General features: G+C 53.5%; 57 protein-coding genes and 2 riboswitches (1 of these 59 running past the window's edge). Of the genes, 7 read left to right on the top strand and 50 right to left on the bottom strand.

The features are described from left to right. The 8 genes from topA to FG166_RS04840 form a co-directional block, all read right to left on the bottom strand. Window positions 1-1,500 carry the 5' portion of a type I DNA topoisomerase gene (topA, locus tag FG166_RS04875; RefSeq protein WP_003683147.1) on the bottom strand. It extends 633 nt beyond the left edge of the window, so only the first 1,500 of its 2,133 coding nucleotides appear in the window; its start codon is at window positions 1,498-1,500; its stop codon lies beyond the left edge, outside the window. An 82-nt stretch (window positions 1,501-1,582) separates the two neighbouring features. Continuing rightward, window positions 1,583-2,458, bottom strand: a complete 876-nt coding sequence (gene dprA / locus FG166_RS04870) for a DNA-processing protein DprA (RefSeq protein ID WP_003683149.1) — start codon at window positions 2,456-2,458, stop codon at window positions 1,583-1,585. Window positions 2,459-2,510: 52 nt separating this feature from the next. After that, window positions 2,511-3,281 (bottom strand): ribonuclease HII, encoded by a 771-nt coding sequence (locus FG166_RS04865; RefSeq protein WP_003683151.1) that lies wholly within the window; start codon window positions 3,279-3,281, stop codon window positions 2,511-2,513. Continuing rightward, entirely contained in the window at window positions 3,274-4,146 is an 873-nt protein-coding gene (gene ylqF / locus FG166_RS04860; RefSeq protein WP_003684924.1) for a ribosome biogenesis GTPase YlqF, read from the bottom strand. Before ylqF ends, FG166_RS04865 begins: the two co-directional genes overlap by 8 nt. 10 nt (window positions 4,147-4,156) lie before the next feature. Further along, complete coding sequence (locus FG166_RS04855; protein WP_003683156.1) at window positions 4,157-4,381, bottom strand: YozE family protein; 225 nt, start codon at window positions 4,379-4,381, stop codon at window positions 4,157-4,159. Between the two features lie 9 nt (window positions 4,382-4,390). Beyond that, window positions 4,391-4,984, bottom strand: a complete 594-nt coding sequence (locus tag FG166_RS04850) for a YpmS family protein (protein ID WP_003683157.1) — start codon at window positions 4,982-4,984, stop codon at window positions 4,391-4,393. Window positions 4,985-4,987: 3 nt separating this feature from the next. Next, entirely contained in the window at window positions 4,988-5,905 is a 918-nt protein-coding gene (locus FG166_RS04845; RefSeq protein WP_003683158.1) for an SGNH/GDSL hydrolase family protein, read from the bottom strand. Window positions 5,906-6,035: 130 nt separating this feature from the next. Then, entirely contained in the window at window positions 6,036-6,662 is a 627-nt protein-coding gene (locus FG166_RS04840; RefSeq protein WP_003683159.1) for a DapH/DapD/GlmU-related protein, read from the bottom strand. Between the two features lie 69 nt (window positions 6,663-6,731). Here FG166_RS04840 and FG166_RS04835 point away from each other — a divergent pair, with 69 nt between their 5' ends. After that, entirely contained in the window at window positions 6,732-7,910 is a 1,179-nt protein-coding gene (locus FG166_RS04835) for an NAD(P)-dependent oxidoreductase (RefSeq protein ID WP_003683161.1), read from the top strand. Between the two features lie 133 nt (window positions 7,911-8,043). Here FG166_RS04835 and FG166_RS04830 read toward each other — a convergent pair whose 3' ends face one another. Next, entirely contained in the window at window positions 8,044-8,886 is an 843-nt protein-coding gene (locus FG166_RS04830; protein ID WP_003683163.1) for a DegV family protein, read from the bottom strand. A gap of 166 nt (window positions 8,887-9,052) precedes the next feature. On the opposite strand from FG166_RS04830, the gene trhA reads away from it, so the two are divergent. Continuing rightward, the gene (gene trhA, locus FG166_RS04825) at window positions 9,053-9,682 is read left to right on the top strand and encodes a PAQR family membrane homeostasis protein TrhA (protein ID WP_003684928.1); all 630 of its coding nucleotides are present in this window, start codon (window positions 9,053-9,055) and stop codon (window positions 9,680-9,682) included. Here the strand turns inward: trhA and FG166_RS04820 are convergent. From FG166_RS04820 to FG166_RS04805, 4 genes are all read right to left on the bottom strand, one after another. Then, the gene (locus tag FG166_RS04820; protein ID WP_003683166.1) at window positions 9,662-10,165 is read right to left on the bottom strand and encodes a dihydrofolate reductase; all 504 of its coding nucleotides are present in this window, start codon (window positions 10,163-10,165) and stop codon (window positions 9,662-9,664) included. The genes trhA and FG166_RS04820 overlap by 21 nt on opposite strands. Window positions 10,166-10,176: 11 nt before the next feature. Then, complete coding sequence (locus FG166_RS04815) at window positions 10,177-11,136, bottom strand: thymidylate synthase (RefSeq protein WP_003683168.1); 960 nt, start codon at window positions 11,134-11,136, stop codon at window positions 10,177-10,179. Between the two features lie 65 nt (window positions 11,137-11,201). Continuing rightward, window positions 11,202-13,088 (bottom strand): ABC-F family ATP-binding cassette domain-containing protein, encoded by a 1,887-nt coding sequence (locus FG166_RS04810; protein WP_003683172.1) that lies wholly within the window; start codon window positions 13,086-13,088, stop codon window positions 11,202-11,204. A 12-nt stretch (window positions 13,089-13,100) separates the two neighbouring features. After that, window positions 13,101-14,303: a CCA tRNA nucleotidyltransferase gene (locus FG166_RS04805; RefSeq protein ID WP_003683173.1), complete on the bottom strand. Its 1,203-nt coding sequence runs from the start codon at window positions 14,301-14,303 to the stop codon at window positions 13,101-13,103. 165 nt (window positions 14,304-14,468) lie between these two features. On the opposite strand from FG166_RS04805, the gene FG166_RS04800 reads away from it, so the two are divergent. Next, complete coding sequence (locus FG166_RS04800; protein ID WP_003683175.1) at window positions 14,469-15,326, top strand: phage integrase N-terminal SAM-like domain-containing protein; 858 nt, start codon at window positions 14,469-14,471, stop codon at window positions 15,324-15,326. Between the two features lie 113 nt (window positions 15,327-15,439). Here FG166_RS04800 and FG166_RS04795 read toward each other — a convergent pair whose 3' ends face one another. The 17 genes from FG166_RS04795 to dnaE all read right to left on the bottom strand — a co-directional run bounded on the left by FG166_RS04795 (window position 15,440) and on the right by dnaE (window position 34,068). After that, a complete protein-coding gene (locus tag FG166_RS04795; RefSeq protein ID WP_003683178.1) occupies window positions 15,440-16,702 on the bottom strand; it encodes a tetratricopeptide repeat protein in 1,263 nt (420 codons plus the stop codon). A gap of 78 nt (window positions 16,703-16,780) precedes the next feature. Next, entirely contained in the window at window positions 16,781-17,056 is a 276-nt protein-coding gene (locus tag FG166_RS04790) for an HU family DNA-binding protein (protein ID WP_003683180.1), read from the bottom strand. A gap of 223 nt (window positions 17,057-17,279) precedes the next feature. Beyond that, complete coding sequence (gene der / locus FG166_RS04785; RefSeq protein ID WP_003683182.1) at window positions 17,280-18,593, bottom strand: ribosome biogenesis GTPase Der; 1,314 nt, start codon at window positions 18,591-18,593, stop codon at window positions 17,280-17,282. A gap of 77 nt (window positions 18,594-18,670) precedes the next feature. Beyond that, a complete protein-coding gene (rpsA, locus tag FG166_RS04780) occupies window positions 18,671-19,903 on the bottom strand; it encodes a 30S ribosomal protein S1 (RefSeq protein WP_003683184.1) in 1,233 nt (410 codons plus the stop codon). Window positions 19,904-19,979: 76 nt separating this feature from the next. Beyond that, on the bottom strand, window positions 19,980-20,660 hold the full coding sequence (gene cmk, locus FG166_RS04775; protein WP_003683185.1) for a (d)CMP kinase: 681 nt from the start codon (window positions 20,658-20,660) through the stop codon (window positions 19,980-19,982). Window positions 20,661-20,683: 23 nt separating this feature from the next. Then, window positions 20,684-21,238, bottom strand: coding sequence for an SAG1386/EF1546 family surface-associated protein (locus FG166_RS04770; protein ID WP_003683187.1), 555 nt, complete (start codon window positions 21,236-21,238; stop codon window positions 20,684-20,686). Window positions 21,239-21,298: 60 nt separating this feature from the next. Continuing rightward, window positions 21,299-22,756, bottom strand: a complete 1,458-nt coding sequence (locus tag FG166_RS04765) for a RecQ family ATP-dependent DNA helicase (RefSeq protein ID WP_003683188.1) — start codon at window positions 22,754-22,756, stop codon at window positions 21,299-21,301. Further along, window positions 22,746-23,783 carry a YpbB family protein gene (locus FG166_RS04760; RefSeq protein WP_240839895.1) on the bottom strand — a complete coding sequence of 346 codons (1,038 nt, stop codon included), beginning with the start codon at window positions 23,781-23,783 and terminating at the stop codon, window positions 22,746-22,748. Before FG166_RS04760 ends, FG166_RS04765 begins: the two co-directional genes overlap by 11 nt. A gap of 226 nt (window positions 23,784-24,009) precedes the next feature. Further along, entirely contained in the window at window positions 24,010-24,588 is a 579-nt protein-coding gene (locus tag FG166_RS04755) for an ECF transporter S component (RefSeq protein WP_003683198.1), read from the bottom strand. A gap of 96 nt (window positions 24,589-24,684) precedes the next feature. Next, a riboswitch (FMN riboswitch) is annotated at window positions 24,685-24,804 on the bottom strand. Window positions 24,805-24,859: 55 nt separating this feature from the next. Continuing rightward, window positions 24,860-25,585: a pseudouridine synthase gene (locus tag FG166_RS04750; RefSeq protein WP_003683200.1), complete on the bottom strand. Its 726-nt coding sequence runs from the start codon at window positions 25,583-25,585 to the stop codon at window positions 24,860-24,862. Further along, window positions 25,586-26,173, bottom strand: a complete 588-nt coding sequence (gene scpB, locus FG166_RS04745; RefSeq protein ID WP_003683201.1) for an SMC-Scp complex subunit ScpB — start codon at window positions 26,171-26,173, stop codon at window positions 25,586-25,588. Beyond that, window positions 26,151-26,939, bottom strand: coding sequence for a segregation and condensation protein A (locus tag FG166_RS04740; protein ID WP_003683203.1), 789 nt, complete (start codon window positions 26,937-26,939; stop codon window positions 26,151-26,153). The genes scpB and FG166_RS04740 overlap by 23 nt, the downstream gene beginning before the upstream one ends. Further along, complete coding sequence (locus FG166_RS04735; RefSeq protein ID WP_003683205.1) at window positions 26,932-27,315, bottom strand: hypothetical protein; 384 nt, start codon at window positions 27,313-27,315, stop codon at window positions 26,932-26,934. Before FG166_RS04735 ends, FG166_RS04740 begins: the two co-directional genes overlap by 8 nt. After that, window positions 27,296-28,174 carry a tyrosine-type recombinase/integrase gene (locus FG166_RS04730; protein WP_003683207.1) on the bottom strand — a complete coding sequence of 293 codons (879 nt, stop codon included), beginning with the start codon at window positions 28,172-28,174 and terminating at the stop codon, window positions 27,296-27,298. The genes FG166_RS04735 and FG166_RS04730 overlap by 20 nt, the downstream gene beginning before the upstream one ends. Further along, complete coding sequence (locus FG166_RS04725; RefSeq protein ID WP_003683209.1) at window positions 28,167-29,054, bottom strand: CvfB family protein; 888 nt, start codon at window positions 29,052-29,054, stop codon at window positions 28,167-28,169. Before FG166_RS04725 ends, FG166_RS04730 begins: the two co-directional genes overlap by 8 nt. Before the next feature lie 155 nt (window positions 29,055-29,209). Further along, the gene (pyk, locus tag FG166_RS04720; protein ID WP_003684953.1) at window positions 29,210-30,631 is read right to left on the bottom strand and encodes a pyruvate kinase; all 1,422 of its coding nucleotides are present in this window, start codon (window positions 30,629-30,631) and stop codon (window positions 29,210-29,212) included. A gap of 137 nt (window positions 30,632-30,768) precedes the next feature. Continuing rightward, on the bottom strand, window positions 30,769-34,068 hold the full coding sequence (gene dnaE / locus FG166_RS04715; RefSeq protein ID WP_003683211.1) for a DNA polymerase III subunit alpha: 3,300 nt from the start codon (window positions 34,066-34,068) through the stop codon (window positions 30,769-30,771). A gap of 126 nt (window positions 34,069-34,194) precedes the next feature. On the opposite strand from dnaE, the gene FG166_RS04710 reads away from it, so the two are divergent. Next, the gene (locus tag FG166_RS04710) at window positions 34,195-34,386 is read left to right on the top strand and encodes a YjzD family protein (protein ID WP_262350941.1); all 192 of its coding nucleotides are present in this window, start codon (window positions 34,195-34,197) and stop codon (window positions 34,384-34,386) included. 71 nt (window positions 34,387-34,457) lie between these two features. Here the strand turns inward: FG166_RS04710 and pepT are convergent, their stop codons facing one another. The 12 genes from pepT to lysA all read right to left on the bottom strand — a co-directional run bounded on the left by pepT (window position 34,458) and on the right by lysA (window position 46,583). Next, window positions 34,458-35,699, bottom strand: coding sequence for a peptidase T (pepT, locus tag FG166_RS04705; protein WP_003683215.1), 1,242 nt, complete (start codon window positions 35,697-35,699; stop codon window positions 34,458-34,460). Window positions 35,700-35,718: 19 nt separating this feature from the next. Continuing rightward, window positions 35,719-36,540: a Nif3-like dinuclear metal center hexameric protein gene (locus tag FG166_RS04700; RefSeq protein WP_003683218.1), complete on the bottom strand. Its 822-nt coding sequence runs from the start codon at window positions 36,538-36,540 to the stop codon at window positions 35,719-35,721. After that, a complete protein-coding gene (locus FG166_RS04695; RefSeq protein WP_003683220.1) occupies window positions 36,533-37,234 on the bottom strand; it encodes a tRNA (adenine(22)-N(1))-methyltransferase in 702 nt (233 codons plus the stop codon). Before FG166_RS04695 ends, FG166_RS04700 begins: the two co-directional genes overlap by 8 nt. 8 nt (window positions 37,235-37,242) lie before the next feature. Then, on the bottom strand, window positions 37,243-37,917 hold the full coding sequence (locus tag FG166_RS04690) for a potassium channel family protein (protein ID WP_003683222.1): 675 nt from the start codon (window positions 37,915-37,917) through the stop codon (window positions 37,243-37,245). Beyond that, entirely contained in the window at window positions 37,910-39,250 is a 1,341-nt protein-coding gene (locus FG166_RS04685; RefSeq protein WP_003683224.1) for a TrkH family potassium uptake protein, read from the bottom strand. Before FG166_RS04685 ends, FG166_RS04690 begins: the two co-directional genes overlap by 8 nt. A gap of 135 nt (window positions 39,251-39,385) precedes the next feature. Then, on the bottom strand, window positions 39,386-40,438 hold the full coding sequence (locus FG166_RS04680; protein ID WP_003683228.1) for an aspartate-semialdehyde dehydrogenase: 1,053 nt from the start codon (window positions 40,436-40,438) through the stop codon (window positions 39,386-39,388). 14 nt (window positions 40,439-40,452) lie between these two features. Next, window positions 40,453-41,637: an aminotransferase class I/II-fold pyridoxal phosphate-dependent enzyme gene (locus tag FG166_RS04675; protein WP_003683230.1), complete on the bottom strand. Its 1,185-nt coding sequence runs from the start codon at window positions 41,635-41,637 to the stop codon at window positions 40,453-40,455. A 24-nt stretch (window positions 41,638-41,661) separates the two neighbouring features. Beyond that, window positions 41,662-42,441, bottom strand: a complete 780-nt coding sequence (dapB, locus tag FG166_RS04670; RefSeq protein ID WP_003683232.1) for a 4-hydroxy-tetrahydrodipicolinate reductase — start codon at window positions 42,439-42,441, stop codon at window positions 41,662-41,664. Continuing rightward, window positions 42,434-43,369, bottom strand: a complete 936-nt coding sequence (dapA, locus tag FG166_RS04665; RefSeq protein ID WP_003683233.1) for a 4-hydroxy-tetrahydrodipicolinate synthase — start codon at window positions 43,367-43,369, stop codon at window positions 42,434-42,436. The genes dapB and dapA overlap by 8 nt, the downstream gene beginning before the upstream one ends. 2 nt (window positions 43,370-43,371) lie before the next feature. Beyond that, window positions 43,372-44,526, bottom strand: a complete 1,155-nt coding sequence (locus FG166_RS04660; protein WP_003683235.1) for an N-acetyldiaminopimelate deacetylase — start codon at window positions 44,524-44,526, stop codon at window positions 43,372-43,374. Continuing rightward, window positions 44,526-45,239: a 2,3,4,5-tetrahydropyridine-2,6-dicarboxylate N-acetyltransferase gene (gene dapD / locus FG166_RS04655; RefSeq protein WP_003683238.1), complete on the bottom strand. Its 714-nt coding sequence runs from the start codon at window positions 45,237-45,239 to the stop codon at window positions 44,526-44,528. The genes FG166_RS04660 and dapD overlap by 1 nt, the downstream gene beginning before the upstream one ends. 24 nt (window positions 45,240-45,263) lie before the next feature. Beyond that, a complete protein-coding gene (lysA, locus tag FG166_RS04650) occupies window positions 45,264-46,583 on the bottom strand; it encodes a diaminopimelate decarboxylase (RefSeq protein ID WP_003683241.1) in 1,320 nt (439 codons plus the stop codon). 90 nt (window positions 46,584-46,673) lie between these two features. Next, window positions 46,674-46,854, bottom strand: a riboswitch (Lysine riboswitch). Between the two features lie 200 nt (window positions 46,855-47,054). Here lysA and FG166_RS04645 point away from each other — a divergent pair. Both FG166_RS04645 and dapF read left to right on the top strand, forming a co-directional pair. Then, entirely contained in the window at window positions 47,055-48,413 is a 1,359-nt protein-coding gene (locus FG166_RS04645; RefSeq protein WP_003683256.1) for an aspartate kinase, read from the top strand. Window positions 48,414-48,425: 12 nt separating this feature from the next. After that, a complete protein-coding gene (dapF, locus tag FG166_RS04640) occupies window positions 48,426-49,433 on the top strand; it encodes a diaminopimelate epimerase (RefSeq protein WP_003683257.1) in 1,008 nt (335 codons plus the stop codon). Window positions 49,434-49,635: 202 nt separating this feature from the next. On the opposite strand, the gene FG166_RS04635 is transcribed toward dapF, so the two are convergent. Both FG166_RS04635 and FG166_RS04630 read right to left on the bottom strand, forming a co-directional pair. Then, window positions 49,636-50,547, bottom strand: coding sequence for an FAD:protein FMN transferase (locus tag FG166_RS04635; protein WP_003683258.1), 912 nt, complete (start codon window positions 50,545-50,547; stop codon window positions 49,636-49,638). Window positions 50,548-50,779: 232 nt separating this feature from the next. Further along, on the bottom strand, window positions 50,780-52,066 hold the full coding sequence (locus FG166_RS04630) for an ISL3 family transposase (RefSeq protein ID WP_178958864.1): 1,287 nt from the start codon (window positions 52,064-52,066) through the stop codon (window positions 50,780-50,782). 193 nt (window positions 52,067-52,259) lie between these two features. Here FG166_RS04630 and FG166_RS04625 point away from each other — a divergent pair, with 193 nt between their 5' ends. Then, on the top strand, window positions 52,260-53,258 hold the full coding sequence (locus FG166_RS04625; RefSeq protein WP_137876806.1) for an IS30 family transposase: 999 nt from the start codon (window positions 52,260-52,262) through the stop codon (window positions 53,256-53,258). A gap of 125 nt (window positions 53,259-53,383) precedes the next feature. Here the strand turns inward: FG166_RS04625 and FG166_RS04620 are convergent, their stop codons facing one another. The 6 genes from FG166_RS04620 to amaP all read right to left on the bottom strand — a co-directional run bounded on the left by FG166_RS04620 (window position 53,384) and on the right by amaP (window position 56,280). Next, the gene (locus tag FG166_RS04620) at window positions 53,384-54,307 is read right to left on the bottom strand and encodes an IS30 family transposase (RefSeq protein ID WP_137876807.1); all 924 of its coding nucleotides are present in this window, start codon (window positions 54,305-54,307) and stop codon (window positions 53,384-53,386) included. A gap of 227 nt (window positions 54,308-54,534) precedes the next feature. Then, window positions 54,535-54,675, bottom strand: a complete 141-nt coding sequence (locus FG166_RS04615; RefSeq protein ID WP_003681696.1) for a hypothetical protein — start codon at window positions 54,673-54,675, stop codon at window positions 54,535-54,537. 11 nt (window positions 54,676-54,686) lie between these two features. Continuing rightward, entirely contained in the window at window positions 54,687-54,938 is a 252-nt protein-coding gene (locus FG166_RS04610) for a GlsB/YeaQ/YmgE family stress response membrane protein (RefSeq protein WP_003681701.1), read from the bottom strand. A gap of 14 nt (window positions 54,939-54,952) precedes the next feature. After that, a complete protein-coding gene (locus tag FG166_RS04605; RefSeq protein ID WP_003681703.1) occupies window positions 54,953-55,495 on the bottom strand; it encodes an Asp23/Gls24 family envelope stress response protein in 543 nt (180 codons plus the stop codon). Between the two features lie 27 nt (window positions 55,496-55,522). Next, the gene (locus tag FG166_RS04600; RefSeq protein WP_003681705.1) at window positions 55,523-55,708 is read right to left on the bottom strand and encodes a DUF2273 domain-containing protein; all 186 of its coding nucleotides are present in this window, start codon (window positions 55,706-55,708) and stop codon (window positions 55,523-55,525) included. Between the two features lie 11 nt (window positions 55,709-55,719). After that, window positions 55,720-56,280, bottom strand: a complete 561-nt coding sequence (amaP, locus tag FG166_RS04595; RefSeq protein WP_021349446.1) for an alkaline shock response membrane anchor protein AmaP — start codon at window positions 56,278-56,280, stop codon at window positions 55,720-55,722. Window positions 56,281-56,592: the final 312 nt, after the last annotated feature.

Here is a 56,592-nt window from a genome sequence, read left to right as displayed (position 1 = left end):
CGCGTAGGTGGACGGGCGCCCAACCCCGTTTTCTTCCAGCGTCTTAACCAGGGTGGCTTCGGTGAAGCGAGCCGGTGGCTGGGTGAAATGTTGGGCCGGATTGTCGGCGACCATCTTGACGGCGTCGCCCTCTTCTAGGTTAGGTAAGATATTATCCTTACCCTGGCTCCCCTTGTAGACCTTAGTAAAACCATCAAACTTAACCTTCGACCCGTTGGCGCGGAAGTCGACCCCATTTTGGGTGATGGTGACGGCCATCGTGTCCGTCACTTGCGGGGTCATCTGACTGGCGACAAAGCGCGACCAGATCAGGTTGTAGAGTTTGTATTGGTCAGGGGTCAAAAACTCCTTCATCTCGGCCGGGGTCCGGTTAACTGAGGTCGGCCGAATTGCTTCGTGGGCATCTTGGGCCCCTTCTTGTAGCTTCCCCTTGACCGGCTTGGTGGCGGCGTATTCCGCCCCGTAGTGTTCGTGGATGAAAGTGGAAGCCTCGTGCTTAGCCACCCCAGCAATCCGGGTGGAGTCGGTCCGCATGTAGGTAATTAGCCCGACGGCGGCGCCCTGGCCGATGTTAATCCCTTCGTACAGTTGTTGGGCGGCCATCATCGTTTTACGGGTCCGGAAGTTTAAACGGCGGTTGGCATCCTGTTGCATTGTCGAGGTGGTAAACGGTGGTTGCGGCATCCGGCGCCGTTCCCGCCGGTCAACTTTGGTAATTGAAAAGTCCTGCTGGCGGTCGAGTTGTTGTAGAACCGCTTGGACGGCTTCTTGGTTCTTCAGGTTGGCCTTCTTACCGTTTTGGCCGTAGAAGCTCGCTTGGAACTTTTCTCGGCCCTTTTTGAAGTCGGCGTCAATCGTCCAGTATTCTTCGGGAACGAAATTCCGAATCTCGTTTTCGCGCTGGATGATGAGGTTCAAGGCGACGGATTGCACCCGCCCCGCCGACAGGCCCTTTTTAACCTTTTTCCAGAGGATTGGCGAAATCGAGTACCCCACTAAGCGGTCGAGCACCCGGCGGGCCTGCTGAGCGTCCACTAGGTCCATGTTAATCGTGCGAGGTTCTTTAAAGGCCTCTTTAACGGCATCCTTGGTGATTTCGTGGAAGGTGACCCGGTTCTTTTCGGTCGGGTCCATCTTCAAGAGGTTCGCCACGTGCCAAGCGATGGCTTCCCCTTCACGGTCCGGGTCGGAAGCCAGGTAGACGGCCTTGGCCGCCTTGGCGTCCTTGCGCAATTCCTTAATCACGTCCCCCTTACCCCGGATCGAAATGTAATCGGGTTGGTAATCGTGGTCAATATCGACCCCCATCCGCGACTTGGGGAGGTCGCGGACGTGGCCGAGGCTTGCGACGACCTTGTAAGTCCGTCCGAGGTACTTACCAATCGTCTTGGCCTTGGAAGGCGATTCAACGATGACCAGCTTCTTTTGGTTGGTCCGGCTAACTTTGCGCCGGGTGGTTTTTTTCTTTGTTGTGCTTTCTTGTTTAGTTGCCAAACTCATCGGCTCCTGTCATTTAATAATCTATTCCATTTATTATTAATGCACGGGCGCCCTGCTGTCAAATGAAAGATGCAAAGTTAAACTAAGCTTCGGCTTCAAACCAGGGGTCAAACTCCGCTAACAAGTCCTTGCTGTTTAAGATTGGTTGCGCCCCTTCACTAATTAATTCGTTGGTGCCAAGCGAGGTCAGGCTGGTAATGGGGCCGGGGACCGCACAAACATTGCGGTTCTCCTGCAGGGCTAAGTTAGCGGTGATCAAACTGCCACTCTGCTGCTTTGCTTCCACCACCAAACAAGTTTGGCAAAGCCCGGCGATGATCCGGTTGCGGGCGGGAAAGTGGCTCGGCAAGGGCGGGGTTTGCAGGGGGTACTCGGTTAACAAGAGGCCTTGGTCGGCCACTTGGGCCTGCAAGGCACCGTTTGATCGGGGGTAAGTTTGGTCCAGGCCGGTCCCGATCACCCCGATCACGGCGCCCCCGCTTGCCAGGGCCTGCTCGTGACTCCGCGAATCGATCCCCCTCGCCAGCCCCGACACAATGGCAATCCGGTGGTTAACGACGCTGGGAATCAGTTTCTCTAAGACGGTGAAGCCGTAGCTAGTTGCCTGACGAGACCCGACCACCGCCAGGGCCGGCATTTTGAATAGGTCCCGGTTGCCCTGGTAGTACAAAACCAGGGGTGGGCAGTAGATTTCCCGTAAGATTGCTGGGTAATCGGGATCCAGCAGGGTAATTTGGGGGACCCGGTAATTTTGTTCAACCAACCGGTCCAAATAGGGGCTCGCCCAGTTTTTTAGCAAGCTTTCCTTGACCCGTGGTGTAATCTGCGACTGGCTGGTGAGTAATTCCAAATTGTCAAAGCAGTAGTTTTGCTCGGCAACTCGCCACAGGCGCACCCGGCTTAACGGACCGAGGCCGGGACAGAGGCTTAAGCGAAAGATAAATTCTCGTGGTTGCATAAAAAATTCCTCCCTACTGTTAAGTACGGAGGAATCGGTAATGGTGACGAAATTAATTGACGTAATCTGGCACCGGTCGGAAGGTCCGCCGGTGGATCGGGCAGGCCCCCAGCTGCTCTAAGCCAGCTAGGTGGGCCGCCGTGCCGTAACCCATGTTGTCCTTAAAGCCGTAGCCGGGATACAGACGATCGTAAATTGCCATCAGGTGGTCCCGGTACTCCTTAGCCACAATCGAGGCGGCTGCCACCGAGATGCTCTTTTGATCCCCCTTGATTAACGTCGTTTGGGGTACCGGAATGTCTAACGGGACCGCATCGACAATCAGGTGGCTGGGCTGGTGGTGGAGTGCTTTGACCGAGCGAATCATCGCCGCCTGGGTGGCCGCATAGATGTTAAGCCGGTCAATTTCTTGAGCCGGACTGACCGCTAGGGAAACCTCAACGGCTTCATCGAGGATCCGCAGGTACAACTGTTCGCGCTCGTGGCGGCTTAACTGCTTTGAATCGGTCACGCCAACTAGGTCAAACTGGCTGTCTAAGACCACGGCGCAAGTCACCACCGGGCCAGCCAGTGGGCCACGCCCGACCTCGTCGATTCCGGCGACGTACTGGTGACCGGCCTGCCAAAGCTGGTTTTCGTAGCGGAAGCGGTTCAAAAAGGCGGCCCGCGCCTTGGCCCTTTTTTCCAGCCGCTTGGCGAACTGGTTTAACGCGGCCTGAACGCCCTTACGCGGGTCGTCCTTGAACTCTGCCAGTCGGGGGTCCTGGGGATCGGTGATTGACGAAAGCAATGCCCTGACCTGGGCCACCGATTGCTTACTCATCTTCGTCCCCCGCTTCCAAATCGGTGGGGTCTTCAAGGGTAAAGGTTCCCAATTTACCCCGCCGCATTTCAAAAATCAGCCGCTCGCTGGCCCGGTCGTAATCGTCTTTCATCCCCATTTTCTTGGTGATTTCTAACAACAGGTCTGGGGTGGTCACACCGTCTTCAAGACTAGCCGGGCTCAACCGGTAGCGGGTCATGAGCTCTTGGGTACGGTGGGCCCGTAAGTAATCCAGGGCAAAGATCGCCACGTCGTCTTTAGGGTACAGCGAGTCCTTGATCGCCCCGGACAGGGCCAACATCTTGGCCTGGGTTTGGGTGGCAAACTTAGGCCATAAGACCCCGGGGGTGTCTAACAGTTCCAAGTCGGCCGAGGAACGTAGCCATTGTTGGCCGGTCGTCACCCCTGGCCGGTTCCCGGTCGCGGCAACGTTTTTTTTCACCAAGTGGTTGAGCAAGGTGGACTTACCAACGTTGGGAACCCCGACGCACATCGCCCGGATCGCCCGCTTTTGCATCCCCTTTGCTCGCTCGGCGGCCAACTGGTCCTTTAGAATCTGTTGGGCCTTTACGGTCACCTGTTTAGCAACCTGGTGGGCCCTGGAATCGAGCGCCAAGACCGGTTGACCGTTTTGTTCAAAGTAGTCGATCCAGTGGGCCGTTGTCGTCGGGTCGGCCAGGTCGGTTTTGGTCATGATTAACAGGCGGGGTTTGTCGCCGGCCATCCGGTTAATCTCCGGGTTTTGCGTTGAATACGGAACGCGGGCGTCGACCAGTTCAAAGACGATGTCGACTAAGGGCATTTGTTCTTTAATTTGGCGCAGGGCCTTGGCCATATGGCCGGGGAACCATTGAATCGTTGCCATCATTTTCCTCCTAATTCATCTTCTGTTCGTAGCGGCGCCAAGCGTCATCAAAGATCAGCATTGACGGTAGGTACTCGGCGTTTTCTTCTAAGTACTTAGAAATCTCGTCAAAATCTTGTGACTGCTTGGGAAAGGCGGAGTCATAAAAGGCGTTATTGGCAAACTGCTCCACCTCATCGGGTTGGTTGGGGTTTCGTTGGGTCATCAAAAAGTGGTAAAAACTCTCGCGGTACATGGGGGCCTCCTATTTAGTTGGAATCGTAATCAAAAAGCGGAAGGTGCCGTTGGTCATGTTGATTTCTTTGGCGGTATATTGCACGGATTTATCCTGGCTGTACTTATTTAAATCCAGCAGGATCGTTTCTTTTTTCACGTTTAAACTAACCCACTGGGGCAGCTTATAGTTCTTCTTTAAAAAGGCCATCACAAACCGGATCGGCAGGTTTAGTCGTCCAACCGCTAATCCCTTGGCGCGCAACAAAACGTTACCCTGACTAGTTTTTTGCGGGATGAAGTTCAAAGAAAACTGCACCGTTGCCCCCAAAAATTTAGTCCGGCCAATGACGGTCGCGTACTTTTTACCGACGACGAAGCGGTACTTCACCTTGGAGTCCTTTAAGAACTTATTCAAGTAGTTAGCCGACAGGGCGTTAACTTGCTTGCGGTTTAAGGTTACCTCCACCGAGGTGTCCGCCTGTTTGGTGGCACTGATCTCTTTGGGAACGGAGACCGGGGCGGTCGTTTTATCGATCACCACCCCAATGAAAATCACGACCAAAGTGGCCAAAATGAGAAAGGCCCACTTCCACGGGTTCCGTTTTCTTGGTTGTCTGTGCATATTCTACCTCGTTTGGTACTCAAAGTTGTTATTTTTCACCATCGCGTCAAAGAGTTTCTCGGTCATCTTGGTGTAACCCAGGTGATTGGGGTGGAAGTTATCTGACGTCGAAATGTAGTTGTTTAGGTTATGGTCCTTGTTGTTCATGATTGCAAGAACCGCCGCTTGGGTGATCTGATCGTTATTGGATTTTTTCGCCTGACTGACCAATTGCTGGCGGGCCGCCCGGGTCGTGTATTGACCATAAGAAAGGGTGTGGTTGATGTCCACAAAGGTTGCTGGTTGGTACTTGGCAACCAGCCGCTTAGTCAACTGGTTCCACTTGGCAACCGACTTGGAAATCACCGTCACGTTCGGAAAGTAGGTGTAAAAAGGATTATAGATCGAGAACACGAAAAGCTGGGCGTTTGGGTTATACTTTCGGACGTCTTTAAAGAGGGCCGTAAGCTTAGTCTGATAAAGCTTACCCGCCGCATTCACGTCTTTTTCCACCGTTACCGAGGACGTCGAAAAGGCGGCCTTTTCTAACGTTTGCATCAGGTCATTGCCCCCAACGGTCATCACGATCACGTCGGCGCTCTTGAGTCCGGTTTGGATTTCCCTTTGGCTATCGAGCCGGGCCTTAATTTGATCGGACCGGTCCCCGGTGACACCAAAGTTTTCGGTGGTCACCTGGTTGCCATACTTATCTTCCAAGCGGGTCTTAATTTGCCCCACGTAACCACCCTGCTTTTTTTCATCCCCCTGGCCGTGGGTCAACGAGTCCCCTAGGGCAACCAAGAGAATTTTCTTCTTTAAAATCCGTTGTTGCTCTTGGTTGGCGACGAGGGACGGTTCACCACGCAAGTACCAAGCTGCCCCACCACCAATGGCGATCAGGGCGACAATTAACAACAACCAGCGCCATACTTTCTTGCTCAAAACGCTTCCTCCATTAAAAAGGGACGGCCGCTTTGGTCGTCCCCTTATTTTACCGGGGCGGTGAGACATCACCGTGCCCACCAAAGGTTAGTCGCTAACCATTGTAGCACACTTCCCGGCACCGCTTAAATTAAGCGTGAAGGTGTTTTTGGACAAATTCCTCAATTGGTAAACGGAAGTCGAGGTAGTTAGCCTCTAATTGTTCCCGTGACCAATCCCACCAAGCGATCTTTTCTAGGTCCGCCTTAATCTCGTCGGGGAAGCGGTCCTTGATCTTCTTGGCCGAGACCCCGCCGACGATCGTGTAGGGTTCCACGTCATGGGTGACCACGGCCCCGGAGCCAATCACCGCCCCGTCGCCGACCGTTAGGCCCGCTTGAATGATGGCACCGTGCCCAATCCAAACATCGTTACCAATCGTGGTCCGGACCTGCTTGCGGTTAGCCAAGAACTCAACGTCGGGCTGGTCAAAGCCAAAGGTCGTCCCGTTGTAGGCAAAGACGTGTTGGGAAGCCCGGTTGTAAGGGTGATTGGTTGGCCCAATCCGCACCTGGGCGGCAATGCTAATGAAACGCTTCAAGTCGCTGTTTTGCAGGTAACAATTTTGCCCGGTGTAGGTGTAGTCCCCAATCGTGCAGTTATCGGCTAACGTCCGGTCGCCTAGTTCCACCCACTGGCCAAAGGTGGTCTTGTTAACCTGGGCCCCTTCACCCAGGGTTGGTTCGTCTCGCTTTAACTTTGGAAATTCGATGTGCATTTTAGTAATTCCCTCTTTTCGGTTTGGTTTATACTTACTTTATAATCCATCTTAAAGGAATGAGCAATTATGTACCAAGTAAAAACAATTGATAAATTTGAATTAAGCGATTTTGCCCACGATCTACTTCAAATTTCTGACACGGACGCTCCGAACGCCCTGTTGGTTCGTAGCTCCCAGGTTGACGATGCCCTGATCAACGACCAACTGCTGGCGATCACCCGGGCCGGGATTGGTACCAATACCATCAACGTCAACGCCTGCACCGAAAACGGCACCGTCGTCTTAAACACCCCCGGTGCTAACGCCAACGCCGTTAAGGAATTGATCATCCAAGCCCTCTTCCGTTGCGTGCGCCCAATTGACCGGGCGATTGCAACCGTCAAAGACCTGACGGCCGAACCGGGAGCTGACCTCCAAGTGCTGGCCGAGGCGACGCGCAAGGAATTTATCGGCCGCGAATTATACGGGAAGACGATTGGGATTTTAGGCCTCGGGGCAATTGGCCAACGGGTTGCCGAAGCTAGTTACCACCTCGGGATGCAAGTCTTGGGTTATAACCGTAGTCCCAAGAACCTCCCCCACGTCGTTCAACTACCGACAATTGAAGAGGTCATGTCATTAGCCGACTTTGTGGTCGTCATGCTACCCCTGACCGAAGAAACCACCGGCCTGATCAACCGGGAACGGCTCCAACAGCTAAAACCGGACGCCTACCTCCTGAACTTTGGCCGCGGCGAAATCGTTAATAACCAAGACCTCCTCGAAGCACTGGCCAATGGCGAGCTGGCCGGCTACGTTAGTGACTTTCCAGCTAGCGACCTGCAAAACCAACCGGGGGTCACCCTCCTCCCTCACATCGGTGGCAACACCGAAGAGGCCCTGACCTTTAGCACCGATATGGCCTTACAAAACCTGCTTAACTTCTTAGAGAACGGTAGCGTCCGGACCTCCGTCAACTTTCCGCGCGTCGACCTCCCCTTTGACACCCCCCACCGAATCACCCTCTTTTACAAGGACCGGGCCAACCTGTGGCTCGATTTCGTCCAACTTTTAACTGACCAGGGCTTAACGGTCAAGGAAATGACGAGCAACGCCAAAAACGGCTACAGTTACGCCCTGATCAACACCGACCTCAGTGTGCTCAGCCAAGCGGAAATCGCCAACTTACGTCAACTCTTACAAGACCACGGTGACATCATTCGCTTCCGCTTCTTAACCAACCCATCTATGAACCCAGAGCTATAAGCTCCCCTTAAATCAACAAACCGGCCAATTACGCAACCTTGGTTGCGTAATTGGCCGGTTTTTGATTGGAAAGTAGGAAATAACCGCAGACCTAATAGCTAAGTAAGTCGAATGGGTTGGTTACCACCCACCGTTATTCCGTGTAGTAAGTCAGGCAGCAAGCGCCCAACCCGGTATGGGTGGCGATCACGGGCACCGTTTCCCGCACCGTGACCTCGATCCCCGGGAACAACTCGTTTAATTTTCCCTTTAAGCGGGCAACTTCCTTATCGGCCTTGACGTGGGAAATCCCGATCCCTTTCACCTTGGGACCATTAGCCATCTGGTCTAAGATCTTGTCCCATTCTTTGTGGATGGCCTTAATTCCCCGGCCCTTCATGGCGATGTGGATTTGACCACCCGCTACTTCCAGCATCACCTTAATGTTAAACAGGCTAGAAATTGTACCGGCAAAGCGGGAAATCCGGCCCCCGGCCACCAGGTTATCCAGGTTGTCAATCGCCAGGTACAGCTTGTGGTGGTCAAAGACTTCCTTCATCTTCGCCACGGCCTCATCCATGGTCCCGCCGGCTTCGATTACCTTAGCGGCCTCTAAAATCTGGAAGGCCATCGCCCGGTCGGTGGTTTGACAATCAATCACCCGGACCGGTGTCTTAGTCAAACTAGCCGCCTGCTCCGCTGCGTGAACGGTACCGGAAATTGATTCCATCATGCAGACACAGAGGACTTCAGCGCCATCTTCGCCCAGTCGATCAAAGGCCTCGGTGAACTTACCGATTGGCGGCTGGGAGGTCTTTGGCAAGGAGCTGGCCTTTTCCATCATGTCGGGAAACTGGTCGTTGGTAATCGTTTCGCGTTCAACGTAAACCGTCCCGTCGATCATCACGGATAAGGGGATGATCGTGATGTCGTGCTCTTTGATTTCCGCTTCGGTTAAGCCGGCGGAGGAGTCCGCCACAATTTTAATCTTTGCCATGGAATTTATCACTCTTCCTGAAAAATTTGGTATAATTAATCTAGTCTTTAAAACTAGATTACGTTATCATAATATCACAAACTTGCGAGGAGTTTGCCTTCGTAAATCAGTATAACAAAAGTTACCCTTGATTTCACTGCTTCTCCTTGCCCCAAAGGAGTCCATCATGCATCGTCAACAACCGAATCTGTTAATTGAAATTGGCAACGCCGTTACCCATGGGCTGGGCGTCGGCCTGTCAATCGTGGGGATGATCGCCTTAATCATTACCGCCGTTAATGCCCACAGCCCGCTCAAGTTAGTGGCCTTTATTATCTACGGTACCGTTCTAGTGCTCTTTTACCTGGCCTCGACCCTGTTTCACTCGCTGATCTTCACCCGGGCCCGCCACGTCTTTCAAGTCTTTGACCACTCCATGATCTACCTTTTAATCGCGGGTTCTTACACCCCTTACTGCCTAGTGGCGATTAGAGGGTGGCTGGGGATCAGCCTTTTAACGGTCATTTGGTTAATGGCCATCGGCGGCGTTATTTACAAGGCGCTGTGGCTAAACAAAAAGAGCTTCTGGTCAACGGTCATTTACGTGATCATGGGCTGGATGTGCTTGTTTGCCATCATCCCACTTTACCACGCCCTAGGGCCGGTTGGCTTTGGCTTACTTTTGGCTGGTGGGATTACCTTCACGCTGGGCGCAGTTTTGTACAGCTTTCCCACCCAATACACCCACTTGATCTGGCACCTCTTCGTTTTAGGTGGCACGATCCTGATGTATTTTTCAATTTTGCTTTACGTTTAAGACCCACTTTTCAAAGGTGCAGGCCGGGTCCGACTCGGTCGCTTGAAGATGGCGCTCAGCGACTTTTTGCCAGGTGCGATAGTCGATGGGCGCCATTTTTACGTCGCCGTGGTGGTCTCCTTCAACAACCGTTCGGTACAAGACGGTCGCTAAAGACATGGTACTGGCAAAGAGGTGGGCGCCCCCAATGATGAAGACCTCCTCGTCTTCACCGTAATTGGCTAACAAGTCGGTCAGGGCGTTGACCCCGTTAACCAGGGTGACTCCTTCAATTGGCGTCGTTTGTCGGGTCACGACGATGTTGGTCCGCTTAGGTAGCGGCCGCCCCAAGGACAAGTAGGTGTTTTTCCCCATGATGACCGGGTGACCACTGGTGAGGTGTTTAAAGTGCTTTAAGTCGGCTGACAGGTGCCAGGGCATGTCATTGTCCTTGCCAATCCAGCCCGCCTCATCTTCCGCCCAAATAAAGGCAATCTTAACCATGCTGTTCCTCCTTAGACCGCTACCGGGGCCTTAATGGCGTCTTCGTGTTCGTAGCCCTCCAGCTTGATGTCTTCCATTTGGTACTCGTCAATTGGCTTGGCCTCCGCCGGCAAGATCAGCTGCGGTGCCTGGTGAACTGGGCGGCTGAGCTGTTCTTTAATCTGATCGAGGTGGTTTAAGTAGATGTGAGCGTCCCCCAAGGTGTGGACAAATTCCCCAACTTCCAGCCCGCACTGGTGCGCAATCATGTGGGTCAGTAAGGCGTAAGAGGCGATGTTAAACGGTACCCCTAAGAAGATGTCGGCACTGCGCTGGTAAAGCTGGCAAGACAGCTTGCCGTTGTTCACGTAAAACTGGAACATTGTGTGGCACGGTGGCAGGGCCATGTTATCGACGTCGGCCGGGTTCCAAGCCGTTACGATCAACCGCCGAGAATCGGGATTGGTCTTAATCTGCTCGATCACCTTTTTGATTTGGTCAACCGGGCCGTTTGGCGTTTGCCAACTCCGCCACTGGGAGCCGTACACCAAACCTAGGTTGCCGTACTGCTTAGCAAAGTCGTCATCCTCTAAGATCCGCTGGCAAAAGGCCCGCTTTTCCTTTTTGTACTCTTCGTTAAATGCGGCATCCACCAAGGAACGGCGGCCAAAGTCGGTCATGTCCGGGCCCGTATACTCGTCGCTTTCGACCCACTTCTTAAAGGCCCACTCGTCCCAGATGTGGTTTTTGTGTTCCAAGAGAAAGCGGATGTTGGTGTCGCCGCGCAAGAACCAGAGGAGCTCGCTTTTGACCAGCCCAAAGGCCACCTTCTTGGTCGTCAGGATCGGGAAACCTTCCTGCAGGTTAAAGCGCATCTGGTAGCCGAAGACCGACTTAGTTCCGGTTCCGGTCCGGTCCCCCTTTTGGTCACCGAATTCCAGGACGTGGCGCGCCAGGTCTAGGTACTGTTCTTCATTATGATTTACCGTCATTGCAATCGCTCCTTTTATTCAATTGGGTCTAATTGTAACAGATCTCAACCGGATTACCGGCAACTCTAATCCACGTAATCACTTAGGTATTCCCAGCGGGCCGTCTTATCATCGAGCTCCTTAGTAACCTGGTTTAACTGGGCCTGTAACTTAGCCAGTTTCTCGTAGTTATCACCATTTGCGGCCATTGCCGTTTCAATCTCTTCTTGTTGACTGGCTAACTGGTCGATTTGTTCGTTAATCTTTTCCCACTCCAGTTGTTCGGCGTAGGTCAACTTGGTTTTTTCCTTTTTCTCCGCTTGTTTGGCAACCGGCTTTTTCTCTACCGGCGCCTTTTTAGCCGGGACCGTCGTTTGAACCTGATTAGCTAGGTAATCGGTAAAACGCCCGGTGTAGCGCTCAATTTGCCCCTGCCCCTTGAAAATCAACAGGTCGTCGGCCACCCGATCCAAGAAGTAGCGGTCGTGCGAGACCGTGATCACGGTACCACTAAAATCGTCTAGGTAATCCTCTAAGACGGTCAGGGTGCCGATGTCTAGGTCATTCGTCGGTTCGTCCAAGAGTAAGACGTTTGGTTGTTGCATCAGGATTTTTAACAGGTAGAGGCGCCGCTTTTCACCCCCGGATAACTTCCGAATTAGGGTCCCGTGCATGAAGCGGGGGAACAAGAAGCGTTCCAGTAACTTCGTCACGTCAACGCGCTGACCGTACTTATCGACCACGTTGTCGGCAATTTCGGTTAAATAAGAGATCACCCGTTTATCGTCGTCGACCCCCTCGGTTTGCTGGGTGTAATAACCTAGGTTAACGGTCTCGCCAATCTTTAAGACCCCGGAAGCCAGCGGAACCCGCCCCGCGATGACATTGAGGAGGCTGGTTTTCCCGGCCCCGTTTTCACCGGTGATCCCAATCCGATCGCCACCCTGAACCAGCAGGTTGAAGTCCTGTAAGATGTGGTGTTCGCCAAGGGACAGGTTGGCGCCCTTTAGTTCGATGACGTCCTTCCCGAGCCGTTGTGAACCCAGGTCAATGGCGATGTCCTCGTCCGTTTCCACCTGGCCCAGGGAGTCCTTGAGCTCGTTAAAGCGGTTGATCCGCCCCTTTTGCTTGGTGGAACGAGCCTTGGCGCCGTGGCGCATCCAAGCCAGTTCCTTTCTATACAGGTTTTGCTTCTTGCGTTCACTAGCCTGGGAGAGTTCGAGGCGTTCGGCCTTCTTTTCGACGAAGGCTTGGTAGTTACCGTCGTAGTGGTGCATGACCCCGTAGGCCAATTCCCAAATGTGGTTAGTAACTTGATCCAAGAAGTAACGGTCGTGGGTGACCACCAAAACAGCCCCCTTGTACGAGGCTAGGTATTCTTGAAGCCACACGATTGAGGCCAGGTCCAGGTGGTTGGTCGGTTCATCAAGCATCAGGAGGTCCGGTTCTTGAATCAGGACCTGCGCTAGGCCAACCCGTTTCACTTGTCCCCCCGACAGTTCCCCCATCTTCTGGTCCATGTCGGTGATTTTAAGTTGGGTCAGGATCGTCTTAATCCGGGAATCCGCGTCCCACGCGTCCTCTTGGTCCATGGACGCTTGCAGCTTGGCAAAGCGATCGGCCGCCGCCGCATCTTCGGGGTGGTTAGTGTACTCCGTGAGGGCCGCTTCATAGCTGCGAATTGTTTGAAAGACCCGCTGGCTGCCCGCAAAAACCGCATCGGTAATCGATAAATCCGGGTCAAAACTCGGCTGCTGCATCAGGTAGCCAATCGTGTAGTCCCCCGGCTTAGTGATCTGGCCGGCATCGGCACCAGTTTGACCGGCAATCACGTTCAAGAGGCTGGTCTTCCCACTACCGTTAGTACCGATCAGGCCGATCCGATCGCCCTCGTTAATCAAAAAGGACACGTCTTCAAAGAGCACCTTTTCGCCGTAACGACTCGTTAAATTATCCGCACGTAATGTCTGCATGTTTCCTCCTTACTACGCCTTTAACAGCTCGCCCGCCGCCTTTAATAGGGTCTGGTAATCATTGGCCAGCTGACCTTCAACCACTTGTTTAGTCAGGGTGGTGAGGGCCTTGCCCATTGCTGGCCCCGGCTTAAACCCCGCTTTAATTAGGTCGCCCCCGTTTAAGGCCAATTCGCCGCTCTCCTTAATTGGTAGAGCCTGGTACGCTGCTTGAACCGCCTGTGGATCGACCTGACCACCCAGGGAGTTGGCGATCACGACGGCGTCTGCCACCGCTTGCTGACCCGCCTGGTAAAGATCGCTTGCCCCAGCCGCCTTAGTCGTCAGTTTTTCCACCAGTGGAACGGCCCGAGAAACGGCGGTAATCAAACCATTCGATAGCTTCCACCCCTTTAAGAAGGGGCGCAGCTGGTTTTTATCAAGGCCCAAGCAGATTGCAAGTGCTCCCCAAGCCTGCGTGGCGTTGTTTAACGTCAGTGGTTGCTGAGCCAAATATTGGAGCCCTTGGCCACCCTCCTTCAGTCCTGGACAATGCAGGTACAGCTTGGTGTCTAACATGGTAGCCAAACCGTTTTGGACCGCCTTACCAAGGAGTAACTTTTCGAATTCGACCTGGATCCGTTCAACGGCGATCTTTTCCAACAGGGCCGCGTTTTGTGACATCCCGGCCAGCGTGCCCGGCTCGATTTGAAAACCAAGCTTGGCGGCAAACCGGGCTGCCCGCATCATTCGCAAGGCATCCTCGTGAAACCGCTCGGCCGGATCACCAACCGCCTTGATCAAGTGGCGCTTTAAATCCCCTAACCCGTCAAAAAGGTCCACCACCGTCCCGTCCTCTTTTAAAGCCAAGGCGTTAATCGTAAAATCCCGGCGCTGTAAGTCTTCTTTTAAAGACCGCACGAAGGTAACGGAATCCGGACGCCGGAAATCTTGGTAACCCGACTCGGTCCGGAAGGTGGTCGTCTCATAACCAGTCCCGTGATCTAAAATCATCACCGTCCCGTGTTCAATCCCGGTGTCTACCGTCCGCGAAAAGATCTGTTTGATCTCCGCCGGGTAGGCCGAGGTGGCGATGTCAATGTCATGAATGGGTAAGTTTAAAATCGTATCGCGAACACAGCCGCCGACAAAGTATGCCTCAAAGCCAGCTTCTTCAATGCGCGAAAGGATTGGGCGGGCCGGTTCAAATTCCGCCGGCAGCGTCTCAATTTTCATGGTGAAGCCCCGTTTCGTCCAAATTTAAGGTGCGGACAATTACTACTTGCTCGGCACCCAATTAATCTATTCTAGCAAATTTTGGCTGGTCGTGTTAGGGTGTTGGCGATTTGTTTGAGTGGGTGTATAGTTATAGTAAATATCTGCTTACTTGGAGGTGTTCTTATGGCAGACCATTACCCCTACCAACAACCGTTTGAAAATTTTTTAATCCAACAGGGACTGGCGCCGCTGACGGTGGCAACTTATGCCACCAGCCTTACCAGCTTCTTTGACTTCTTGCGTGCTAACCGCCCCGCCTTTGCCCACGACCCCCAGGTGGACGCGGTCACCGAAACCGACGTCCGGGCCTTTTTTAACTACCTCAAAGACGACCGGACGGCGACGCTGGCGACCACCAATAAGATTTTATCCCACCTCAACCGTTACTTTCGCTACCTCTTCACTCACCAACTGATCCATGGTTACCCGACCCTGACCCTGCACGGGGCCCTCCCCCGCCCGGCGGTGAAGGTCAGCCCCAAGTGGGTTAACCAACTCGACCAATTATTGGAAAGTGACCAACTCCACTTCTACACCCGTTTAACCCTATTCCTCTCGGCCAAAGGCTACACGGTCGGCGAATTCTTGGCCCCCGACTTTGGCCAACAACTGCGGCGACTGAGCCCCACTACTAAGGCCGAGAAGAACTTTTTAGTCGCCTTTAACGTTTTCCACCAACCCCTCGCGGACCTGCAGGGGTGCACGGATCCCTTTTTAAAAACCCGGCTTAACCACAATCAGCCACGCCTTACCAACGCCGGTTTGCACAAGTACCTCAAGGCCGACGAGTCGTTAACCAACTTCTCGCTGGCCCCCCGTAACCTCCACCAGGGTTACGTCTTAAACCAACTCCGCCTCCACCGGGACTGGTCGGACCAGCAATTAATGGAGGTCCTGCGCATTGACCCGGCCTCCTTGCTCTACTACCGCCGGCTCTTGTTTAATCAAGACAGGGCGGAACAATCGGCGGAAAAAGACTAGGGTAATTGGCCACTAACGTTTGGAAATACAAGCAGAGCCCAAGAGGAAGCGGCGCTTTCTCTTGGGCTCTGCTTTGCTTTATGCCCCGTTTCTCACGGGTTTCCGTTATCTGGTTAGTAGTCTTCGTCCAGTTGTTCTAGGAGTTCTTGTAGTTCGCTATCGGCCGGATCAATCGCCAGGTAGTGCTCAACGGCCTCCCGCAACTGCGGGCGCATCCCCATTTCCTGGTAAAACTCAATCAACTGACGCAAGAAGGTTGGGTTATCCCTCAGGGCCGGGGCGGCCGCTTCAAAAGCTTGCTTGGCCCCGTCAAAGTCCTCTTTGTGCAAGTACGACTGGGCCAGATTCCACTCAACTTGGGGATCATCGTTTTCGTCCACCAGCGGTGCCAAGAGGGCGAGGTTCTCGTCGTCTTGACCTTGGTGAAGCAAGAAGTTGGAATACTGGAGGGTAATGGTTTGGTTATCCGGATCCAGTTCGTGGGCCCGCTTCAAGTAGGTCGCCATTAATTCCGTATCGCCAACGTGGCTAGCCATCTCGGCTGCTTGGGCGTACAGGTGCTCATTGTACTGGTCAACCGCTAATCCTTCTTGCAGGGTGGTCAGGGCCTGGGCGTAGTGGTGCTCTTCGGCGTACGCTTGGGCCAGGGCCGGGTAGACCGAGGCGTATTGGCCATCGTCTTCTGCTAGCTCCTTGAAGGTGATGATGGCCTCCTTGAGCTGGTGGAGGGCTAACTGGGTCAACCCGGTCTGAAACCGGATGTCACTGGTTTGATAACCAGGCGCTACCTGATTTAAGTAACCCAGTGCCTGATCAAACTTACCGAGCTGGGCGTAAGCGGTCCCCAACCGTCCGGCAATGTCAACCTTCGCGAATTCGAGGTGGCCCGCCTTAATCAGGGCGAAGTAAAAGGGAATGGCCTCTTGAAACTTACCGATTAGGTAGTAGTACTCGGCCAGGGCAAACAAGACGGCGGGTTCGTCGGGCGCCATCCGGTAGGCCTCGTTTAACTTGGCCTCCGTAATTTCAAATTGCTCCTCGGTTTGGTAGAGGTCGGCTTGCACCAGCAGCGACTGCAGGTAAGCCGGCGAGCTGGGTTGAATTTGGGATAGGTAGGAAAGGGCCTCGTCATTGTCGCCATTGTCGATGGCAATTTCGGCTAAGGCGGTTCGTAACTCATCCTCTTGTGGGTAGCGGTCCAAAAGCTTTAAATAGGTTCGCTGGGCCTGGTTGGTCAACCCGAGTGCGTAAAGCTCTTCCGCCAAGCTGTAGAGGGTGTCATCGTCATCCTTCCGCAGGGCCCAGGCGAAGTCTTTTTGGGCCTGGTCCATGGTACCTTCTTCAATGTGGTCTAACATTTGTTCTGAATAGGTCACGTTGTTACCCCTTTCTAATTGACCTTAAAAGGGGCTGTGACGTACTTGTCACAGCCCCTCGTTTACGCTAAGTAAAGCTTACTTAACGGCGTCCTTAAGCGCCTTTCCTGGCTTGAATGCCGGAACCTTGCTTGCAGGAATTTGGATTTCTTGACCAGTTTGTGGGTTACGACCCTTGCGGGCAGCACGTTCACGAACTTCGAAGTTACCAAAGCCGATCAGTTGAACCTTTTCACCCTTAGCCAAGGAAGCTTGGATGGAGCTGAAAACTGCGTCAACAGCTGCGGTTGCATCCTTCTTAGTCAGACCGGTTGCAGTTGCAACGTTGGTAACTAATTCTGCCTTGTTTGCCATGTCACTTTCACCTCCCACTAACGATCACTCCACGGGGGGTGATCCAGTGATTGTTAATTTTGAGTGGTCCAAAATTAACGAAACAATGACGAACCTTCGCATTATTTCAAAAACTAGATTAGCATAGTAAAACCCCGTTAGCAAGGCATTTCCCGGGGTTTTTACCATTTTTGCCATTTTCCGGGAAATTTCCGCCCTCAATCCTTGCGCAAGCGGTTTCTTCCTACTTGCGCCGGCGTTTGATTAAGCGAATTGGGGTCCCGGTAAAGTCAAAGGCCGCCCGGATCCGGTTCTCTAAGTAGCGGGCATATGAAAAGTGCATCAGGTCCGGATCGTTAACGAAGATCACGAAGGTCGGCGGCGCCACGGCAACCTGAGTTGCGTAGTAAACCCGCAGGCGCCGGCCGTTGGACGATGGGGTTGGGTTAGCGGCCAGGGCATCCATCAAGACGTCGTTTAAGACCGCCGATTGAATCCGCCGGTGTTGGTGATCGTAGGCCTCTTCAATCATCTCCGGTAAACGGGACAGCCGTTGCTTGGTCTTAGCCGACACAAACACGATCGGGGCGTAACTAAGGTACTGGAATTCGTGACGGATCAGGTTGGTAAAGTCGGTCATCGTCCGTTGGTCCCGGTCCGGGATCGTGTCCCACTTATTGACGACGATGATCACCGCCCGTCCCGCCTCGTGAGCGTAGCCGGCAATGTGCTTATCGAGTTCCCGGATCCCCTCTTCGGCGTTTAACACGACTAAGACGACGTCGGAGTCATCGATCGCCCGCATTGAGCGCATTAGGGCGTAACGCTCGGTATTTTCGTAGAGTTTGCCCTTCTTTTTGATCCCCGCCGTGTCGACCATCGTGAATTCGCGACCGTCCTTCGCCGTAAACTGGGTGTTAATCGCATCACGGGTCGTCCCGGCCATGTCCGAAACGATCACCCGGTTTTCGCCTAGGATGGCGTTAACGAGCGAGGACTTACCGACGTTGGGCCGCCCGATAAAGGAAAAGCGAATCCGGTCGTTCTCTTCTTCGGCGTCCTTTTCGGCAAAGTTTTCAATCACGGCGTCGAGCATATCACCAAGGCCAACCCCGTGAACGGACGAAACCGGGTACGGTTCACCCAAACCAAGTTGGTAAAAGTCATAAACGTCGAGCCGCCGCTCGGGGTTATCAACCTTATTGACGGCCAAGACGACCGGCTTGTTGGACCGGTAGAGAATTTGGGCCACCTGCTCGTCGGCATCGGTCACCCCGTTTTCAACGTTAACGACCATGATGATCACATCGGCTTCTTCAATCGCGATTTCAGCCTGTTGCCGGATCTGCGTTAAGAGGGGTTGATCGGACATTTCAATCCCCCCGGTGTCAATCATCGAAAAGTTTTTGCCCAGCCATTCCCCGTGGGCGTAGAGGCGATCCCGGGTTACTCCGGGGGTGTCTTCAACGATTGCGATCCGCTCCCCGGCGATCCGGTTAAAGAGGGTCGACTTCCCCACGTTCGGGCGTCCGACAATCGCTACTACTGGATTTGCCATGAAGTTTCCTCCCTTCAATAAATTTTGGCAAAAACAAAGCCGGGATTACTCCCGGCCCTGCTTATTGATGGTTATGATTACTTGTCGAAGTTCTTCAATTGGTCACCAAGCAGGTCACCCAAGTTGAAACCACTTTCTTCTTCCGGTGCGTCTGCGATGTAGTTGTTGTTACGACGACGCGGACGACGGGAACCACCGTTGTTGTTATTGTTGTTGTCACTGCCCGCCGGAGCTTCTTCAAGCGCCTTGATGGACAGACCCAAACGTTGACGTTCAGGGTCAACGTTTAAGACCTTCACCTTAACTTCTTGCCCTGCTTCAAGCACGTCAGCTGGCGTAGCAATGTGCTTGTGGGAGATTTGGGAAATGTGTACCAAACCTTCAACGCCAGGGAAGACTTCCACAAAGGCACCAAAGCTAGTCAGACGCTTAACCGTCCCAGTCAGGACAGTACCAACGGCAGCCTTTTCTTCGATGTCATCCCATGGGCCAGGCAAGGTTTGCTTGATCGAAAGGGAAATCCGTTCGCGTTCTGGGTCAACGTTTAAGACCTTCACCTTAACTTCTTGACCAACTTCCAGAACGTCGGCTGGCTTGTCAACGTGGTCGTAAGAAATTTCGGAAACGTGAACTAACCCGTCAACACCGCCAAGGTCGATGAAGGCCCCGAAGTTAGTCATCCGGGCAACCTTACCTTCAACCACGTCACCAGCAGCCAATTCAGAGAAGATCTTCTTGGCAGCTTCTTCGTGTTGTGCTTGAACGATTTCCTTGTGGGAAAGGATCAGGCGGTTTTCACTTGGTTCGATTTCAATGATCTTGAATTCAAGTTCTTCGCCCTTGAATTGGTTCAGATCTTCAACGTAGTGGTCAGTAATCATTGAGGCCGGAACGAACCCACGGACGCCGGCGTCAACAACCAACCCACCCTTAACGGCTTGCGTAACCGTAGCGGTGATGGTTTCGCCATCGTCAAACTTCTTTTGGATTTCGTTCCAAACCTTCATGGCTTCTAAGCGCCGATGAGAAAGCAGGTAAGAACCATTTTCCTTGTCGCTCCCGATCTTGGAGATAACAACCAGGTCAAGTTCGTCACCAACCTTGACAACATCATTGATGTTGTCAACGGGCTTGGTAGACAGTTGGTTGGCTGGGACAACCCCTTCCACACCAGAGTCTTCGATCCCAACGATCGCTTGGCGGTCGTCGTCGATTTGTAATACCCTCCCCTTAACAACATCACCGACGTTTACCGTCTTGATGGAGTCAAGTGCTTCTAACATAGCGTTATTGTTTTCGTTTTCAGCCATCTAAAAATATCCTCCTTGCAACAATCAACTCTAAACACCATTCTACAGGATCCGAACTGACATTGCTAGTCTTTTACTATTTTTGTTCCAGTGTTTTTTCAATTCGACCGGCAATCTGATCGACCACTTGCTCAATGGTCAGGTGAGTGGTGTCGAGTTGATAGGCGTCCGCGGCTTTAACGAGCGGAGAAACCGCCCGGGTGGAATCCTTTTGATCCCGTAGTTCGATCGCCCGTTGGAGTTCTTCAATTGAACCACCGTCGATCCCCCGCTCTTGGTTATCCAAGAAGCGGCGCCGGGCCCGTTCGTGTGCCGAGGCCACCATAAAGATTTTGACCGGGGCATCCGGGAGGACGGTCGTCCCAATGTCACGGCCGTCCATCACGATCCCGCCCTCTTGGGCAATTTGACGTTGCAATTCCACCATCCGGCTCCGCACGGCTGGAATGGCGGCCACCGTCGAAACGTGCTGAGCCACTTCCGTCGACCGAATCGCCTGGGTAACCTCATGCCCGTCGATGAAGACCTTTTGTGGGTCGCCGGGGGCGAAGGTGATCGTGATTTGGTTAGCCAGTTCACTCACCAAGTCATCTTGGCTTAAATCAATTCCCCGCTCTAAAGCGGCCAGGGTTACCGACCGGTACATCGCCCCGGTGTCACAGTAAATGTACCCGAAGCGCTTGGCCACGAGCTTGGCGACCGTACTCTTTCCCGCCGAAGCCGGCCCGTCAATTGCAACTTGAATTCCCTTTACCATATAAAAATGTTCACTCCTAAATATTACTTAACCCGCAACCGTTCACCGGGATGAATTGCCGTGGTAGTGGTGATGCCGTTTAAAGAGGCTAACTCAGCCACCGTCAAGCCATTATCCTTGGCCACCCGGTAAATCCCTTGTCCGGACTCAACAGTTGTGTAAACAGCCGTCGTTGACGAACTGCTAGCACTCGAAGAACTTGCCAACGCGGATGAACTAGAGGTGCTGGCCGCCTTACTTACAGAAGAACTGCTACTGGCCTGTTTCCCCTTACTCACGCTAGCTGATGAACTGGTTGAGCTGGCTTTTTTTTTAGACGTTGCTGTCGAAGATGACGCCACCTTCACCGTTCGTTGCGGGTGATTAAATGACTGCTGGTGGTTAACCCAGTATAAAACCGGGGTCGCCGCCAAAATAATGATCAAGACGATTAAAATCGTGGTGATTTGGGCGTTGTGCGTACTTTGCTTGCGGTGTGCCATCCGCGATAGGTGCCCTTCTTTATCGATGTCTTGGTTATCGGTAAAGGTCTTATCCCAGAGCTTTTCGTTCCGTTGATCTTCCCGGCGTTGAGCCATGTGCCACACCCCCTTAAGTAGATTTCATCAACGATTGTAGCGCATCAAAGCGCCGTGTGTCTAGCCCAACCCCTGTCGGTTGAACAAAGTTGCGACCCGGTTTCGCCAATCGAGGACGGACGAAGCCACTCGCCGTTTGACCGCGGGCAGTTGCAAAGCGGTCACCGTCCAGTCCCGGTTGGTCAGGTCACAACACCACTCGACCTCCGCCTCCAGACTTGCTTGGCCAAAGTAGGCTAGTAAATTAGTTCGCCGGCACTTGTCTTCCTCGACGTAACTTAACATCCGTTGCACCTGGCGGCCCCGCTTTTGTTCTAGGTCCGCAAAAAAGCGCCACACCGCCTGCCCGTCCATTCCCTGGTCCAGGTAGTAGGTGACCACGCGCTTAGCCTCCCCTAAAAGATCGGCCTTCACCTTGCCCGCCTTGATTTGATCTAAGACGGCGGGGCTTGGTAAATCGACGTGGTTTAACAAGAGTGGCAACTGCTCATCACCGTGACAATATAAGAGCACGGCTAAGGACTGGCGGCCATCTCTACCAGCCCGACCAATCTCTTGGACGTACGCTTCTAAACTCCCCGGCATCTGAAAGTGGATCACGTAACGGATGTCTTGTTTATCAATCCCCATCCCAAAGGCCGACGTGGCCACCACTAGGTCCAATTCTCCACCTAAGAACTGCTGCTGAATTCGGTAGCGGTCAACGGGGTCAACCCCGGCGTGGTAAGCCGCCACCCGTAAGTTGGCTTGTTGATTTAACCAGTCCGCCAATTGGTTGGCCCCCTCACGGCTGGAGAGGTAGACCACCCCACTGGGCCCTAATTGGTTGACCAGTTCGAGAAGGCGGCGCCGCTTTTCGTCTTGGTCAGCTAGTTTTTGGACGGCCAGGAAAATATTGGGGCGATTAACCGATTTAACGACCCGCACCACCGCGGCCGGATTGAGGCCTAGACGCTGAATGATATCATCTTGGATTGCGGGGGTGGCCGTAGCCGTCAGCATCAATAGCCGCGCGGGGTTGACCGCTTGAATGGCCTGGGCAACCCGGAGGTATTCCGGACGAAAATCAGGGCCCCACTGGGAAACGCAATGGGCCTCATCGACGACAAACAGGCTAATCGGTTGACGGTGCAACGCCCTTAATACGGCGGGCTTGAGCAAGGTCTCCGGGGAAGTAAACAAAAACTTAAGCTCCCCTAGGTGGCTCAGCACCCACTGTTGCTCTTGGTAATCGAGGCTAGAATTGAGGCTCGCCACCGGCCCTAAGCCATCGCTACGCAGGCGATCAACTTGATCTTGCATCAAGGAAATCAGGGGGGCGATGACCACCACCAAGCCGTCTAACATTACCCCCGGGAGTTGGTAAAGGAGGGTTTTGCCGGCCCCGGTTGGCAAGACGGCCAGGGTTGGCTTCCCCGCCAACGTCGCTTCAATCGTCTCCCTTTGTCCGGGACGAAAGTCAGCGAAACCGAAAAACCGTTTCAGTGCGGTGCGGACTTGTTGTTCATCAATGGTCACTGTTTTGACACCTCATGATTTGGTACAAGCGAAACAAGAAAAACTCCTGGTTTAAGTCCAGGTCCGGGTGGGTCGCCACGAACTGCCAACTCGCCACCGGTCCTTGATAGCGATTTGCCAACTCTTCTAGCATCCCGGCCGGAAAGAGGGTGCGCCAGTCCGCCATCCCGGGGGTCAAAATGGCGGCGGTTAACAGGTGATCACGGATCGTCGACAATTTACGGTGGCGACGACGACTAATTGCCACGGGGCTTTGACCGGTCAAAAAATCGGCGACCGTCTGCTGGGCGCTGGTCGTCAACGGGCTGTTAGAAATTAGGGGACCCACCAACTGACTGAGCGGCCCGGGGGTGGTGGCTAAGTAGGCTCCTAACCCTAGCCAGGCGTCATGGATAATGATCACCGTTTCGCCCTCACTCACCCGGAGCTCACGCGCTAACTGACCAAGCGTTGCCCCGCTGGTCTGGTGACCGATTAACAGGGCCGCTAGCACCTGGGGCAAGCGGGGATCCACTTTTTCTAGGGCAGCAAAGGCGGCGGTAACCTGCTGTTCAACGGCCCCTTGGATCCCCCGCCCACTCTTGAGGAGCCACTGCTTAACGGTTCCCAGCTCGTAGTTACCAAGGTTTAAGGGACGGTAGCGACGATTATGGTGGGCAAACTCGGAAACCACTTGAATCCCCAATAGGAGCCGGTTGGCCAAGCGTTCCGGGTTAATTCGCCACCCCCAGTTACCGAAACGGGGTTGGTAGTGTTCAGTCAATAAGCGTTGCTTTTCGACTAACCCCGCGGTGGTCAACCAGGCCTGGCCTTCTTCTTGCACCATTAGCCCCGCCGTGACCTGCTGGTTCATCCATTTGTCAAACTCCGCCCGCTTTAACTGACGTTGACCGGCGACGGCCTCCTGAATTCCGTAGACCATCGCCCAGAACATCGTCGCCTCTGACAAACGGTTTTTTAACAGGTTTTCAATTACTCGAAACCGCCGCGGTTCCTGATCAAATAAAACCAACCAGTAATCGTTCACTGCTAGCCCCCCTTTTACACTTAGCATACGGTGTTTTGCCAAGCCTGACAAGCACCTATAAACAGCCCTTACCATAAGAAAAAGGACCAGGAGAAAAGACGTTTTTCTCCCAACCCCTGACTGGATTCATAAATATTGGACGGAAAGTGACCTCAGACCTAAGTCTAGGTACGGTCTTTTTCGAGGGTCATTTCCCACTCCCTAGTGATTTTCAAATGCGCTCCAATTAACGGTCTAACCGGGCGGCCACCCAATCCCGCAGGCTCCAAGCCAAGAAACCAAAGATCAAGCTCAACAAGATTCCCTTAATCAGGTTGAAGGGCACCACCCCGATTGCTACTAGCTCTGGCAGTGGTAAGCTTGGTTTCCACCCCCACAGGGCCATGTAGGCCGGCGTTAAAACAAAGTAGTTTAATAAAGACATTACCACCGTTAGGGCTACCGTTGCCCATAGGCCACCAAAGAAGAGGCGCCGCTTCAAACTTCCCTTGCCCCGGCGAAGGAACCAAGCAAACGGCAACAAGAGCGACATTGACGACAGCAGGTTGGACAAAACACCCAGTAGCTCGCCAACCGACATCCCGTACATCAAGCCGTGCAAGAGGCACTTGATGGCCGCCACGATGATCCCGGCCACCGGACCGTAGAGCCAAGTGGCGATCAAAACCGGCAGGTCGGAAAAGTCCATTTTCAAATACGACACAACCGGAATGACCGGGAACTCAAACAGCATTAAGACAAAGGCCAAGGCACTCATGCATGCCAAGACGGCTAGGCGCTGAACGCGGGTATGGGTAAGAGACATAGTATAACCTCCAAGAGGTCATCTTCTTGGTTTCAACCACTACCACGAAAAAACCGGGGACACCATCAGGGCGTCTCCCGGTTGAAACATCGTTGTGATGATCTTCTACATACCAGACTTTACTGTCGGCACCCGGAATTTCACCGGGTTCCACCGCGTGTGCGGGTTGCGGGCTATACCGCCGGTCGGGAATTACACCCTGCCTTGAAGACAAACCTATTAATTTATTTAATTCTTAACCATTATAACCCACCCAGCTCTGTATTTCAAATTAATACAACTTGCGTAGGGCTCGCACCTCATCGACCTTGAGCTTACGGAACTGGCCTGGATTGAGCCCAGCTAGAGTCAGCGGTCCATAACTTTCCCGGTGCAACTTAAGCACGGGGTGGCCGACCGCTTCCATCATCTTTTTAACCTGATGGTAGTGACCCTCGTGAATGGTTAACTTAACCACCGAGGTCTTTTGGCGTTGGTTTGCTTCGAGTAGTTTGGTCCGGGCCGGTTGGCTCTTTTTGCCATCAATTTTAACCCCTTCGCGGAGCAGCCGCATCTCATCGTTTGAAACGAGGCCTTTGACCTTGGCGATGTAGACCTTATCGACTTCAAAGCGGGGGTGCATTAACCGGTTGGCTAATTCCCCGTCGTTAGTCATCACCAAGAGGCCGGTGGTGTCGTAATCGAGGCGCCCCACCGGGTAGACCCGCGTTTGCACCCCTTCGTTTTTTAAGATATCGACCACCGTCTTGCGCCCCTTATCATCGTGGGCCGAAGAAATGACCCCGCGTGGCTTATCGAGCAAATAGTACTCGTGTTGCTCTTGTTCGACCGGTTCGCCGTTGACCATCACCTCATCGTTGCCATCAACTTTGGTCCCCAGCTCGGTTACTACCTGACCATTGACCTTCACCTTGCCGGCGAGAATTAGGCCCTCCGCAGCCCTTCTGGAGGCAACCCCGGCGTGGGCGATCACCTTTTGCAGACGTTCTTTTGCCATCTATTCGTTTTCCTTTCCTTCTTCAGTTCGTGATTGTAGCGCCCGTAAGAAGACGTCCCCGTCCAGGTCGTCTTCGGTCAAGTCGGTTTGCAACGGTGGCAGGTCCGCTAACGACTGCAGGCCAAAATAGTCCAAAAAGGCCGGGGTTGTGACGTACCTGAAGGGGCGGCCGGGTACTTCGAGCCGGCCGTGGGTCTGGACCAGTCCCCGCACCACGAGTTTTTGCAGCGACCCCGAGCTTTGCACGCCACGGATGTCGTCGATTTCCAAGCGGGTTAGTGGCTGCTTGTAGGCGACAATGGCCAAGACCTCCAAGACGGCTTGCGACAGTGGGGTGGTTAGTGGAACCTCAAAGTAAGTTTTCATAACCGGCGCCAGTTCCGCTTTGGTGGCCAAACGAAAGACCTCCCCGCTATTAAGCAGGGTTAAAGCGGTCTGGGGGTCGGCCTGGTACTTTTCTTGTAGGCGCGTTAATAGTTCGTTGACGGCTGGTTTCATAAACCCGGTGATCCGGGCCAGGTCAGCAACACTGATCCCCTCGTCACCAGCGATGAAGAGCAAGCCCTCAATTTGTGCGATATTCTCCATTTCGGTATTCCTCGTTTCGTGGGCCCGGCATTACAATCAGCGGGCCGAAGCGTTCAGATTGGGCCAAGGCAATCACCTGGTGTTTAGTCAGGTCCAAGACCGCCAAGAAGGTCGTTACCAGACTGTCTTTGGTCCAATCATTTTCAAACAGGTCCTCAAAGCGGGTTGGCTTGGTCACCACGGTAATCACGTGTTCAATCCGCTCGGCAACCGTCACCGGGTCGGGATCGACGGTTTGGGTAATCGGTTCGTGAAAGTGGTGGCGCTTGACCACGTCTTCAAAGGCCCGTTGTAACTCTTCAATGCCAACCCCCGGGGCAAAGCGGGTCTCTACCAGGTTCTTTGGCACCGCCATTGCTTCTCTGGTGTACTCCCGCTGCCGGTATTCTTCTTTATCCTTTAGGGCCGCCGCTGCCTTTTTGTAGCGTTGGTACTCTAAAAGTTGCGCCACCAATTCCGCCCGGGGATCCTCTTCTTCAGGTGGTAGCTCATCTTCAACCACCGGGGGGCTCGGTAATAGCATCGCACTCTTGATTGACATTAAGGTCGCCGCCATCACAAAGTACTCCCCGGCGATGTTGAGCTGGTTTTGCTCCTGTTGGTGCAAAAATTCAACGTACTGGTTGGTAATCTTGGCGATTGGAATGTCGTAGATGTCGACTTCGGCCTTTTTGATCAGGTGTAACAAGAGGTCTAGCGGTCCCTCAAAGTCACCTAAAACCAGCGTCGGTTGCCCCACCAAGCGGGCCAGTTCTTGTTCAGCCATTTAAATCCCCTCCCTGGCGGTAGTAGCGATCACGGGCCCAGTTGGTCACTACCCCCTGGGTGGTCAAGGTTCCCATAATCCGTTTTTGGGGGTACCTCTCCTGCAGGGCCGCTAGCAAGGCAAACACGTTTTTGCCCGCCCGGTCACTGGGCGTAATGGAAAGGTGCCGGACTAACACGTAGTCTTGGCCAACGGAAACCACGACGATCCCGGTGAATTGGCCAATCGTTTCGTTTTGCCACAGGTAAATCAGCTGATCGGACTCCCCCGACCAGTCAATCGCCGCTTTTAGCCGGTGGTAATCCTTAAAGGGGGGCAACAGTGACAGTAACCCCATCGCAATCTTTTGGTAGTCCTTACGGTAAGCAATCAGCATGGTGCCCCTCCTTTGCTTGCTCTAAGTACACTTGGGTCGTCAGGATGCTTTGGTGCCCCATCAGTTGCTGAACAAGGCTTAAATCAGCACCGTGGGCTAGCAGGCGGTAGGCAAAGCCATCCCGGACCCGCTGGGGGGTTACGGCCCCCTCAATGTTGGCCCGCTGCCCAGTTGCGTTCACAATCTCCCAGATTGACTGGCGCGATAGGGGCTGGCCCCGGTTATTTAAAAAGACGTATCCCTCATCGGTCGCCGACTGGTCGGCCCTGGCGGTTAAGTAGGTCGTCAAGTACGTTTGGGCCTGTTCGTTGAGCGGGACCAAGCGCCGGGAGGACTGCCCCAGGTAGACGACCCCCAGTTCCAGGTCGAGGTCACCCGTTTGCAGGTCCCGAAGTTCGTTAGCCCGCGCCCCGGTCGCCACCAAGAGTGCAACTAAGGCGCGGTTGCGTTCCCTAGCCACCCCCTTGCCCGGGACGTGATCAGGTAGCAAATCCGCCTCTTGCGGCGTTAACCCGACCGGGGCCAACCGGGGCGTTTGCTTAGCCTTCAGCAAGGCGACCGGATCGTGGTTGACCTGCCCCGTCACCTGTAAGTACGCATAAAAGCGACGTAGGCTGCTAATCCGGCGCTGAATCGTCGTTGTTCGCCGGCCCTTATCGTTTAACGATTGTAAGTACGCCGTTAAAGTGGCCCGGTCCACTTGCTGCCAATTAGTGACCCCCCGACTGGTTAAATAGGCGGCCGTATCCCGCAGATCCGTCAAGTAACTGGCGATAGTCAACTTGGCGCCCCCCTTTTTAGTCAACCACTCCTGGTAGCTGACTAGTGAAGCTTGCAGGGCGTCTGACCCCTTATTCATTTACTGGCGCCTCTTTGATTAAAATTAGCCGGCCGTTGACCTGGCTGACCAAGCGGGCCTTTAAAAGGTGGCCAACCGCCCGCTTAAACTGCCCCTTGGAAATCCCTAACAGCTCCTTGATTTCTTCTGGTGAACTCTTATCGGTCAGGGGGAGCTGCTTTTGCGGTGCACGTTTCAACAGCTCCAGGATCTGCTTGGCGTCATCATCGATTGCCTGGTAGGCCCGGGGCTTTAAGGACAGGTTCAGGCTACCGTGGCCGGACAAACCAATCACCCGTGCGTTAACCACTTGACCCAAGCGCGGTTCCTGGTCCCGCTCGCTGGGGTGAATAAAGCCCAGGCAGTAATTATCGGTCAAAACGAGGGTACCGGCCATCTTCAACCGGTAGACGGTCGCCTTAACGTTCCAATTGACCATCTTCTTTTCGGGGCGGTTGGCGATCGTTGCAAAAATCGCTTCGTCCGCGAGGGTCCCCCACAGGCGGTCGTGGTCATCGACGCGCAAGGCGATCAAGAGGCGATCGCCCGGTTGGGGCCAGAGGTGCTTTAAAGTCGGCAGTTCGTCCAAGGAAACCACCACGTCCTTGTTGGGCAAGCCAATGTCAACAAAGACCCCCAGGTCGCGGCGCACCGCCACCACCGTTCCGAAGTCATAGTGATCGACGGCAACGGTTGGGATGTGTTGACACGTCATCTGGAGCTGGTGCTGGTCGTTTTCATAAACGAAGCCGGAGACCGATCCGCCAATGTGGAGGACCTGGGGGGCTTCATCCTTGGGGAGACGGTAGGTCTGCCCGTTGCGATCCGGTTGGACAAAGTAGTCCTGGTCGTTTTCATCAATCATGACTGCCGTCACGACTTTACCAAGTGCTTGGTTCATTTCATTTCCTCCGCTTACCTAGTGCTTAACTAACAACCTATAATACAAAAATTTACGCCAAAAGAAAAGGAGCGTGGCGAAGCCGGTTGACTCCGCATCACGCTCCAAGCACTTAACCGGGACCCGTGCTCGCTTACGTTCCCCAGTTGAATTGCTTACTTAACTTCTTGCACCCGCATCATGTTGGTCGTCCCGTGTTGACCGATTGGCAAACCGGCCACAACGATGATCTTGTCACCAACGTTGGCAAAGCCTAAGTCCTTGGCTTCCTTGGATGCTAATTCAAACATTTCATCGGTGCTGGTTGGCTTTTCAACCACGTACGGTTGAACCCCCCAGTTGATCATCAGGCCGCGTTCCGTGCGTTCATCAAAGGTGAGCGCCAAGATGTCAGCGGAAGGACGGTACTTAGAGATCATCCGGGCCGTGTAACCAGAAGCGGTAGCGGCAACGATTGCCTTTACCCCTAAGTCACGGGCAGCCGTGGCAACGGCGGAACCGATCGTTTCAGTTACGTCAGACTTGTCAAAGTCAAAGACTTCCCGGCCAAACTTGTCCAGGTTGTTTTCGGCCTTGATGTCGATCCGGTTCATAGTGGCAACTGATTCAACTGGGTAGTCCCCGTTAGCGGATTCACCAGACAGCATCGTTGCGTCGGTGCCGTCAAAGACCGCGTTGGCAACGTCGGAAACTTCCGCCCGGGTTGGCCGTGGGTTTTCTTGCATCGAGTCTAACATTTGGGTGGCGGTGATGACCGGCTTGCCCAGTTCGTTACAACGACGAATCATGTTCTTTTGAACCAGCGGAACGTTTTCGGCCGGAATTTCGACCCCCATGTCCCCACGCGGAACCATCAGACCATCAGCGACTTCGATAATCGCTTCGAAGTTGTCAATCCCTTCTTGGGATTCGATCTTCGGGAAGATTTGAACGTCTTCCATGTTCTTTTCGCGCAGCAAGACCCGAATGTCTTCGATGTCTTGTGGCTTCCGAACGAAGGAAGCGGCGATGAAGTTGATCCCGTTGTCCAGACCAAAGTTGATGTCACTAGTATCCTTTTCGGTGATCCCTGGCAAGTTGATGGAAACGCCCGGTGCGTTAACCCCCTTGCGGGAACCGAGGATTCCGTGGTTCAAGACGTGGCAGACAAGTTCCTTGTTTGCTTCATCCTTTTCGTCCACCAACATGTCGAGCAGGCCATCATCAAAGAGAACGTGGCCGCCTTCGTGAACGTCGTCAAATAAACCGGCGTAGGTAACGGCGATCTTTTCCTTCGTCCCTTCCAGGCTGTCGTCCATGGAGATCCGAACCTTGTCGCCGATGTTGAATTCGATCTTCCCTTCCTTTTGAACGGTCGTCCGAATTTCAGCCCCCTTGGTATCAAGCATGATTCCAACGTGCTTGCCAGTAATTTCTTCGGCCTTGTGGACGTTTTCAATCCGCCCGAGGTGTTCTGGGTGATCACCGTGGGAGAAGTTAAACCGGAAAATGTTCGCCCCGGCGTTAATTAACTTTACAATCGTGTCAACATCCGTACTTGCCGGCCCCAAAGTGCTGACAATCTTGGTCTTCTTCATAAGTGACATCTCTCCTTTTGCGTTTTCCGGACTAGTTAGTCCCTTTTTTCACATTGCCTATCATAGCACCTTTTGGGGTGGGTGTCTTGTATATTTCCGGCATTTTTCGCTGTAAACGGTTTCTTGATTTGGTTTACCTAACTTAACGCTTGGAAGGCCAAATTGCTCCTCCCCACCAGGTTAATCAAACCCTCTTGGACCACCCGTTGCTTAGCTAACCACAGTTGCCCGGGCAGTTGAGTGGCTTTTTGAGTGACCGGGTCGTAAATCACCACTGGGACGTTGCCGGCGTGTTCCTTAGCCAAGGCCTTGATCCCGTCGGTCACCGTGGTCTGCGCAACCCCACTAGGTAAGCGGAGTACCCAACGGTGGTCGGCCGGGTGTAATTCCCGGTTGACCACCTGGGCGTCGGTCACTTGATCGGCTAAGAGTTGGACCTGGCCCTCTCGTTGCTCGGTCTTGGCCGTAATCAAGTAAATCCCGTTGACCCTTAACTCACCTTCGAGCTGGGTGAAGAGGCGGTTAAAGATCGTCACTTCAACTGCCCCGGTTTCGTCACTAGCGGTTAAAAAGGCCATTGGTTTGTGCTCGCGCTTGGTCGTTACCTTTCGCATTCGGGTCACCATTAAAACCAACCGTACCCGCTGGTTAGGCCGTAGCTGGGCCACGGTTGGTAACTTTAACTTGGTTCGGAGGTCTTGGTACTGACTAACCGGGTGCCCCGAAAGGTAAGTTCCGAGGACCGCGTGTTCGCGGGCCAGGCGAACGGCGAGCGGGTACTCATTGCGTTGGGCAACCACGGGTGCCATCCCCAAGCCCAAACCGGCGTACTCGGCGCCCTCCAAAATCGCCTTTAAACCCTCGGCCATCTCAGCTCGGTTGTAACCAAGGTGATCCAAGGCCCCCGCGTCAATCAGGGGTACAAAGAGGGCTTCCTTGTGCCACTTGGCGTCGAGGCGGTTGACCAGGTCGGGCAAGTCCTGGTAGGGGCCGTGTTGGTTGCGTTCTTCAATGATTGCCCGAATAAAGTCACGGCGCAGGCCTTTAATCATGTCTAACCCCAGCCACAACTCCTGGTCGACTAGGCTCACCCGTTCTTGGCTCTGGTTGATCGCCGGTCCGTGGGTGGTAATCCCTAGTTGCTTAGCCTCGCTAAAGTAGGCCCAGACCTTACTGGTATCCGGGTCGGTTTCCATCAGGGCCGCTAGGAATTCGGCCGGGAAGTGGACCTTTAAGTAGGCCATTTCAAAGGCCATCTTCGAATAGGCAACCGCGTGGGAGCGGTTAAAACCGTAGTTGGCAAACTGGTCGATGTAGGCAAAGACCTGTTCGGCAACGGCGTTCGAGTAGCCCCGCTTGTTGGCCCCGGCTAAGAAGGCCTCCTTCATGCTCGCCATGGTCGCTAGTTTCTTTTTGCTCATCGCCCGGCGTAACAAGTCGGCCTCGCCCAGGCTAAAGCCCCCCATCACCGCCGCCACCTGCATGACCTGTTCTTGGTAAACCAAGATTCCGTAGGTCGGTGCAAGAATCGGGGCTAGTTCCTTAGCCGGCAAGTTAACCGCCTCTTGGCCCTTCTTTCTGGCGATGAAGTGGTTGATGTTGTCCATTGGGCCCGGCCGGTAAAGGGCGTTGACGGCGACAATCTCTTCAAAGTTATCCGGGTGCAAGTTGACCAAGGTTTGGCGGATCCCACTTGATTCAAACTGAAAGATCCCACTGGTCTGGCCGCGGTCAAAAAGGGCCAGCGTCGGTCGGTCATTTAAAGCAATGTGGGTGAGGTCAAAGTCCGGCTGGTGCTGGTGGATCAAGTTAAGCGCCGTTTCCACCGTCGTTAAGTTACGCAAACCCAGCAGGTCAATTTTGAGTAGCCCCAGTGATTCGACGGTGTCTTTTTCAAACTGGGTCACGAGCATCGCCCCCGGCTCGTTACCGGCCTGCAGGGGCACCGTCTTGATCAAAGGTTCGGCGGCCAAGACAACTCCGGCGGCGTGAATCGAATCGTGGCGGGGTAAGCCCTCTAGCTTGGCCGCCACTTCCAGCAGGCAGGCCACGAGCTTGGAATCGCGGGCCAGGTTTTGGACCGGCTGGGCGCTTTCCAACAGGTCGGCGAGGGTCTGGTGGGGCCCCTTAACCCGGTCGATCACCTGGCTGAGCGAGTCGACCTGATACTTGGGTAAGTTAAAGACCCGGCTGACGTCGCGCAGGACTTGCTTGGTCCCCAAGCTGCCGAAGGTGATGATTTGGGCAACTCGTTCGTGACCGTAGTGGTGGTGGAGGTAGTTTAAGACCTCCTCGCGCCGGTTATCCGGCAGGTCCAAATCGATATCTGGCATCTGGGCGCGCTCCGGGTTCAAGAACCGTTCAAACAACAGCCCGTATTGGAGTGGGTCGACGTCGGTAATTGCCAGGGCGTAAGCCACCAAGGACCCGGCCGCCGACCCCCGGCCAGGTCCGGTCAGGATCTGGTGTTGGTGCGCAAAGTTCATCAAGTCCCAGACAATCAAAAAGTAGTTGTCAAAGCCCATCTGGTGAATGACGGTTAATTCATGCTCCAAGCGGGCCTGGTACTCGGCGGGATCACCGGCCAACTTTCGCTTAGCCAACCCCCGTTGACACAGTTCGCGTAGGTAGTCAGCCACGCCCTGGCCGGCCGGAGTCGGAAAAGCGGGTAGGACCGGCGTTTGATCGGCAAAGTGGACCTGGCACCGTTCGGCCACCGCCACCGTTTGGGCCGCTGCTTCCGCAAGCCCCGCCGCCCGGTAGGCCGCCGCCACCTCTTCAGCCGGCCGCAACCAGTGCCGACCCGTTCGCTGACTGGCCTTGAGGGGGTCTTCAATCGTGTGGCCGGCCTTGATTGCCCGTAAGACCTGGGTGGCAAAGTAATCATCCTCGTTGAGGTACTCGACCGGCTCGAAGGCAATTAGGGGCAGCCCACAGCGCTCGGCGACGGCTTGTAAGTCCTGGCGCTCGGCCGCCGTGAAATCGAGGTTAATCCCCAGGTAGTCGGCCACTTCTCCGAGCTGGGCGTACGTTTGCTCACTAACGCCCAATAACATCAACTGCGGGGCCACGATCACGACCAGGTCGTCTGAAACCTCCCGTAAATCTTCGATGGTTAGTGGTTGGTTGGCCCGGTCGGTCATCGCCCTGGTCGAGAGGCGGGTTAGGTTTTGGTAGCCCACCGCCCCCTTGGCCAGCAGGGTGACGTCTAAGGTTCCCTCCGCAAAGGTGAGCGGTAGGCTGACGCCGATCACCGGGTGTAGCCCGGCTTGGTTGGCCCGGCGAACGAAGTTGACCGCCCCGTACAAGACCCGCGCATCAACAAGGCCGACCGCCTGGTAGCCCCGCTCTTTAGCTACCGCCACCAGCTCCGCGGGGCGAACCGGCGCCTCTAGTAGGGAGTACATACTCTTAACGGCTAAGGGTACAAAGCCCATTTCAACCCCTCCTTTTCTTCTTACTTATCTTACCACAGGGCAAGTTAATAACTTCACTGTTCTCCCCCTTCATTTTGTGCTAAAATACCAGTGTACTTTAAAGGGGTGAACTTCATGAAATTAGTAATGCAAAATGTAATGGCCGTCTTTTGGGGCGTCATCTTCGGGCTGGTGATTGGTTACATCGCTGGTCAACTTGAATCGGCGACCACTAACTTCACCACCGCAGCGATCCTTGGTGGGGTGGTAGCCTTGATCTTCGTTAACGTGATGTCTTGGATGACTAGTCACGCTGACCCGTCACGCCACACTAACTAGCCGGTCAACAATCAACTCAAAAAGGGAACGAACTTGGGTGCTGCCCAGTTCGTTCCCTTTTTTTGTTGGCCTTATTCTTCGGCGTTTAAGGCGATCATTTTCAACAAGACGTCCACCGCTTTTTCCATCGTTTGGACGGAAACGTATTCGAAGCGGCTGTGCATGTTTTCACCCCCGGCAAAGAGGTTTGGCGTTGGTAGGCCCAGGTAAGAAATCGTGGAGCCGTCCGTCCCGCCCCGCACCGGGTAAATGTCGGGCTTGATGCCCAGGTCTTCCATCGCCTTTTTGGCCAGTTCAACCACGTCTTCGTGACCCTTCAAGGCGTCCTTTAAGTTATAGTACTGATCGTACAAGTTAAGGCTGATCCGGTCCTCACCAAGGTTAGCGTTTAGGTCGCGCACGATCGCCCGTAAGGCCTCCTTGCGCGCCTCAAAGAGCTTCTTGTCGTGGTCGCGAATCAGGTAGACTAAGCGGGCGTGGTCAACCGTGCCATCGAACTTGTAAAGGTGGTAAAAGCCCTCCCGGTCGGCCGTCTTTTCCGGCCGGTCGTGCACCGGCAGTTGGTTTTGTAAGTCGATCCCCACCTGAATGGCGTTGACCATCGTGTCCTTGGCCGTGCCGGTGTGAACGTCCTTACCCTGGATGTCGATCTCGGCTTGAGCGGCGTTGAAGGTTTCGTCCTCTAGTTCCCCCAGCGGGCCGCCGTCAATCGTGTAGGCAAAGTCGGCACCAAAGTCTTTAACGTCGAAGTGATCGGCCCCGGTCCCGATTTCTTCGTCCGGGCCCAAGCCGATTTGGATCTGACCGTGCTTAATTTCCGGGTGTTCCTTTAGGTAGGCCGCCAGGGTAATGATTTCGGCCACCCCGGCCTTGTCGTCGGCCCCGAGCAGGGTCGTCCCGTCGGTGGTCACCAGGGTTTGACCGGCGTACTTCTTGAGGGAGGGAAATTCGTCAATCGTCAACTTGTAACCCGAATCACCCAGGGGAATGTCACTCTGGCCGTCGTAGTCTTCCACCACCTGGGGGTTAACGTTTTCGGCGTTAAAGTCCGCCGTATCAACGTGGGCGAGGAGCCCCATCACCGGCACCGGTCGGTCGATGTTGGCGGGGATGGTGGCTAACAGGTAGGAGTTTTGGGGGTGAATCCGCACGTTTTCAAGCCCCAATTCCGTCAGCTCGGCTGCTAGCTGCTTTAAAAAGGCCGTTTCCTTAGGGCTAGACGGTACCGTTTTCGATTGGTCGTCTGAGCGGGTTTCCACCTTGGCGTACTTAATGAAACGTTCCAATAATCCTGGGTACTTTGAATCTGTCATCTTGATGCTTCCCTTCTAACTACTTTGTGACAAACTGAAACGGCTCGGTGTTGACTCGGGAGCGGTAAAGCGTGATTGACCACTGGTGCTCTTGTTGCCAATTTTGCAACAAGTTAGCCAATTGGTCAATGGCGACCGCTTCAATGTGGTGGCCGGGGTCAACTAACACCACCCCGCTTGCCTGGGCATCGTGGGCGGTGTGGTAGGAAACGTCCCCGGTCACGTAAGCTTGGGCGCCCTTTTGCTGGGCGTTTAAGTAAAACTCACTCCCCGAGCCCCCCAAAATTGCCACCCGTTTGATCGACGCGGGGGCCGGTGTCGGCGTAACCACCCGTAAGCCGGTCACCCCAAAACTGGTTAGGCAGTGCTTAGCAAAGTCACTGACGCTAAGCGACTCCTTAAGGTCACCGATCCGGCCCATCCCAACTGGTTGACCGGTAATGGGGTCGTAGCCGGCCTCCACCAGGGGGGTCGTGTTATTTAACCCCAACTGATCGGCGAGCCAGTCATTCATGCCCCCGTTGACGGTATCGAGGTTGGTGTGGGCGGCGTAAACCGTAATTTGATGGGCTAAGAGCTTAGCGTACATGGCGTTTTGTGGGTTCCGGGTATCTAAGTCCTTGGCCGGCTTAAACATGACCGGGTGGTGGGCAAAGATGAAGTCCACCCCCTGGTCAATTGCTTCGTCGACGACTGCCGGCCGAACGTCGAGGGTGGTCATCACTTTGTGCACCGGTTGATCAGGGTTACCAATTTGCAGGCCACTATGATCCCAACTTTCGGCCAGTTGTGGGCTGGCAAAGCGCTCAAAGCGGGCAATGATTTCGGTTCCCTTAGTCATCTTCTAAAACCCCCTTTATTAGCGCCACCCGGGCTTCGTAAGCGGCCAAACGGTCGGCCGGAACCTCCTTGGCCCCGCGCATTTGCTCGATGGCGTACTGATCCCGGGCTAGTTCCTTTTGCCACTTTTTAACGAAGACCGGCCCCCCCGCTTGAATTAACAGGGGACCAAACAGGGCCTCGCGTTGGTTGTAGGCCACCGGGTTAGGCGTCGGGGTGGCCACGATGATTTCGTAAACGTGGTCATCTTCTTCTAGGATCTCTTCGTGGATAATTTCAAAGTGGTGCTTAGCCAACCAAAGGCGCAACCCCTCTTCGCCAACGTTTGGCTGGAGGATCAAGCGCTTGACCCCTTCCAACTTCTCCTGGCCGGCGTCCAAGATCTTGGTGATCAAAGTCCCCCCCATCCCGGCAATCGTAATCGTGTCAATCCGGTCTTCTTTTCGAATTGCGTCCAGGCCGTTGGCGAGGCGGGGAAGCAAGTGGTCAGCTAGGCCGCGGTGCTCCACTTCTTTTAGCATGTTTTCAAAGGGTCCTTCGACTACTTCCCCGGCGACGGCAAAATCGATTTGCTGAGCCATCAACAAATGGGCTGGCAAGTACGCGTGATCGGACCCAATGTCGGCCAGACGGCTCCCCTTGGGAACTTGTGCTGCCACGGCGGCTAAGCGCTTTGATAAGTTCTGTGCATCCATTAAATTTCCTACCCTTCACCAATAATTTCGTTTAAATGTTGTATGTTTTCCGTTTTACCCAGGACGGTAATCCGGTTGCCCTTTTCAACCCGGTCTTCACCAGCCGGCAGTGTGTTGGCCTGGTCGTCTTTAGTGACGATGGCGATCACGTTGACTTGGTAACGATTCCGAAAGTCCAGCTCGCTGAGTGTCTTGTTAAAGAAGCGGGGGTTGACAACGGTTACCTCGGCAATCGTTGTGTCGTCGCTGATGTGAACGTAATCGATCAGGGACGGGTTGAGCTTAGCAAAGATCAAGCGCTTGGCCAAATCGTGCTCGGGACGAACGACCAGGTCGGCGCCGACCCGCTGTAAAACCCGGGCGTGGTTACGGTTCTCCGCCCGGCAGATAACGTCTTTTGCCCCCAGGTCCTTAGCGATTAGGGTCGCCATGATCGAGGCTTCAATGTCCTTGCCAATCGAAACGTACACGTGGTCAAAGGTGCCGATTGAAAGGTCCTTTAAGGCCTCTTCGTCTTGGGCGTCGGCAATCACCGCCCGCATTACCGAGCCGGCTAAGTCATTGATTACTTCTTCGTTAGAATCAATGGCTAGGACTTCTTGCCCCGCTTCGACCAGGGCCTCGCACAGCGCCGAGCCAAACTGGCCAATGCCGATCACGGCAAAGCTTTCTGTTTTATCCAATTAGAACACGCTCCTCTGGGTACCGATACGTTTGACGGTGGGGCTGGGCGTTAAAGATCGAGAACATCACCGTGTAAATTCCCACCCGCCCGATGAACATCAGGGCGATCAAAATCATTTTGCCTAAAAAGTTAAACTGGCTCGCCATTCCCACCGAGATCCCGGTCGTCCCAAAGGCCGACACCGCCTCAAAGGTGACTAAAGACAGAGCATCGTGGCTCGGCAAGGGCTGGGTTTCGGCCAGCAGGAAAATTGCCCCGGATAGGATCACTAAGGAGATAAAGACCAGGGTCAGGGCCCGGAAGACGTTTTCCTGAGCAAAACGGCGGTGGGCTAAGGTGGTGTCGCGGCGCCCACGCAGGGTCGCGAGTGTCTGGAGGGCCAAGAGCCCCACCGTGGTGGTCTTGATCCCGCCGGCCGTCGAACCTGGCGTCCCCCCGATAAACATCAGCAAAACGGTGAAGGCCAAGCCGGCTGCCGACAGTTGGGTGTACGAAAAGGTCGTTAACCCGGCCGTCCGCGGGGTGATCGCCATGAACACCGTGTTGACAAAGCGGTTAAAGCCATCCATTTGGCCGGCGAACTGGTGGAGGTTGCGTTCCGTAATTAAGTAGACGATCACGGACCCCACCATGATGACCGCCCCGGTGCGCAGGGCCAACTGGGTGTGCAAAGACATTTGGCGGTGGCGCCGGAAGGTCAACAGGTCATCCCAGACCAAGAAGCCAAACGAGCCGGCGATAATTAACAGGGCGACCACCGTTAGCAAGTAGGGATCCTGGCGGAAGTTGGCTAGCGAGTTACCAAAGAGGTCGAACCCGGCGTTACAAAAGGCGGCGATGGCGTGAAAAACGCTGTACCAAAGCCCCTTCAATAATCCGTAGCGGGGCCCTAAGTCACACCACAAGAGCAGGGCGCCGACCACTTGAATCAATACCGACAAGCGGATGATCAACCCTACCACCTTCAATTGCGAAAGGTGGTCTAAGTTGAGGGCTTCTTGGGCCAACAGGCGCGTTGACATCTTCATCCGGCGCCGAATCAGCATCGACGCCATGACGGTAAAGGTCATAAAGCCCAGCCCCCCGACTTCCATTAGGACGGCAATCACCGCTTGACCAAAGGGCGACCAAAAGCTAGCGGTGTCAACCAAGGAGAGGCCGGTAACGCAAGTGGCGCTCGTCGACGTGAACAGGGCCGTAATAAATGGAGCCCGCGCTCCCCGGGTGGCCAAGGGCAACATCAACAGCCCCGTCCCCACCAAGATCACAATTAAAAAGCCCAGCGTTAACAACTTGGGAAAGGATAACTGATGATTTTTGATTTCAACCACGACCGGACCGCCCTTCTTTTAGCCCCTATTATTACTCATTTACCCGGCCAACGTCAATTGACCGCCGCGATCAAAGACCATAAAAAGGGGCGGGAAAATTGCTTCTCCCGCCCCAGTTGACTTATCAAGCTACTATTAGATTAAGCCCCGTTCAACTAAGCATTCGGCGTTTTGGACCGCGTTCCACGCCGCCCCCTTCAAGAGGTTATCGGCCACGATCCACATGTTAAAGGCGCCCTTGTTTTCGTAATCGGGACGGACCCGGCCAACGAAGACGTCGCGCTTCCCCTCTGCGGTCAGTGGCTGTGGGTAAACCTGGTTAGCAAGGTCGTCTTGGAGCACAACGCCCGGCGCGTTTTGCAGCAGTTCCTTAATTTGATCAGCCGTGGCGCTTTGGTCTTCGACTTCAAAGTAGACCGATTCCCCGTGGGAAATCCCCACCGGTACCCGGACGCAAGTGGCCGTCACCTTTGGCTCAGCCGCGTCCATGTCCCCGACCATGATCTTCTTGGTTTCGTGGATCATCTTCCATTCTTCGTGGGAGTAGCCGGAGTCTTCCAGGACGTCGATTTGCGGTAGGAGGTTAAAGGCCAACGGGTAGTGGCGCTTGTCGCCCTTGGTCGGTAAAATCTCAGCCGTCATTTTCTTACCAGCCAGGTAGTCTTGCGCTTGTTGGTAGAATTCATTGAGTGCCGACTGACCGGCCCCGGAAGCGGCCTGGTAGGTAGACACGATCACTTGCTTGAGCCCAAAGGCCTGACGGATCGGCTCCAGAGCCACCACCATTTGAATCGTTGAGCAGTTCGGGTTGGCGATGATGCCGTGGTGGTTATCTAAGGCCTCCGGGTTGACTTCCGGTACCACCAACGGCACGTCCGGATCCATCCGGTAAGCCGAAGTGTTATCAACGCAGACCGCCCCGCGCTTGACGGCTTCGGGCAAGAACTTCTTGGAGGTGCTCCCCCCGGCAGAAGAAAGCACCAGGTCGACCCCTTCAAAGGAGTCCGGGGTGGTTTCTTCAACCTCCACCTCCTGACCCCGGAAGGTCAGGGTCTTCCCCGCCGACCGGGCCGAAGCGAGTAAGTGCAGCTCCTTGACCGGGATCGATGATTGTTCTAGTTGTTGGATCATGCGGTTCCCAACCGCCCCCGTGGCTCCTAAAATTGCGACCGTGTATTCCTTTGACATAGTATCTTCCTCCCTTAGTTAATCGTTTGAACAAATGCTTCGAGGCGGTTCATCGCCTCTTCAATCTTTTCATCAGCAGCGGCGTATGATAAGCGAACGTAACCTTCACCCCCGTCACCAAAGACGGAGCCGGGGATTAGGCCGAACCGCCCTTCCTTGGCTAGGCGCTTAGCAAAGGCAAAGTCATCGCTACCAAAGGCGGCCGGGATCTTAGCAAAAACGTAAAAGGCGCCCTGCGGGGTGGCCATTTCAAATCCCATCTTACGCATCCGGCTCACCATCAAGTCCCGCCGGTGCCGGTAGGCCTCACGGAATTCAAGCGGGTCGTCTTGGCCGTTTTCCAGGGCCTCGACCGCGGCGGCCTGGGCGGCGTCGTTAACGCAGGTCACCATAAACGAGTGCATCTTAGTGATCGGGGCCATTAAGCTGGCCGGGCCCGCCAGGTAACCAAGCCGGTAGCCGGTCATGGCGTGGGACTTAGATAAACCGGAAATCAGAATCGTTTGTTCCGGCAGCCGGGTGGCCAAGGAGGCGTGTTCCTGGTCGTACACCAAATCAGAGTATATCTCATCGGCAATCACCAAGAGGTGGTGTTCTTGTAAGACCTTGGCCAACTGGTCAATCAATTCCGCCCCGTACGAGCGTCCGGTTGGGTTAGACGGGTAGTTTAAGAGGATCGCCTTGACGGCCGACCCTTCCTCTTTTAAGACCGTCTCTAGCCGCTGTGGGGTTAAAACAAAGCCATCGTCGGCCGTGTTCACCATCACCGGGATTGCCCCCGTTAAGGAAATGATCGGAAAGTAAAGGGAAAAGACCGGGGTCGGGACCAAAACCTTATCGCCGGGATTCAAGAGGCCAAAGGTCGTCGCCGTCAACGCCTCCGTTGCCCCCACGGTGACCGTTACCTCACTCGCCCAGTCGTAGTCCACGCCACGGGTCTTTTTTAACACCTTGGCAATTGCCTGGCGCAATTCCGGCTTGCCGGCTGAAGGGGCGTAGTGAGAATCGTCGTCTTGGATGCTCTTGATGGCAGCCTCCTTGACGTGTTCGGGGGTGGCAAAGTCCGGTTCCCCCAGGGTTAGCTTGATGATCCCGTCGACGGCGGAAATCTCGTTGTCAAAGGCCCGAATTGCCGACGGTGGCACCTGGGTGAGCTTTTGATTTTGCAACCCGGTTAGTTCTTGAATCACTTCTGGCATCTCTGTTCCTCTCTTTTCACTCGTTTACAAGACGTTTTCTAAACCGACGACCAATTCCGTCAGGGTGCCGACCTTTTCCAAACCCACCTTGACCCCGCTCATAAACGACGAGCGATCAAAGGAGTCTTGGCGAATGGTTAAGGCTTCGCCACTGCCCCCAAACAAGACCTGTTCGTGGGCCACGTAGCCCGGCAAGCGGACCGCGTGGAGCTTAATTCCTTGGTAATCGCCGCCACGGGCCCCCGGCAGGCTTTCGGTTGAGTCCGGCGCCGTTTCGTGGGCCGGTCGGTTTTCGCTAATCAGCTTGGCGGTCGCCAGCGCCGTCCCGGACGGGGCATCCTTTTTGTCTTCGTGGTGCATTTCGATGATTTCGACTTCTGGGAAGTAGGCGGCGGCTTCCTTGGCAAACTTCATCAAGAGGACCGCCGACATCCCGAAGTTGGGTGCAATCAAGCCCCCCAGCCCGTTTTGCTTGGCCAGTTGCTGTAGTTCTTCGACCTGTTCGTCACTCAGCCCGGTCGTCCCCACCACCGGGGCCATCCCGTGGCGCAGGGCGTACGAGACGTTTTCAAACACCGCCGCTGGCACCGTAAAATCCAACCAGATGTCGGCCGCCCCCGTTTCAACCTGCTCGCGGTCGGCGTAAACGGTCGTTGAATTTTCAAGGCCGTAGCTTGTCGGATCCAGGTCGGTCAAGTGGTGCCCAACCACGGCGCTCAATTCAAAGCCGGGGAGCGATTTTACTAATGTGACGGCCTGTTGGCCCATCGCCCCAGCAAAACCGGCAATTAATACTTTAGTCATTGGTCAGTCCCTCCCCTAAGTCGGTTGGTAATTGACCCGCCAAGGCGTCGCTAGGTAACCCCAGGGCGGTTGCCAATTGCTCCTTTTCTTCTCCGGTCAGGTCGCAAATCGGCAGGCGGCAGTGGTCGGTGGCCAACCCCTGGGCCGCCAAAACGGCCTTGACCGGGGAAGGCGACGGGAACATGAACAGGGCCGCCATCCGCGGGGTCAACCAGCGTTGGAGCTTAGCGGCCACTTGGTAGTTACCCGCACTAAGGGCGTCGTACATGGCCCGCATCTGCGGCGCATAGTTGTGGGCGGCCACGGAGATAACCCCGTCCCCCCCTAGTACCTTAGTGGTCAGGGCCTGGGCGTCTTCACCGGTGTAAACGGCAAAGCCGGCCGGCCGGTTTTCCACCAGGGTCTGGAATTCTTCCAGGCTGGCACACTGCTTGATCCCGGCGATGTTGGGGTGTTCAGCCAGGGTTAAGACGGTTGAAGTTTCCATCTTGACCCCGGTCCGCCCCGGAATGTTGTAAATGATCAGTGGCAATTCGACCGCGTCGGCAACGGCCGTGAAGTGGGCTAACATTCCCCGTTGGTTGGGCTTGTTGTACGGTGGCACCACCACTAGAGCGTAGTCAATCCCCTCGATTTGGGCCACCTCGTTGGTGAAGGCGATCGTTTCGGCCGTGTTGTTAGACCCGGTCCCGGCAATCACCGGTACCCGACCGGCAATCAACCGACCGAAGTGGGTGTAGAGTTCAATCTTTTCGTCGTGGGACAGGGTTGGCGTCTCCCCGGTTGTCCCCCCGACGACGAAACCGTTGTTACCGGCCTGCAACAGGTGCTCAGTTAATTGGTCCAGGGCCGGGTAGTCAATCGTCCCCTCGTCGGTAAACGGGGTAACGATGGCGGTTAAAAGATCGGCGTTGGTAAGTTCTGTCATGATTAGTCCTCCTCTGCTTGGCTGCGGTAGGTGATAAAGCTGGTTAGCGCATCAATTCCCTTTTGAATCGCCCCTTCATTGGGGGTCAGAGTAGCTTGGTGAAGCTGGGCATCGTCTTCAACCCCCAGCCAAAACATCGTCCCGGGAAACTTGGACAACAAGTAGCCAAAATCCTCCCCGGTCATCGCCGGCGCCGTTTCCACGTAGTCAACGGCCGGGTTGTTTTGCATGAAGTTAATGAAACGTTTGGTCAGGGCGGGGTCGTTTTCAACCGGCAGGTAACCGCCCTGGTTCAGGGTCAAGTTGACCGTGACGCCAAAACTCTTGGCAATCCCCTCACAGACGTCTTGCAGGCGTCGGTCAATCGTTTCGATCATTTCCTGGGTCAACCCGCGGATCGTCCCTTCGATCCGGGCGTGGCCGGCAATTACGTTGCGGATGGTTCCGGCCTCTAACTTACCCAGGGTGATCACCCCGGCTTCGACCGGGTTAATCGAACGAGAGATAATCGTTTGCACCTGCATGATTAGGGCCGCGGCGGCCACCACCGCGTCGTTGGCCTCCTGGGGGAAGGCGGCGTGGCCGTCCTTACCTAGGACGTCAATGTCAACTTCGGTCGTCCCGGCAAACAGGGTCCCCAGCCGGCAGCCAATCACCCCGGTTTTCAAAGCCGGGTTATCGTGCAGACCGTAAAATTCGTCGGGGCGCCACTTACCTTCAAATAGCCCCAGCTCATAGGCCCGCTGGCCCCCCGCCTCACTCTCTTCGGCCGGTTGGAAGAAAAAGAGCAGGTTATCCTTGGGTTGGTGGCTGGCAAAGTAGTCCAAGACCCCCAGCGCCACGGTCATGTGGACGTCGTGGCCGCAGGCGTGCATCACCCCGGAGTGGGTAGAGGCGTAGGGTAAGCCGGTCTCCTCTTGAACCGGTAGGGCGTCAATATCGGTGCGGTAACCAATCGTTCGGACGGGCGCCGTACCGTTCACCCGGACCAAAATGGCGGTCGGTAAGTCCTCCGGTTCCAAGATTTCCAGGTGATCTTGCTCCATCTTCCCGATCACCTCCATTAGGTAGGCGTGAGTCTCAGTTTCCTGTAGGGCTAGTTCGGGAATCTGGTGTAAGTGGCGGCGAATCTGAATTAACTCCTCCGTGCCTAACATTAGAGCTTCCTCAAATCGTCTTCCAGCCCGGTCTTGGAATCGGTCTGTTCGTCAACGTCCTTAATGTAGCGGGCGGGCACCCCGGCCACCACCGTGTGCGGCGCTACGTCTTGGGTCACGACCGCCCCGGCGGCCACCACGGCCCCTTCCCCGACGTGAACTCCTTCGATCACGACCGCGTTGGCCCCGATCAGCACGTCGTCATCAATCCGGACTGGTTCGGCCGACGCCGGTTCAACCACCCCCGCCAAAACGGTTCCGGCACCGATGTGGCAGTGCTTACCGACCAGGGCGCGGCCACCGAGGATTGCCCCCATGTCGATCATGGTTCCCTCCCCGATTTCGGCCCCGATGTTGATGACGGCGCCCATCATGATGACCGCGTTATCGCCAATTAAAACCTGGTCGCGAATCGTGGCCCCCGGTTCAATCCGGGCGTTAACTTCCTTTAGGTCCAGCAACGGTACGGCGGAATTACGGGCCGCATTTTCCACCCGGACCGCCGCAAAGTCCGCTTCGTGCTCGGCTAAGAAGGGCTTTAAGACCTGCCAGTCGCCAAACAGGACCCCGGTAGTTTGTTCCACGAAGGCCTCCACTTCAGCGGGAAACGTAAGTGCTTTTAAGTCAGTCCCCTTAACGTAGACCTTAACGGGGGTCTTCTTGGGCGCGGTACCGATGTAGTTAATGATTGCTTGCGCGTCTAATTGTGCCATGTGAATTTCTCCTTTTTCTTCCTATTATTTATCTTCACTTGCGAGCGGTAAGTCGAGCCGGCAGGTATCCGCCCAGCTTTCGCGTTGGATGACCAGTTGAGCGTGGCCGTTTTCAACGAAGACCACCGCCGGGCGGGGGTTCCGGTTGTAGTTAGAGGCCATCGCGTACCCGTACGCTCCGGTGTCTAGCATTACCAAGAGGTCGCCCGGCTTGGTTTTAGGGAGGGCCTGATCCCTTGCTAAGATGTCGCCGGATTCGCAATACTTACCGGCAATCCTGACGGTCTCTTCCGGTTTTTGACGGGGGTCTTTAGCGTACACCGTTTCGTAAGCGGCCTGGTAAAGGGCCGGGCGGATGTTGTCCCCCATCCCACCGTCAACGGTCACGAAGGGCTGGTAGCCCGGGAGGTCTTTTCGTGAACCAACCGTGTACAGGCTGTAGCCGGCCGGTCCAACGATCGAGCGCCCCGGCTCAATCCAAATCGCCGGCATTGACAGGCCCTTTTTGGCGACCTCCTTTTTAACGGCCTTGATGATTGCATCGACAAATTCTTCCGGCGGGAGCGGTTGGTCTTCTTGAACGTAGCGGATTCCAAAGCCACCGCCGACGTTTAAGACCCGCGTTTGAAAGCCAAACTCCTCGTGCCAGTGCTCGGCGACGTCCACTAACTTCTTGGCCACCCCTTCAAAGCCCACGACCTCAAAGATTTGGGAGCCGATGTGGGCGTGGAGGCCGACCACCTTGAGCCGGGGGTTGGCCAAGACCTCTTCTAGGGCCCGGTCCGCTTGCCCCGATTCCAGGTCAAAGCCAAACTTGGAATCTACCTGGCCGGTTTGAATGTACTCATTGGTGTGGGCGGCAATCCCGGGGGTGATCCGCAGGCTAACGGTCGCGGTGGCGTCTTGTTCATCTAAGACCTCGCCCAGCAAGTCGATCTCGTGGAAGTTATCGATGATGATCATCCCGACCCCGTTTTGGACGGCCAATTCCAGCTCTTCTTTAGACTTGTTGTTACCGTGGAAACTAACCTTTTCCATCGGGAAGTGCGCCTTGATGGCCGTTGTTAATTCGCCACCGGAGACCACGTCAATGTGGCCATCCTCTTGGGCCACCACCTGGTAAATGGCGATGGCGCTAAAGGCCTTGCTGGCGTAAGAGACCTCCGCTGCCACCTGGTTTTTGGCAAAGACCTTTTTAAAGGCGCGGATTTGATGGCGAATCGCCGCTACGTCGTACACGACCAGGGGCGTTTGGTACTTGGCCGCTAATTCAAGGCTGTCAACGCCGCCAATCGTTAGGTGCCCCTGATCGTTAATCTGTTCTGGTTCAATCTGTGAATTCATCTTAGTTCCCCGTTTCTTTATCGGTATGAAAAAAGGCTCTGGGTGCGGTGCGCATCCAGAGCTCAACCACCCAGGGTGGTTTATTCAGCCGTAATTGATAGCGCACCGCAGGCTCTCATTGTCCCGCGACAGTCCGCAGCCTCTTAAGCCACGCCCCAGCCCCAGGGAACGGTCACTTCCCCGTGCTTCGGCAACCGCCCCTTTCACTCCCCCTCCTTGCCTGACCCGGCTCTTGGTAGCTACTCATGTTGGTTGCGCCTCTTCAATTTATTGGTAGTTTATAATTATTTACCCCTGCCGTCAAGGTTTTTTAATTTTATTCTCATCCATAAGTACTTTCACCCCTTGATAAACCGCGCCTAAAGCCGTATTAGCGAAGATTGCAAAAAGATTTAGGACTTGCGTCAATTAGGAGCCGTGTTAAAATCCAATTAAAAATCAACGCCCTAAACTGGCAAAAGGAGTATTTTTATGAAGGTTGTAAAATTTGGGGGAACCTCCCTCGCCGACGGAGCGGCCTACGAAAAGGTCGTTAAGATTATTCAAGACGATCCCGAACGGACGGTGATTGTCACCTCCGCCCCGGGGAAACGGTTTCAGGGCGACATTAAGGTAACCGACCTTTTGATTCGTTACGCTAACCAGGTTTGCCAAGGCGAAGACGCCACGGCCACCGTTAAGGAAATCCTCGGCCGCTATTCGGAAATCGCGACTCACTTCGGTTTACCCGCCGTGGCCCTCACCCCGCTGCAAGCGGCCCTAGAGGACTTACCCAAGCAAGACTATCCCAACCAAGATTACCTAATGGCCGCCTTCAAGGCCCACGGTGAGCGCCTCAACGCCCGCTTAATGGCGTTGGTGCTGACCCACGTGGGGATGCCCGCCCGCTTCGTTGACCCCAGCGAGTGTGGCCTTGAGGTGACCGGGACGCCCAACGACGCTACCGTTAGTCCACACACTTACGGCAACTTGCACGCCTTTAAGTACGATTCCAACCAGCGCCTCGTCTTCCCAGGCTTTTTCGGCTTCACGCCGGCCGGCCGGATTGCGACCTTTGCCCGCGGCGGTTCCGACACGACCGGGGCGATCCTAGCTTGCGGTCTGCGGGCCCGCTTATACGAAAACTTTACCGACGTGGACGCCATTTACACCGCTAACCCCAACATCGTGGACAACCCGCAGCCAATTCGTCAGATGACCTACCGGGAGATGCGGGAACTTTCCTACGCCGGCTTTTCGGTCTTTCAAGACGAGGCCTTGATTCCGGCAATTCAAGGCCAGGTGCCGATTAACGTTAAAAACACCAACGCCCCGCAAAAGCCGGGAACGATGATCGTACCGGAAAAGGGCTTTAAGCCAGAGGACATCATCACCGGGATCGCTGGGGGCGCCCACTTTGCCGCCCTCTATCTGCACAAGTACTTGATCAACAAGGAAAATGGCTTCACCCTCCGCTTGCTTTCGATCTTGCAGCGCCACGGGATTTCTTACGAGCACATGCCATCCGGAATCGACGACGTGACCGTGATCATCAACCGCAACCAAATTTCCGACGAGCAAATCGATTTGGTCTGCAACGAGATCCAATGCGAAATTAACCCCGACCAACTCAAATGGATCCCCGATTACGCCATCACGATGATCGTGGGCGAAGGAATGCGGACCAGCCTCGGCGTGATTGAGGACGTCTTGGCGCCCCTAGCAGAAGCCCACGTCGAAGTGCCGATGATCAACCAGGGGGCTTCCCAAATCTCAATTATGATCGGCACCCGGGCCAAGGACGCCGACAAAACCGTCAAGGCCATCTACGACCGCTTCTTTATTCACTAACAGGAGGAAACCATGGCACAGTTACTAAAGGTTCACGGATCACAAAACCAATTCTTCTTACTCGACCAAACCACCCTTGCCCGCCCGCTTTCCGACCCGGAACTAAGAGCGCTGGGCCTTCAATTATGCGATCCAGCTACCGGAATTTTAGGTGGGGCCGATGGCTTGCTCGTGGTTAACGACAGCAACAACCCGGCCGCCAGCGGCCAAATGCGGGTGATCAACGCCGACGGATCTGAAGCCTCTATGTGTGGCAACGGCCTGCGCACCGTCGCCCGCTACCTGGCCGAAAAAACCAACCAGACCCGCTTCCAAGTCGAAACGATGAAGGCCGACCTGACCGTGGCCTACCACGACGACTTCTTCCCCGGCGTGCCGGGCTACGCCGTCGAAATTTCACCGGTCCGTTTTAACAAAGAGGCCCTTCCCTTTGACCAGGTTGGCCACGAACGGCTTTTAGACACCCTGGTGCCAGAGTTTGTGCCCGGCTGGCGCTTCTCCGCCCTGGCGGTGCCCAATCCCCACCTGATCGCCTTTGTCAGCGACGAAGAACTCGCCGGGCCGGTATTGGGGGAACTGGGCCAACGCCTCAACGGGGAGAACCCCTACTTTGCAGACGGGGTCAACATCAACTTCGCCCACATCCTCGGTCCCAACGAACTCTTCGTCCGGACCTATGAGCGCGGGGTCGGCTTCACCAACGCCTGCGGGACCGGGATGTCGGCGACGACCCTGGCCTTCGCGCTAACCCACCCCGACCAGGCTGGCTTTGAGACCCCGATCACCGTTTACAACCCCGGTGGCATGGTCAAGACGATCCTCCACCACCATGACGCCCGTTACACGATTGACTTAATCGGTAACGCCACTTTCACCCACCAAATTGAAGTCCACGAGGCCGCCCTCCACGACGCCCAGGTCACCGATGCAGACGTCACCGTGACCGAAACCGGCGAGCAGGCCGCCTACTTAGACTTCGTCGCGAGCCTGCCCCAGGTCAGCGCCGTTAAAAGCAAGTAGGAGGGAAATCCCTTAACCAACTAAAATAAAAGAGGCTGGAAAATCTGCTTTTCCAGCCTCTTACTGTATACTCAAATGTTAGACAGAAAATGTGGTAAATAACCGCAGGCCTAGTGCCGAAGAACGGTGCGTACCGCACCAACCGTTCGCCCTAGCTTAGTCATACGACCTGCCAAGGAGGTTATTTCCCACTCTCTTCCCCTTACCGCAACTGAATAACGGTGCCGTCGTCTTCAATCAACACCCCGACGGTCTGCTCGAGGGTTTTGACGACAGCGGCGATCTGCTCCTTGGTTTTGCCAAACAGCATCGTCGTCCACAGTTCCCCTAAAAAGGCGGTCGGCGTCACCAAGGACATTGACACCACCGTCGTCTCGTCCGGGTAGCCGGTCTGGGGGTTTAGGATGTGATGGTAGGTTTTCCCGTTGGTGGTCAACTTGCGCTCGGCGACTCCCGAAGTGGTCAGGGCCTGGTCCTTGATCGAAACTACCTGGCCGTAAGCTTGGGCCGGGTCAGCCGGGTTTTGAATCCCGACGTGCCACATCCCGTCTTCATTCTCCGGGTTACCGCCCAGGCCAATCACCGTTGACCCACCGAGGTTTAACAGGGCCGATTCGACCCCCTGTTCCTTGAGCCAGGCGATCACCTGGTCCCCGATAAAACCCTTGGCCAACGCCCCTAAGTCAATCTCCATGCCCGGTCGGTTGAGGCTGACCGAGTGGGTAACGTCGTCCAGGGTGATTTGGCGCGGGTCGGTCAAAGCAAGGGCCCGGTCAATCTCCGCTTGGCTGGGCACCCGGGCGTCTTGAAAGCCGATGTGCCATAGCTTGACCAGGGGGCCAATCGCCACGTTGAGGTTGCCCCCGGGGTACTTGCTGTAGTGGACGCCAAGCTTAATTAATTGATAAAGGTCCGGCGCCGCTTCGACTGGCCCCTGCCCAGCACTCGCGTTGATCTTCATCAGGTCCGCCGACTCATCGTTGGCCGAAAAACGGTGCTCCGCCGCCCTTAATTGTTCAACCACCTGGTCGGCGAGGGTCCCGGCGTTGGGGCCACCGTTGATCACCAACGTAATCACCGTCCCCATCAAGTGAACCGTTCTTCCTGCTTGCATGCCAATCCCTCCGTTCTTGTTACCCTAAATAATACCACACTACTCGCCCCTAACTATGCTATAATGTCATTAATATCTTACAAGTCGGTAAAGCTAGAGCTCTATCGCTAGAATGTATAATATGGGGTTCCCTCTAATTCTGGTCGAAGTTCGTTTGTGGAAACACAGGTGGGCTTTACCGCAGAATTGGAGGTTTTTTTGGCTCTTTGTCAAATCCTGTTGATGGGTCATTTTAGGCGGCGGCCGGTGCTTGCACCTGGCGCCGCCTTTTTTCAGCTTCCGTTCCCATTTGATGCAATCGGATCCGGGCGATGAAATGACCAAAGTTAGTAAAGCCATATGCCGTCCGTTGAATTAACTTGATCATGCGGTTGATCCCCTCAACCCGACCGTTGGAGTACGGTAATACGGTTGCGTTGTACACTCCTTCGCTGTTCTTACGGAGGGTCTTAAGAACTGTTTGGAACGGCGCTGGCACGTCCCATTTGGTGAACAAGACGTCCATTAATTGGTCAACATCGTGCTCTTCAAGAGCGGTCATGGCGCCCTGTAAGAGTTCATAACCGGCCGCTAACTGGGGATCAAGGTCCAGGCCAATTCCCACCCGTTCGGCCATCGTTACCTTTTGTCGTAAGTGGCGATCATAGTACTCCTTAGTGTAGTTAAGCGATGTGCTTTTAAGTAAGTACAGTCGCCACGAATTCTTCAATGCCCGATACTCACGCGTATTAGGGTCGAATTGCTTCATTACTGCGACCCGGACTTGGTTAAACGCCCGCGTAAGCATTGAAACGATGTGGAATCGATCCACAACCAGCTTTGCGTTTGGGAAGTAGCGGCGTACAAGGCCTTGATAGTAACTGTTTAAGTCTGTCGAGACTGATTTGACTCGTTTGCGCTCTTTTAGCGAGAATCGATCAAAGTAATGCGTAATACTACTCTTAAGCCGATCAGGGAGAATTTGGTAGATTTGTGAGGTATCATTATCAACGATAATGAAGCAATACTTCCCCTGCGGACCACGGAACTCATCAATGGCAATATTAGTGGGTAAAGTGCGACTATTAAAGCGAAGGAGCGCTTGATCACTGTCTAGGAGTCGGCCAATGGTACTAGGTGACACACCGGTAAACTTAGACACGTCCTTTTGAGAGACATTACTTTCAAGCATCGTAAGTGCCTTGTGTTTAACTGCTTTGGCAATGGAACAGTATTTATCAACGACGTTGGTCTTCGCCATGAACGAATCTTGGCAATTCTTACATCTCAGGCGTTGCTTACCGATCCGCAACATAGTGGGACAACTTTCGTTAATTGAGAGGTACTTAATGGTTTGGTAAGAATGGCCATTCTTAATGAAGGTATCCGCAAAGCCGCAATGTGGGCACCGATCCAATTTAAGCGAGACCGTCCCAATGAAGACCTGCGTCTCCCATCCGTCATTATTTTCAAAGACAACGTCTGTGAAATGAAGATTGGGGTCTTTAATTTGAAGGATATTTTTAATATAATCAGTCATAAGGTCACACCTCTTACTTTCTGGAATTTGCGTGGTAGTTAATGATCAGAATTTTAAGGCTGGTGGGGCCTTTTTTTGTGCGACGAATTTACAATTGAAGTGCAACAAGTAAGAAGAAAATAAAAAAGAACTCATAGCCTGAGTCCTGTAAAATGAAGTCACCACAACAAACATCTAAAGGAGATCTTAGGCTATGAGTTCGTACAACCATCTTACCTTAAAAGACCGAGAATGCATACTATTAGGCGTCACTTTGAAGGACACCTATCAAGTTATTGCGCAGAGGGTTGGGTGTTCTAAAGCCACCGTATCGTGCGAGATCAAACGCAATGGCGGTCGTAAGGCTTACTCAGCCGTCAAGGCCCAAGAGAACTATCAGGGACGTCGACTAAAAAGCCGACGTCCTAGGCTTCTAACTAACTTGAAGTTACGGGATTTTATCCTTCACTGTATTGTTCAACGTCAGTGGTCCCCGGAACAGATTTCAGGTCGTTTAGCCCACGAAAACAGCGAATGGCGTATCAGTTATAACACCATTTATCGTGGGATTGAACGCGATAATTTAGGCATCAAACGTAAGAGTCACGGGGCTCGTGGCTTTGCCCGTAAGCTCCGTCACCGTGGTAAAACCCGAAAGGTCAAGGGAACCATTAAGGAACGTCGAGGACGATTTAACGACGTCCCTTCCGTTCATGAACGCCCGGTTTCATGTGAGAATCGAAGCCGGTTTGGTCATTGGGAAGGTGATACAATTCGCGGTAAAACCGGGCGTTCAGCCCTGGTAACCTTAGTGGACCGTAAATCTCGGTATTTATTATCTCAGCGCGTTCTCAAAGTAAACGCCAAGAACGTCACACAAGCGATGATTGACCTCCTGCATACCGTAACGCCTAAACGCGTTCGGACGCTTACGCCGGACCGTGGAACTGAATTCGCAGGATACCGTGAAGTTAGCCAAGAACTAAGCATTCCAGTCTATTTTCCCGATCCCCATGCGCCCCAACAACGGGGAACCAATGAGAATACCAACGGGCTTATCCGTGAGTATTTCCCCAAAGGAACCGACCTAGACCAACTAACTGATCAAGATATCGACAAGTTTGTCAGGGATTTAAATCACCGACCACGTAAGGTCTTAGGCTGGAAGAGTCCATTTGAAGTTTTCTTCGGGACAAAGTTGCGCTTGATTTGACAATTCGTCGCCCTCAAAACCAAAAAATCCTGTCAACGAATCACCACTATGGTAATCCATCAACAAGATTTAGTGTAGAGCCGCTTTTATTAATTGGCAGATTGCAAGAAATAACTTGAACAAATTTAGTAACGCAGATTACGCAAAAAGATCTCAATCGGTGTTCGCCAATTTAAACATTTGAGTGGTCGGCAATTCAAATACCAGTTAATTTGAATCAATTCATCATCGGTAATCTCATCAATCGGTTGACCTTTGGGAATGAAGCGGCGTAGTACTCGGTTGCGATTTTCATTACTGCCTCGTTCATGTGGTGAATAGGCATGGGCAAAATAAACCTGTGTACCAGTTCGCCGCTCAATTGTCTGATAGTTAGCGAACTCTTTACCATGGTCTACGGTAAGCGTCTTGAGCTTGCCTTGAAGTTGACTAGCTAGTTCAAGTACGGCTTGAGTCATGGACCGACTATCGCGACCATGGAGCCGTTTAACAATTGTCAGGCGACTCTTACGCTCCACAAAAGTAGCCACAGCTTGACCTTTACGTTTGCCAGAAAGTACGGTATCAGCTTCAAAGTGGCCGAATTCCTGGCGAGTTTCGACTTTATGAGGACGCTCCTCAATTGAGTGGCCGTGACTGAACGTACCACGCTTTTCTTTAGCACGATGACGACGAATTCCATGATCAGGCAAATCGGACAACTGTACATCAAGCCATCCTTGATCAATCCAGTTATAGACCGTCTTGTAGGCAATCCCAACTACATGGGCAACTTGTTCAGGGGACCACTTCTGGACTTGAATCTTTTCCTCGATCAAGTGTTTAAGGTTTTTAGTGAGCGAAGACTTCCGCCCCCGTTGACTAACCTTGCGTTCAAAGTCAGTTTGCGCTAGCTCAGCCTGGTACTCACTATTTAGCCGGTGAAGTTCGTTAAAAATGGTGGTCTTACTAAATCCTAAGTAGTTAGCGATGTATCGCAAGGAACGTCCTTCATTATGAAGCGTTTCAATGACAACACGGTTCTGGAATGATAAAATAGTGGTGCCCATTAAGGTCCTTCTTTCTAATGGAATGTTGTGGTAACACCATTAAAGACCTTGATGGGTTTTTCTGTCCACTTAAATGTTCAACTTAAATTTTACAATCTGCCAATTATCAAAAAAATTCCCATCTATATTTATAAAAGGTTATCATAACAATTGAAATATTGATTAACTGACCTTTAATTGTCAAATTATTTACGTTCTAAGATGACTAATATAGATAATTTGGCTAATTATCCATGTAATTTTTGTTGCAACGTATCACCAATGCCATCTACCTTCTTAGCAGCCAAGACGGTGCCGCCGATGAGAACACCACCTACAATGAGCGTAGAAGCGATCATAAACTTAAATACACTTTTCAAAACGTCCATAAAATTCCCCCTTACTTTTTACCGGTTCGACCAACAACTAATGAAACAATCAGAACTAAAATAATTGCCCCGATGATCGATGGTATCAATGCCATGCCAGCTAATGAAGGGCCCCAAGTGCCAAGGAGCCCTTGGCCAATCCATGCACCAATCAAACCAGCTACGATGTTTGCAATCCAGCCCATAGCAGCACCACGGTTAGTGATTGCGCCAGCAATGGCACCAATGATTGCCCCGACGATTAATGACCAAATAAGTCCCATATTTACTCACTCCCTTAGTTAACACGACTAGATTTATTGTCAGACGTTACTTTATCAACGCTGTCACTTAATGTTTCCTTCGATTTATTTGCGCCCTTACTAAAGGCTTCCTTCGTTTTATCTGTAGCATCGCTCACGCGATCTTGCAGAGAAGTCGAATCTTTTTCATGTTGCTCCTTTGTCTTGACATCAACAACATTCACATTTACCTCAATTACTTCTAAGTCGGTCATATTCTTTACTTCCCGAACGATAACATTTTTGATCTTGTCATACAGTTTAGAAATATCAATGCCGTATTCAGCAACAATGTCTAGATCCACTGCAACCTGCTTTTTTCCAACCTCTACATCAATTCCTGATGTGACATCGGAAGTATTAACTAGTTTTTCAGCAACATTTGCGAAAAAGCCGCCATCTACGGTTAATAAGCCATCTACTTCAGAAAGTGAGATACCAATGATTTTTTGAATAACCTTATCATCAAATGTTAAATTGCCTTTAACACCAGACTTTTCGTTAGTTGTTGTTTTTTCACTTGGTGTTCCATTCTGCATAATTTTTCCTCCTTATAATTCAAACAGTTATTTAAAAACATTTGTTAAGATACCAGTTTTTTGAATACAATAACCCGCGCTAATCCCGATTGCCATAAAAATCAAAACAAAAAGCGTCTTGAAAAATCCAAAAGTGATGATAAGGACCGCTAAGAGCAATCCTATAATTCCACCAATTAGTGGCCAAAAATAGTCTTTAATGAGTTCGGTCACGTTATCACCTCCTAGACAACTCGAGATTGATGCACATTAGCGTCCGACTCATTGAAATCAACGAGTCGGATTTTTATTTTTTTCTGTTCAGAAATTCCAAGACAAATACGCAAATCTTTTTTTAATTGATTGAGAAAATTTGCAGTCTGTTTCTTGGCATTGACTGAATTTAGTAGATCACCCGATATTTTAAGTGTGATCCTTTTTCGTGATAACTTAGCTGATACCTTGGGGTTACCAATAAAGGGTTCATGTTGAAGTGCTGAAAGAGCAAAATGCTCAATAGCTTTCTTACTGATGGTAACTTGACCATCAGACTTTTGATGAAGATATAATAACTGTGACCGTGGCCAAAAAAGTGTGATAATCAATAAAACAATTAACACCGCCGCCAGAATTATCCCACTCCAAAAAAGGTATATCGGTTCGTACTGATCCAACCAATCAAACTTTAATTGCATGGGTGTGCTAGTGCCAATGGCCGTTGACCAATTTTTAAAGACAAGAACTATGGACAAAGGAAATGCAAGGATAATAACAACTACTATTAAAGCCTTAAATATAACTCGCAAATCATCACCACCTTTACCATCATTGTAGCAGGACAGTAGTGATAATGGAATTATATGCACTTATGAGAAACCAATTAAAATTTTTATTTGACTAAACCAATCTGGCCACTAGGGTATACCTTATTGGCTTTACTTGGCTGTATGAACTGATGCCACCTAAAATAGTTCAGTAGGATTATCCAAATATGTTAGCAATTCCTCTATCAATGATATTGGATGTAAGCTGATTCCTGAGACAACTTTTAAGAGAGCGTATAATGAATAAATCGTCTTCTCAAAAGGAAGGAATTTTTACATGCCAACTCGTTACAA

Source organism: Limosilactobacillus fermentum (assembly GCF_013394085.1).
Lineage (GTDB): Bacteria > Bacillota > Bacilli > Lactobacillales > Lactobacillaceae > Limosilactobacillus > Limosilactobacillus fermentum.
Note: the sequence above shows the minus strand (reverse complement) of the source record. Positions and strands in the feature narration are given on the sequence as shown.

Excerpts from the sequence above, each read along its gene's own strand:
- FG166_RS04695 (WP_003683220.1), bottom strand. The coding sequence starts at position 37,234 with ATGGATGCACAGAACTTATCAAAGCGCTTAGCCGCCGTGGCAGCACAA.
- FG166_RS04805 (WP_003683173.1), bottom strand. The coding sequence starts at position 14,303 with ATGAAAATTGAGACGCTGCCGGCGGAATTTGAACCGGCCCGCCCAATC.
- FG166_RS04605 (WP_003681703.1), bottom strand. The coding sequence starts at position 55,495 with ATGCAGAATGGAACACCAAGTGAAAAAACAACAACTAACGAAAAGTCT.
- der (WP_003683182.1), bottom strand. The coding sequence starts at position 18,593 with ATGGCAAATCCAGTAGTAGCGATTGTCGGACGCCCGAACGTGGGGAAG.
- FG166_RS04735 (WP_003683205.1), bottom strand. The coding sequence starts at position 27,315 with ATGCTGATTGCTTACCGTAAGGACTACCAAAAGATTGCGATGGGGTTA.
- FG166_RS04620 (WP_137876807.1), bottom strand. The coding sequence starts at position 54,307 with ATGGGCACCACTATTTTATCATTCCAGAACCGTGTTGTCATTGAAACG.
- FG166_RS04815 (WP_003683168.1), bottom strand. The coding sequence starts at position 11,136 with ATGACGGTAAATCATAATGAAGAACAGTACCTAGACCTGGCGCGCCAC.
- cmk (WP_003683185.1), bottom strand. The coding sequence starts at position 20,660 with ATGGTAAAGGGAATTCAAGTTGCAATTGACGGGCCGGCTTCGGCGGGA.
- FG166_RS04710 (WP_262350941.1), top strand. The coding sequence starts at position 34,195 with ATGCAAAATGTAATGGCCGTCTTTTGGGGCGTCATCTTCGGGCTGGTG.
- lysA (WP_003683241.1), bottom strand. The coding sequence starts at position 46,583 with ATGAATTCACAGATTGAACCAGAACAGATTAACGATCAGGGGCACCTA.
- FG166_RS04615 (WP_003681696.1), bottom strand. The coding sequence starts at position 54,675 with ATGGACGTTTTGAAAAGTGTATTTAAGTTTATGATCGCTTCTACGCTC.
- FG166_RS04830 (WP_003683163.1), bottom strand. The coding sequence starts at position 8,886 with ATGGCAAAGATTAAAATTGTGGCGGACTCCTCCGCCGGCTTAACCGAA.
- pepT (WP_003683215.1), bottom strand. The coding sequence starts at position 35,699 with ATGACAGATTCAAAGTACCCAGGATTATTGGAACGTTTCATTAAGTAC.
- FG166_RS04820 (WP_003683166.1), bottom strand. The coding sequence starts at position 10,165 with ATGGTTAAGATTGCCTTTATTTGGGCGGAAGATGAGGCGGGCTGGATT.
- FG166_RS04675 (WP_003683230.1), bottom strand. The coding sequence starts at position 41,637 with ATGCCAGAAGTGATTCAAGAACTAACCGGGTTGCAAAATCAAAAGCTC.
- dapB (WP_003683232.1), bottom strand. The coding sequence starts at position 42,441 with ATGACTAAAGTATTAATTGCCGGTTTTGCTGGGGCGATGGGCCAACAG.
- rpsA (WP_003683184.1), bottom strand. The coding sequence starts at position 19,903 with ATGGCTGAAAACGAAAACAATAACGCTATGTTAGAAGCACTTGACTCC.
- FG166_RS04740 (WP_003683203.1), bottom strand. The coding sequence starts at position 26,939 with ATGGCTGAACAAGAACTGGCCCGCTTGGTGGGGCAACCGACGCTGGTT.
- FG166_RS04840 (WP_003683159.1), bottom strand. The coding sequence starts at position 6,662 with ATGCACATCGAATTTCCAAAGTTAAAGCGAGACGAACCAACCCTGGGT.
- FG166_RS04725 (WP_003683209.1), bottom strand. The coding sequence starts at position 29,054 with ATGAACCAAGCACTTGGTAAAGTCGTGACGGCAGTCATGATTGATGAA.
- dnaE (WP_003683211.1), bottom strand. The coding sequence starts at position 34,068 with ATGGGCTTTGTACCCTTAGCCGTTAAGAGTATGTACTCCCTACTAGAG.
- FG166_RS04680 (WP_003683228.1), bottom strand. The coding sequence starts at position 40,438 with ATGTCAAAGGAATACACGGTCGCAATTTTAGGAGCCACGGGGGCGGTT.
- ylqF (WP_003684924.1), bottom strand. The coding sequence starts at position 4,146 with ATGGCAACGATTCAATGGTTCCCCGGCCATATGGCCAAGGCCCTGCGC.
- FG166_RS04770 (WP_003683187.1), bottom strand. The coding sequence starts at position 21,238 with ATGGCTCAACGCCGGGAAGATCAACGGAACGAAAAGCTCTGGGATAAG.
- FG166_RS04835 (WP_003683161.1), top strand. The coding sequence starts at position 6,732 with ATGTACCAAGTAAAAACAATTGATAAATTTGAATTAAGCGATTTTGCC.
- FG166_RS04855 (WP_003683156.1), bottom strand. The coding sequence starts at position 4,381 with ATGTACCGCGAGAGTTTTTACCACTTTTTGATGACCCAACGAAACCCC.
- FG166_RS04800 (WP_003683175.1), top strand. The coding sequence starts at position 14,469 with ATGGCAGACCATTACCCCTACCAACAACCGTTTGAAAATTTTTTAATC.
- FG166_RS04630 (WP_178958864.1), bottom strand. The coding sequence starts at position 52,066 with ATGACTGATTATATTAAAAATATCCTTCAAATTAAAGACCCCAATCTT.
- FG166_RS04610 (WP_003681701.1), bottom strand. The coding sequence starts at position 54,938 with ATGGGACTTATTTGGTCATTAATCGTCGGGGCAATCATTGGTGCCATT.
- FG166_RS04625 (WP_137876806.1), top strand. The coding sequence starts at position 52,260 with ATGAGTTCGTACAACCATCTTACCTTAAAAGACCGAGAATGCATACTA.
- dprA (WP_003683149.1), bottom strand. The coding sequence starts at position 2,458 with ATGCAACCACGAGAATTTATCTTTCGCTTAAGCCTCTGTCCCGGCCTC.
- FG166_RS04790 (WP_003683180.1), bottom strand. The coding sequence starts at position 17,056 with ATGGCAAACAAGGCAGAATTAGTTACCAACGTTGCAACTGCAACCGGT.
- FG166_RS04755 (WP_003683198.1), bottom strand. The coding sequence starts at position 24,588 with ATGTCTCTTACCCATACCCGCGTTCAGCGCCTAGCCGTCTTGGCATGC.
- FG166_RS04700 (WP_003683218.1), bottom strand. The coding sequence starts at position 36,540 with ATGACTAAGGGAACCGAAATCATTGCCCGCTTTGAGCGCTTTGCCAGC.
- pyk (WP_003684953.1), bottom strand. The coding sequence starts at position 30,631 with ATGAAGAAGACCAAGATTGTCAGCACTTTGGGGCCGGCAAGTACGGAT.
- FG166_RS04850 (WP_003683157.1), bottom strand. The coding sequence starts at position 4,984 with ATGCACAGACAACCAAGAAAACGGAACCCGTGGAAGTGGGCCTTTCTC.
- dapA (WP_003683233.1), bottom strand. The coding sequence starts at position 43,369 with ATGACAGAACTTACCAACGCCGATCTTTTAACCGCCATCGTTACCCCG.
- FG166_RS04660 (WP_003683235.1), bottom strand. The coding sequence starts at position 44,526 with ATGTTAGGCACGGAGGAGTTAATTCAGATTCGCCGCCACTTACACCAG.
- dapD (WP_003683238.1), bottom strand. The coding sequence starts at position 45,239 with ATGGCACAATTAGACGCGCAAGCAATCATTAACTACATCGGTACCGCG.
- FG166_RS04730 (WP_003683207.1), bottom strand. The coding sequence starts at position 28,174 with ATGAATAAGGGGTCAGACGCCCTGCAAGCTTCACTAGTCAGCTACCAG.
- trhA (WP_003684928.1), top strand. The coding sequence starts at position 9,053 with ATGCATCGTCAACAACCGAATCTGTTAATTGAAATTGGCAACGCCGTT.
- FG166_RS04645 (WP_003683256.1), top strand. The coding sequence starts at position 47,055 with ATGAAGGTTGTAAAATTTGGGGGAACCTCCCTCGCCGACGGAGCGGCC.
- FG166_RS04810 (WP_003683172.1), bottom strand. The coding sequence starts at position 13,088 with ATGCAGACATTACGTGCGGATAATTTAACGAGTCGTTACGGCGAAAAG.
- scpB (WP_003683201.1), bottom strand. The coding sequence starts at position 26,173 with ATGGAGAATATCGCACAAATTGAGGGCTTGCTCTTCATCGCTGGTGAC.
- FG166_RS04865 (WP_003683151.1), bottom strand. The coding sequence starts at position 3,281 with ATGAGTAAGCAATCGGTGGCCCAGGTCAGGGCATTGCTTTCGTCAATC.
- FG166_RS04635 (WP_003683258.1), bottom strand. The coding sequence starts at position 50,547 with ATGCAAGCAGGAAGAACGGTTCACTTGATGGGGACGGTGATTACGTTG.
- dapF (WP_003683257.1), top strand. The coding sequence starts at position 48,426 with ATGGCACAGTTACTAAAGGTTCACGGATCACAAAACCAATTCTTCTTA.
- FG166_RS04750 (WP_003683200.1), bottom strand. The coding sequence starts at position 25,585 with ATGGCAAAAGAACGTCTGCAAAAGGTGATCGCCCACGCCGGGGTTGCC.